Source organism: Leuconostoc kimchii IMSNU 11154 (assembly GCF_000092505.1).
GTDB classification, from domain to species: Bacteria; Bacillota; Bacilli; order Lactobacillales; family Lactobacillaceae; genus Leuconostoc; species Leuconostoc kimchii.
The window spans coordinates 1,666,200-1,723,870 of sequence record NC_014136.1; the positions used below are offsets into that span (position 1 = coordinate 1,666,200).

A 57,671-nucleotide genomic window follows, 5' to 3' on the forward strand; every position below is an offset into this window, starting at 1 on the left:
ACAGGGCACAGTAACATCTGAAGCATATGATGTACAATTACACCATTATAACAGCCAAATAACTGTTGTCTCACAAGCAGAACCTGAATTTGTTCAAACTGTTGAATTAAACAAATACCATAGTGATGAAGCACGAAAACTTGTCAATAGTCATTTAGCTACCTTAAAAGCAGCCAAAATCGATACGTTAATTTTGGGATGTACGCATTTTCCATTGTTGACACCTTTTATTAAATCGGCAATTGGTGAGAATGTGACGCTAATTGATTCTGGGCAAGAAACAGTGCAAGTCATTCAAGATTGTCTGGCGCAATCTCATTTATCGACAGTTAGCAAACATGACCATAATGATGATGTCTATTATACAACTGGTGATCCAGTGTTGTTTAAAGCCATTGCAACGGATTGGTTGGAACGAGAAAAAACGTTGGATGTTCGTCAATTAAAAATTGTTGATGCAGGTACCCAACAACATCTGGAGGAGTAAAATGATGCCACGACTAATTTTGGCAAGTAATAATGCCCACAAAATAACAGAGTTAGAAGCAATTTTAAAAACAAGCAATGTTGATTTATCGGTCATACCTTTGCGTGATTTAGGAAGTGATGTCCCCGAAATGATTGAGGATGGTACAACATTTGAAGAAAATGCGACAAAAAAGGTGACAACAATTGCACAAATTGCACCATATGATTATATTTTAGCTGATGATTCTGGCTTATCAATAAATGCACTAAACGGGGAGCCGGGGGTCTATTCTGCACGTTATGCAGGTGACCATGATGATGAGGCCAATATTGATAAAGTATTAACTAAAATGGCGCATGTAACAGACCGTTCGGCACAATTCAGTAGCGTTATTGTGTTGATTGGACCAAATAAACACAAATTAGTTGTGAGCGGTGTGATTGATGGTACCATTGCATCACAACGACAGGGATCCAATGGATTTGGTTATGATCCAATTTTCTTCGTACCACAATTTTCAAAAACCTTTGCTGAGTTGACAGCAGATGAAAAAAATCAGGTCAGTCATCGTGGTCTTGCGTTACAAGAATTAGGCCGCCGGTTACCGCAATGGTTGAAAGGAGAATGAGTCCAATGAAAAGTTGCGACTTGTTGATGTACAAATGACAAAATTTTTAATTATTTCAGATACGCATGGTGATCGTGATATTCTAGTACAAATTATTAATCATTGGCGCTCAAAAGTTGATGGCATTTTTTATAATGGCGATTCAGAATTATCAGCGCAAGACGATGTCTTTTCTGATGTCTACACAGTGCTAGGTAACATGGATTATGATCCTGATTTCGCTGAAACACATACAGAAACAGTTGCGGGCACGACTTTTTTCCAGACACACGGCCATTTGTATCAGGCAACTGTTCCGGGTACTTGGGCTAATTTGTCGTTAATGGACCAAGCTGCGCAGAGTCGTGGTGCACAGGTTGTTTTATTTGGACATACACACCTTGAGGGTGCCGTGAGTTATCATCATAAGTTATTTATTAATCCTGGGTCAATCAGTTTGCCAAAGGGTCCTCGTGCAATGATTGGTGGCACATATGCGATTTTAGCCGTCGAAGAAAAACAATATGTGGTACATTTTTACAATCGCGCACAGCAATTGCTGGAAAATTTGACAGTGTCAGTTGAACGGTAATCGTTCATGTATGACAGGTGATAGACGAAAGTAATCACGATAAGGGATCACACACTGACAAATGATATGAAAACGTTCTAAACGTGGTAAAATGATATTTATGGTAGACCAACAGGAACCACAATTTAATCAATGGTATGATGACACAACACCAACGGATCAGCTTGTACATGATTCTGAAGCAAATGCGTTAGAGCAGCGTGACGAATTATCACTTCGTCCGCAATTTTTGCGTGAGTATATCGGGCAATCAGCTTTGAAAGAAGAACTGGATGTCTACATTTCTGCGGCTAAGCAGCGTGAAGAAGCGTTGGATCATGTCTTGCTTTTTGGCCCACCAGGTCTTGGTAAAACAACATTAGCGATGATTATTGCTAATGAAATGGCTGTGCATATCAAAACAACTTCTGGACCAGCCATTGAAAAACCAGGCGACTTGGTGGCACTACTGAATGAACTAGAGCCAGGTGACATTTTATTTATTGATGAGATTCATCGTTTACCAACAAATATCGAAGAAATCATGTATTCTGCTATGGAAGATTACTTTGTAGACATTATGGTTGGTCAGGGACCTACGGCTCGAGCAGTTCACTTTCCATTACCACCGTTCACGTTAATAGGTGCGACGACACGGCCAGGTATGCTTTCAAAGCCGCTACGGGATCGTTTTGGTATCATTAACTCGATGGCTTACTATACACCAGAAGAACTACAAGAAATTGTTGTGCGGTCTGCAGATATTTTTCATGCACCGATTAAGCCACAAGGCGCCTATGAAGTTGCTTTAAGGTCACGTGGCACACCGCGTATTGCAAATCGCCTATTAAAGCGTGTACGTGATTTTGCACAAGTACAAGGGAAAGATGCAATCGACAAAGGCATTGTGGACATTGCGTTAAATAAATTGCGCGTTGATAACCGCGGATTAGATGAAACAGATCATAAATTTTTAGGAACCATGATCGACTATTATAATGGTGGTCCTGTGGGATTAAACACTATTGCAGCAAATATTGGTGAGGAGGCTGAGACTTTGGAATCGATGGTTGAGCCTTATTTGTTACAGATTGGCTTTTTACAACGAACACCTCGTGGGCGTGTTGTAACTGAAGTGGCGTATCAGCACCTTAAAGTACCTTATCAAAAGGAATTATAATGCAATATATTATTTCAGATACGCATTTTAATCATGAAAAAATTCTATATTTTGATCAATCTCGTGCGGATTCTCTCAAAAAACTTGGCATTGATCCCACAATTGAAAATATGGACACCTATCTTGAAAAAGTTTGGAATAACACGGTACACAATACGGATACGGTGTATTTTTTGGGTGACTTGGGCATGTTTCGAAAGAAACAAGATTTTGTTGCACAGCTGACACGTTTAAACGGACAAAAAGTGTTTTTCAAGGGCAACCATGATCATTCGGATCAACTCAAGGCTGCGTTGAAAACACCTGAAACAAATATTGTGGCGGTTGTTGAGACAGCTAAAGCATTAAAAATCAATGGCATACATGTTTGGTTGAGCCATTATGCAATTGATTTGCCATATCCTATCTTATCGCTTCATGGACATATTCATGAAGCGGAGTACCGGCATCCAGGAATGGTTAACTTATCGCTTGATTCCGCGTATATGCAAACGCGCCCGTTTGGTGTACCTATCAGTTTTGATGAGCTCACGCCGCTACTGACGGAACGACTTGCTGAGATTACCACGTTATATCAGGTTGAATCAGATAATAAACGGTACGACCGTTTCATTGAGCGCGCATTTGATGAAACCATTACTCTTAACAAGCCGACAGCAACACAACGTCATCAACTAGCTTTGTTGGTTGATTATCTGAATACTAATGATTTGACGTTTACTCATGTTTTGGATAAATTTAACATTCCAAATGAAAACAAAATATTATCTCAGGCAGAAAAAGAACAAGTAACCCTGACCGGGTTTGAATTTGAGAAGACAACTGGGTTGACCGGTGATAAAGGTAAAAAAAATGACTGAAGAAACACGCTACCAACTAACAGATTTTGATTATAATTTACCAGAAGAATTGATTGCACAGACGCCACTAAAACAACGTGATTCATCACGCTTATTGGTATTAGATGCCGATAGTGGTGATTATGAGGATAAACATTTTTATGACATTTTATCATATGTTAATCCAGGGGATGCGATTGTGATGAACAATTCTCGTGTACTACCTGCACGTTTACATGGTGCACGACCTGAAACAGGTGGACATGCTGAAGTATTGTTGCTACGCCAAGATCATGGTGATGTCTGGGAAACTTTGGTTAAACCAGCAAAAAAATCACCCATTGGTTCAACAATTGTTTTTGGTGATGACATGAACCACCCAATCATGACAGCAACGGTTGTTGGTGAACTAGAACATGGCGGTCGCTATATTGAATTTCATTATGATGGCATTTTCATGGAATTATTAGACAAATTAGGTGAAATGCCACTGCCACCTTATATTAAAGAAAAACTAGCAGATCAAGAACGTTATCAAACTGTTTATTCAAAGGTTGATGGTTCTGCGGCTGCGCCAACGGCTGGATTACATTGGACACCAGAGCTGCTAGATAAGGTTCGTGCAAAGGGCGTTCAAACAGTTGAATTGACGTTGCACGTTGGCTTGGGAACGTTTAGACCGGTTGAAGAAGAAAATATTGAAGATCATAAAATGCATTCTGAGTTCTACCAGTTGAGTCAAGAGGCCGCTGATGCTTTGAATCAAGTTCATGCTAATGGTGGACGTATTATTGCCACTGGTACGACTTCTATACGTACCTTGGAAACAATTGGGTCTAAGTTCAACGGGCACTTGCAGGCTGATTCTGGTTGGACGGATATTTTTATCAAACCAGGCTACCACTGGACAACTGTTGATGCTTTTATCACAAATTTTCATCTTCCTAAATCAACTTTGGTGATGTTAGTTGCGGCTTTTACAGGGCGCGATAATATTTTAAATGCTTATCAGCACGCTGTTGATGACAAATATCGTTTCTTTAGCTTTGGAGATGCGATGTTTATTAAACGTTAACAGTAAGTAATGGCGTGTCAATTCAACGTTTTTATGATAAACTGAAAACATTGAATTCAAGGGGGACAAACAAGTGTATGAATATATTAATGGCTTAATTACGAATATTTATCCAGCTTACTTAGTTATCTGCGATCGCAGTGGTGTGGGGTATAAACTATTTGCAGCTAATCCTTATCGTTTTGAACAAAATGTTGAATCTCATGTATATGTTGAGCAAATTGTACGTGAAAATGATATTGCCATGTACGGCTTTATTGATGAAAATGAAAAAATATTATTTAATAAATTACTTAATGTCTCGGGGATTGGACCCAAAAGCGCGCTAGCAATTCTTGCTAGTGATGATGCAACAGGTTTAGTCAATGCGGTAGCCAATGATGATGCAAGTTATTTGACGCAATTCCCGGGTGTTGGTAAAAAAACAGCGCAACAAATTGTTTTAGACCTAAAGGGTAAGTTGGATGATTTGGCAATATCAGCTGGTGTCCAGGGACCAACAAGGGAACAAAATACTAATCAAGCATTGTCAGATGCGTTGGAAGCGCTAGAGTCGTTGGGCTATAGTGCAAAAGAAGTGGCTAAGCTGGAGAAAACGTTAGCCAGTCAACAAGATACGACAGACGGTTATATTCGTTCAGCACTAAAGTTATTGGTAAACTAAAAAAATTCACGATAATTATATCGTGAATTTTTTTAGTTTACCGGATCAATTTTAATTCATCTTCAATTTGTTGCAGGATAATATCTTGATTTTCTTCTTTTTCTAAGTCGTATGTTTGTAAGTCGATTTTTAATTTTGGTGAAGCATCGTAGGCATCAAACCAATCACGATAAGCCGACCAAATTCTGAAATAATATTGGCGTAATTCGTCGTTATCATCGAATTGTTCATAGTCACGGCCGCGTTTCTTGATGCGATATAGAATCGTTTCAAAATCCGTTTCAGCATAGACGAGCAAATCAGGCGCCTTTTTTGGCAATTTTTGTAGCTCAGACATCATATTGTCGAGTAATTGTGTGTAGACTGACATCTCAGCATCAGTAATGTTGCCGTCTTTATGATTTTCAGATGTAAATAGTGCATCTTCATATATTGAACGATCTAAGACATTGTTGTCGTCTGCTAACGCTTTCTTAATCATATCAAAGCGTCGATTAAGAAAGTATATTTGCAAAAGAAAGCCATATTGTTTCGGATCAGAATAATAAAGTGGGAGCACAGGATTATCACCCACCGGTTCGTAAAATGCTTTTGTGCCAAAATGTTCTGCAATCAATCCAGTTAACGTTGTTTTGCCAACACCAATCATACCTGCCGTGATAATCACCATGACGACCTCCAATAATTTAATAACTCATTAACTATACAAAAAATCCGTCCAAATAACAAGGTCAGTTATTGGACGGATTGATTGCAAAAAGCGAACATTAAGCTTTTTTCTGAGTTTCTAATAGATCACGAATATCAGAAAGAATTTCTAATTCAGGGTTAACTGCCACTTCTTCTGACTTATTTGTACGGAAGAGGCGGTTGACTACTTTGATTAAAATAAAGACCACAAAGGCTGTAATTAAGAAGTTAATCAGATCGTTTAAAAAGGCACCATACTTAAATGTTAATTGTTTTGTGATGACTAATTCTAAATTGGCTAAATCAGATGTACCACCAGTGAAGAATGTCAAGATTGGACCGATTAAGTTGTTGGTTAATGATTTAACTAATCCTGTAAAAGCACCACCAATAATAACACCGACGGCTAAATCAAGTACGTTACCGCGCATGATAAATGTTTTGAATTCTGAGAGCATAATTTTATGTGTTAACATACAAGTTTCATGAAAATGTATGTTTATTCCTTTCGTTTTCTCTATTATCCATTTTACTCAAAATGGAAAAAAATTACCAGCCTATTAGAGAAAATTGCTATTAATATCATATTATTGCTGCCATTTTGATATGAATCATACTTGCAAGCTGTTGGAAATGTCGTCATAAAGTAGCAAAAACATTGTTTATTAAAAACACTGATTCTTTTCATGAAATTAAATTGGTCTCATGATAAAATAAATATAATTGTTTGGAGGAAAATTATGACTGAAAAAGAACAGTGGTCGGCTTGGCATGAGCAGTTGATTGCCATTATTAATGATATTAATACGCCACATACATTGGGTGGTATTACAAATGATGCGAATCGTGCACATGATTCACGACTAGCACGACGCGCTTTGGACAATTTGATTGTTTTAAGTGAAGAAATTAATGCCATGCGGCAACAACCAGATGAGAATTAAATCATGATCCCAGAAAATGCACAGAGTTTACCAAAACGTGTGAAAGCGGCTTGGCTAGTTGTTGATATCAGCGCCTTATTGATTGTTTTTGTTATTGGACTGATTGTCAATCTTGTTTTTAAATTAGATTGGTCTGGCCTAGTAGCAATAGGAATCAATGGCTTATTTGGCATTGTGATGTTGGCGATTATTGGTGATGCTGTTCTTATCCCATATCATTATCGATTTTATAAATATGTGGTCAATGGATCGGCTGTCTCAATTTATAAAGGGTTTATTTGGCGCCGTTCAGAAACGATTCCGTTGAATCGTATTCAAAACGTGGATACAAGGCAAGGGCCAATCTTTGGATTTTTCCATCTGCAAAATTTAGCTATTGTCACCGCGGCGCATGCCTTTAAAATTGAAGGTATTAACGAAGATGTTGCGCAGTATCTACGTGACCAATTGATTGCTGCGGCCCGCCAAGCGCGTGAGGTTGATACAGATGATTAAAGGTCAGCGTCAATCTAGGATTGCTATTTTGTCTGATGCCATATCAAGTATAAAAATGATTGGTTGGCCAATCATTTTTATTTTCTTTGGTGGTCAACACACATGGTCGACAAGGATCATGATCCTTGGTGCTGGTTTGTTACTAGCATTGTTGTTTGGCTTTTTAAATTGGTTTTTTTTTACGTACGATATGTCTGCTTATGAACTAACAACGTCACAAGGTATTTTTGTAAAAAAACATGTGCATATGCCATTTGAAAGAGTTCAGACAATTACACGGACACAACCGATTTATTTCCGACCTTTTAACGTCTTTAAAGTCAATGTGGAGACATCCGGTAAAAATGATGATAAGTTGATATTTAACGCCTTATCATTGTCACAAATTGAGTATATTGAAACACGACGTCAGGAAGCACAGACAAAACAATCAGATGTTGAAATGGCAGCAGTTCAACCAGAGGTTAGTGCGACTTACCAAATTAATAACCGTGATTTGATTTTGTATGCATTAACATCGTTAGGCAGTTTGGGGACGATGGGTATTATTTATGCTGGATTAACAATGATGAACGATTTGATGCCGCAAAATATTCAAAATCGTTTTTATGGTTTGTTTAATCATCAAACGATGACTGTTTATGCGTTGTTAGTGTTTATCGTGCTAATGATTGCTATCATATTGTCGTTTTTACGTTTATATGGACACTATTTTAAATTCACGATATCACGTGTTGGTTCGCATCTAGCCATTAAACGAGGGTTTTTGACCATCAGAGCAGTTAATTTACGTACGTCACGTATTCAGGCTGTTTATTATGAACAGACGTTACTGCGCCGATTAGTTCATCTTGTATCAGTTAAGGTTTTATTAGCCTCATCGATGAAAGAGGATGAAGAACAGACAAAACAGACAACGCTTATACCAGTCGTTACTGAACGTCAGCGCTCGAAAATATTACACAGATTTTTACCAAAATACAACTTTCAGCAACCAGACAAAGCACCGATGGCCTCACATGCGTTATTTTTAAGGTTGCGCTTTATCTTTTTGTTAGACTTAATGGTCATGTTACTATTATTGGTAGCTTTTGAATTGATTTTAATGTCTCTACAAGTCACGTTTAGTTTTTGGTGGTTGCTGTTTGCAACTGTTATTTTACTAATGTACACCTTGGGTGGCGCTTATATAGCCATGTCAGATCAAGGGCTGAGCTTGACTGATGATTATTTAATGATACAAAGGACGATTAATTATACAAAACGAACTTACTTTATACCCTACGAAAAAATTCAAGGGTATTCAATTTCTCAAACTTGGTTTATGGCACGTCAAAAAACGCAACATATTCATATTATTGTGCGTGATGGTGATTCATATCAGCGGGTCACATTGCGATATCTTAAGGCGTCTAGCATTGATCAGTTAGACGAAATATTAAAACATGTCAAGTGAAAGTACTTGACATGTACACTGATTAGTGAGATACTTATTAAGTAAATTAAAGTGTGAAAATCACAAAAGAAATTTGGAGGACATTAATATGTCAGTTAAGATCCGTTTGAAGCGTATGGGTGCAAAAAAGCGTCCGTTCTACCGTGTTGTTATTGCTGATTCACGTTCACCTCGTGATGGCCGTTTCATCGAAACAGTTGGAACATACAACCCAATTTCACAACCAGAAGAAATCAAGTTGGATGAAGCTAAGATTTTGTCATGGTTGAGCAATGGTGCACAACCATCAGACACTGTTCGTAACTTGTTGAGCCATGCTGGTATTTTAGCAAAGTATGCAGAAACAAAGTCAGGTAAGAAGCCAGCTTCTGCCAAGACAACAACTGCAGTAGCAAAGCCAACAGAAAAGAATACAGTTGCTGAAATTAAAGCTTATTTGGATGCCCAAGGTACAGAATACGCTTCTTCAGCTAAGAAGGCTGATTTGTTAGCTTTGGTATAAAAGTTAATTTTGTTATAAAAGGGAACCAAACATCATGTGATGATGTTTGGTTCCCTTTTTTTGATATGTTTAGTTGTCCATTACAATGGACGATGTATAAAAGTAACCGCTTTCAAAAAATCGTATAATAAAAATGTAGAAAGGGCGGTGAATAAATTGCGTACGATTGAGAATCAGATACTGATGTTTTTAGGCCAACAAGTAGGCTTTGTTGATGCTAAAAAAATAGCATTAACATTCAAAGTATCAACTAAAACAGTTTACCGTACAATCAATAAATTGAATTCTTCCGAAATTATTATTGAATCACAGAGAGGACGTGGGTATAAATTAATAGAAGATTTAAAGTTAGTTACAGATACAAAGGCGGATGTACAGCGGCAAATTGATATGTCCGTTAGTTTATTGACTCATTTTCCAAACCATATGAATCGTTTAAAATTTATTGATAAATTTTATATATCTGATTCAACATTGACAAGAGACTTGACCAGAATAGGTGAGAAACTTAAAAAATTCAACATTCAACTAAATAGGTCAGATGGCGAAGTAACGGTTATTGCAACTGAGGTACAAGTCCGCAAGGCACTAAATTATTTTTTTCTTGAAAATACGCGAACTAAAAACGTGCTAGATAATATTAGTGAAATTTTTCCAAATATTTCTGTTGAAAATCAAACCTTTATTAGTAGTCAAATGATGCTAATTGAACAAAAATTGAATGTTCAAATATTAGAGCCATATACGATTAATATTTTTTCACATCTATATATTTTATTAGAAAGAGTTCGTCAGCATAGATATGAAATAACTGAATCGCACGTTGTTCAACAACATTATGATACTATGCTGACCAAAGTGGCACGTCAAATCATTTTGAATATCAGTCAATTTTCACATGAAGAGATTCCAGATCAAGAGATTAACAATCTACTAATTTATCTTGTAGGGTTACGATATGACAAACAGTTAGATGATAGTAATAATGATGAAGCATATCAATTAGTTGATTTTTTGATTCGAAATCTATCATTGACTGACCGATATGTTAATTTTGAAACACTAAAAAAAGGGTTGCTAGGACATGTCAGACCAATGATTCACCGTATTGAATCTGGCATAGCCGTTGTTAATCCGCTATTAAGTGATATTAAGTTTAGCTATCGAGAGGTTTTTGGTCAAATCCGGCTAGTATTAGATAGGTCACAATACACTATTTCAGATGATGAAATTGGGTTTTTGACACTTTATGTTGTACGTGCTTTGGAAGAAGTGACTGACCATAAGCGCGTTTTGTTGATGTGTTCAACAGGTGTAGGAACAGCTCAGTTATTACAAACTAAGGTGCGTCACGCATTTCCTAATTTTGAGATTATAGATATTGTATCGTCTAAGGCTTATCAAATGAACATGAATAACTACCAAAATATCGATTTAGTCATCTCTACGGTGAATATTACCTATCAACCCATTTCACCGGTTATTCAAGTGAGCGCTTTGTTTAATGAAGGGGATAAACGACGTATTGAGGAATTAATTTATGGATAAATATGTATTTGTTGAAGTAGAAAAGAACATTAACTTGGCAGCAGTTATTTCAGAAAAATTTAAATTAGATATTCATGCTGTACAACAAGCATTAGTAGAAAGAGACAAACTTGGTAGTTTATCTATTGCATATGATATTAAGTTACCCCATGTTGAAATTGAAAACATTTCGAACCAGGGGATTATGTGGATAAAATTTGAAACACATTATGAATTAGTAATGGTAGTCGATAAAAACATACCGTCTGAAAACGTTAAACGAATTCTTAGTCAAGTATTAAATGATAGCGGTTTACAAAAAATGAGAAATATACAAAGCCAACAAAATTTGGACCAAATAGTAAAGGGAGCGTTGAAAAATGTTAGAAGATAAAATTATCATACTAGATTCTAAAGCAAAAACTAAAGAAGAGGCTTTGACCATTTTGGCAAACGAATTGGTAACAAGTGGTGCAGTAAAAGCAACTTATCCAATGGCAATTTTAAAACGCGAAAAAAATTTTCCAACGGGTTTATCAACTGATAGTATTGGCTTTGCGATTCCACACACAGATGCTGAACATGTTAATCGTGACCAAGTAGGCTTGCTTAGACTTCAAAATACGGTTGAATTTTTACAGATGGGGGATGGACAAGCAATTCAAGTAAAAATAATTTTTATGCTTGCGCTATCAAAACCACACGAACAATTGGAGATGTTGCAAAAGCTGATATCTATTTTTCAAAACAAAAAAATGGTATCAATGTTATTACAAGAAAGTGATCCGCAAATGGTAATTGCGACATTGAATTCAGCAGGAATAGCATAAGAGAGGAGCAAATGATAATGGGTATTATTAAATGGTTGTTAAATGCAGGGCCTACAGTATTTTTGCCAATGTTATTATTTATATTTGGTTTATTTTTAAGAATTAAGGTTAGCAAGGCATTCAAAGCGGCTCTAATGGTTGGTATTGGATTTACAGGATTGAATTTAGTTATTGGTTTATTAACAGATAATTTAGGACCTGCTGCACAAGCAATGGTACGTAATTTTGGATTATCATTGAATGCTATTGATGTAGGTTGGCCTGCTGCGTCAGCTATTTCTTATGGCACTACTTTAGGAAGCTTGGCTATTCCGATTGGTGTTCTATTAAATGTTATCTTGTTGATTGTAGGGTTAACTAGAACATTAAATGTTGATCTTTGGAATTACTGGCACATTGCTTTTACTGGGTCATTGATTTTTGCAGCAACGGATGATTTTGGTTTAGGTCTGGCCACAATGGCTGTTCATGCAATGTGGATTTATTTTTTGGCAGACTTGGCAGCACCAACGATTCAAAAGCATTATGGGTTAGAGGGGATTTCTTTCCAGCAAGGAGCTTCAGCGCCAGGCTTTGTATTGGTTTTGCCAATTAATTGGTTACTGGATCGTATTCCAGGTATAAAAAATATTAGTTGGACACCAGAGACAATTCAGAAGCGTCTGGGTGTGTTCGGTGACTCTGCTGTCATGGGATTAATCATTGGTTTAGCAATTGGTGGTTTAGCACAATACGATGTGACTAAAATATTGAATTTAGGTATTACAACATCGGCTGTGTTAATTCTTATGCCACGCATGGTGTCATTGTTGATGGAAGGGTTATCGCCAATTTCTGAGGCAGCAAATGAATTGGTACAAAAGAAATTTCCTGGTCGTAACTTGTATGTTGGCATGGATTCTGCACTTGCTGTTGGGCAAGAAGCAGTATTATCCGCTTCCTTGATTTTAGTGCCGGTTTCATTGCTAGTGGCAGTTATTTTACCGGGGAATAAGGTATTACCATTTGGTGATTTAGCAACCATTCCATTTATGTTAGCTGTGATGGCCGCTGTATTCGGTGGCAATGTGTTCCGTATCGTTATCGGTGGCATTGTGGATATTGCCGTATCCTTATGGATTGCGTCTTGGATAGCACCCTTGTTGACAATTGCTGCTAAATCTGCCCATTTTTCGATGAATGGCGCTTCATCAATATCAGTTTTGTCAGATGGTGGTACCTGGACAACATTGTTGATTGTCGGATTAGGAAAAATGCTGTCATGGGGCGGCATTGCTATTGTTGGTATGATTGTTCTTGGATTGATGATTTGGCTAAATAAATTTCACGCAAAGCGTGTATAAAGGAGAATTGAAATGAAAAAGTCTTTAATGGTTGTATGTGGAACAGGTATTGCAACGTCAACAATTGCGACGGGAAAAATAAAAGCTTATCTTGAAAAAGAAGGGTTACTTGACAATGTCAAATTCTTACAATCTAAAATTTCTGACGAAGTAGGGGCCATTCGTAATGGTGATTATGATATTGTTGTTTCAACGACAATTGTTCCAAATGATATTAAAGAAAAAGTTATCAATGGTGTACCATTATTAACAGGTGTAGGGACACAATCAGTTTTTGATCATATAAAAAATGCTCTCTAGATGATAAAGGTAGCGGAAATATGTTGATATGTTTCAACAGAACTATGTAATTTTGTAAATCAGCCACATATCCGTTATAATGAAGTTATCCAAACGTGGAAGCGCTTTCTTTGACTTTGGACATAATGGAGAAAAAAATGTTAACAAAACCAAAATTATTTTTAGATATGGATAATGTCTTAGTTGATACGCTACCTATTTTAAACAGTATTGATATGACTAATCAAACGGTAGCGAAGCCGGATCAGATTCCTGGTATTTTTCGTCATTTACCACCAATGGCAGGCGCCGTTGAAGCAGTTAAAGAGTTGTCAGGTATTTATGAGTTGCATATTCTGTCCACTGCGCCGTGGAAAAATGCTAGTGCCTGGCAGGATAAATTAGTTTGGTTGGCACAATATTTTGGAGATGGGGCATCGAGTCCGTTTTATAAACGCGTGACCTTAACGCATGATAAAGGGTTGGCTCATGGTGTAGGCGGTATTTTGATCGACGATCGACCTTATCATGGTGCCAGCGCATGGCAAGATACAAGTACGGATAGTTTATGGTTACAGTATGGTTATGATCCAAGACTAGTTTGGTCAAAAGACCTTGTGTCTTATTTAAAATTAGTTGGTCAAACGTATCAAACTTCTGGGAAATTGCGTGACAGTGCCGAGCAAGTTGCAAAAAAGGCGGCATATGAACTTTTTAGTCGTGACAGTAGCTTTGAAAAAGCAGCTTGGGAATGATAAAAAGACAGCGAGTTTATTCTGGCTGTCTTTTTATTTGACTTTTTTTGAACGAAAATGATAGAAAAAAGTTGCAAATAAATTTAAAAAAGGTTATTATAGTCCTTGTAAAGAAAGCGCTTACATTTAACGAGGATGATCATGATAGTAGAAGAAAGACAGAAACGTTTATTACGTGTGATACAAAAAAAAAGTTTATGTCGTTACAAGAATTAAAAGCGGTCACGCAAACATCATTATCAACCATTAGACGAGACCTTGAAAATTTAATGACTAGTGGCAACGTACGGCGTGTACATGGTGGCGTTGAGTTTGTCGAACCAGACAGAGCTGACCTCACAGTTAACGAACGCGTCCCTATCTATCAAGCAGATAAACGCAAAATTGCGCAAAGAGCTGTGCAACAACTGGTTGGCGGAGAAATCATTTTTCTAGATGCTGGATCAACGACAGGAGAAATGATTGCTTACTTGGCTGATAAGAAGCCCGCGGTGACTGTGGTTACCAACTCAGTTCATCACGCCGCTAAGTTGTCTGACCTCATGATTCCTGTCATGATTATTGGCGGTCAGGTCAAGCAAACAACCGATGCAGTGATCGGCGCAGCAGCTGTAGCGCAAATCAACAGTATGGTTTTCGATGTCAGCTTTGTTGGCGCAGATGGCTTATCAGTGGATTTTGGATTGACGACACCAGATTTGGAAGAAGCAGCGATTAAAAGAGCTGTTGTCGCACGGTCACAACTCAGTTATGTTTTAGCTGATGCGAGTAAAATTGGTACAGCATCATTTGCAAAAGCGGTTGATTTAGGTCAAGTTGTGCTAGTAACGACACAATTAACGTCGGAACAAAGAACGCGGTTAAAGCATGAAATGACAGTTTTAGAGGCGGAGGGCAGCTTATGATTTATACAGTGACATTAAATCCATCATTGGACTACATGACGCGATTAGATAATTTAACGCTTGGGGTAACAAATCGGGCACAATCTGAAACAATTTTTCCAGGTGGTAAGGGAATCAATGTGAGTCGCTTGTTGGGAAATTTAGGGATGAATAACACAGCATTAGGATTTTTAGGTGGCTTTACAGGTCATTACCTTCAAAAAAAATTATCTGATACGCATCTGATACAAGCATTTACCCCAATTGTGGGACAAACACGCATCAATCTGAAAATCAAAGCAGCAATTGAAACAGAAATTAATGCGACAGGTCCAGCGATTACAGATCAAGAGGTGAATGATTTTCTAGAAAAATTCGAACTGTTAACACAGCAAGATGTCGTTATTTTATCGGGTAGTGTGCCTCGTAGTTTGGATCCTGAGATTTATCAACAGTTACTTGTAAAAATCTTGGCACAGGGCGCGCAATTTGTGATTGATACAACAGGTGAACAGTTGAAGTCGGCGTTGGCTAGTCACCCCTTGCTAGTCAAGCCTAATCGTAGTGAGTTAGCACAACTTTACCAGGTGCACTTAGACACGCAAGATGATGTGATTAAATGGGGTAGACAATTAATTAATGATGGTGCACAGTACGCCATTGTGTCACTTGCAGGCGATGGGGCAGTATTTTTTACAGCTGATGACCAGTATTTTGCCAAACCAGTAACTGGTCAGGTTAAAAATTCAGCTGGTGCTGGTGACTCAATGATTGCGGGATTTATTGGTACATGGTTAGCAACAGGGGATACGTTGGAAAGCTTTAAGATGGCGGTAGCAAGTGGTACCGCAACAGCGTTTAGTGATGATATTGCAACAAAACAAAAAATTTTAGAAATTTACCAACAGGTTAATATTACGCCATTAGATAAGTGAGGCATATGATGAAAATTAGTGAATTATTAATCCCCGAAGTAATGATTTTAGATTTACAGGCGACTACAAAAGAAGCTGTTTTTAATGAAATGATTGATCGTTTGTCAAAAGCAGGTCGCATTACGGACAAACAGACGTTTCTATCTGGCATTTTAGCACGTGAAGCACAGACAACAACCGGCTTAGGTGACGGTATAGCTATGCCACACGCCAAAAATGAAGCTGTTAAATTACCAACAATTGTGTTTGGTAGGTCGACAAAAGGTGTTGACTATCAAGCAATGGATGGACAACCGGTACATTTGTTGTTCATGATTGCTGTACCTGCTAACGCTAATAATACACATCTAGAAGCGTTGGCGAGTTTATCACGTTATCTCTTGCAAGATGGTTTCACCGACAAATTAAAACAAGCACAGACACCAAACGACATTGTGGCGTTGTTTACAGCACAAGAAGAAGCAGTTACGCCAGCGCATCAGGTTGCAGCAGACGCACCGTATTTAGTCGCAGTAACAGCATGTACAACTGGTATTGCACATACGTATATGGCTGAAGAATCCTTGAAAAAGCAAGCTGAAAAATTAGGTATTCAAATTAAAGTGGAAACCAATGGTGCCGGTGGTGTCGGTAATCGCTTGACCGATGAGGAAATTGCTCGTTCTCAAGGTGTCATTATTGCTGCTGACAAAAAAGTTGAAATGGCGCGTTTTGATGGTAAGCCACTCATTAATCGACCGGTAGCTGATGGTATTCGCAAACCAGAAGAGTTGATTAAATCAGCGTTAGATGATTCAGCGCCGATTTATCACAGTCAAGAGCCAAACGAAAATTATCGTACTGATGGTAATCAAGCAAAATCAATTGGTAAAGCATTTTATCGTCATTTGATGAGCGGCGTATCAAGTATGTTACCGTTTGTTATTGGTGGTGGTATTGCAATTGCATTGGCTTTCTTAATTGATCAAAGTTTAGGTGTCCCGCAAAGTGCTTTAGCGCAATTAGGATCCTATCATCCGATAGCTGCATTATTTAAGCAAATCGGTGGCGCCGCCTTTAACTTTATGTTGCCCGTGCTAGCAGGTTATATTGCTTACTCGATTGCTGAAAAACCTGGTTTAGTTGCCGGATTTGTGGCTGGTGCACTGTCAGCTAATGGTTATAATTTTTATAACGTTGGTTTAGATCCTAACCATGCCCCAATTCCTTCAGGTTTCTTAGGCGCATTGGTTGGTGGCTTCTTGGCTGGTGGTATCGTATTATTGCTCAAGAAAATTTTCCAGAAGTTACCAAAATCATTAGATGGCATTAAATCAATTTTATTTTACCCAGTCTTTGGTGTTTTATTGACAGGGTTTGCGATGCTATTTGTTAATATTCCGATGTCTGCCATTAATACAGGACTGGATAGCTTCCTATCAGGATTAAACGGGACAAATGCAGTACTTCTAGGTGCCATTCTAGGTGGGATGATGGCGATTGACATGGGTGGTCCGATTAACAAAGCAGCCTATGTTTTTGGGACAAGTACCTTAGCTGCAACAGTGTCTACAGGCGGTTCGACAATTATGGCTGCAGTCATGGCAGGTGGTATGGTACCACCTTTGGCAATATTTGTAGCTACATTGCTATTCAAACACAAGTTTAGCCAGCAAGATCGACAAGCTGGTTTGACAAACATTGTCATGGGACTTTCCTTTATTACTGAGGGTGCGATTCCATTTGCGGCAGCAGACCCTGCACGCGCCATTCCAAGTTTCATGGCTGGTTCAATTTTATCTGGTGGTCTGGTTGGCTTAACTGGTATTAAATTACTTGCACCACATGGCGGTGTGTTTGTCATAGCATTAACAAGTTCTCCTATACTTTATATTATTTTTATAGCAGCAGGCGCTGTGGTTTCGGGTCTGATTTACGGCACATTGAAAAAAGTATAAAAAATGTCAGTCAGTAGATAAAGTCTAATTGTTGTTCAACAGATTAGACTTTTTTTAATGCACAAAAATCAGTTGTTAGTCCAGTAGACTATCTTTGTGATAGCGGTTACTTTATAATGATATAAAGAGATGTCGCCTTAAGGCCAATGATCTTATGGTGACGACACATGATTTGGAGGTTTTTATGTTATTGAATTTTATTAATGTGACCCTTGTGTTTAGCATTGGGTTATTATTGATGAACGTGGTTGCTTGGGTCATTAGTCGCCGAACCAAGTGGTTTTTACTGACGTCACTGATCGAACTACTTGTGATTTATCTGGCGCTGTATGTTCAAATGCCACCTAAAAATTTGACGACGTTGTTAAATATTAATTTATTTTTAGCTATTGGTGCTGTAGTCATTAATTTTATTGGCAATGTTGGTTTGTCTGCTGTAGATAAAATACGCGATTTGGGCCAAGAAAATAATCATAAACATGCGCGTAATGTGAACGTTCCTGCTAAAGAGGGCCATTTTTTGCGACGTTATACAGTTGTTGCTATCGTACCAATTTTATTATGGATTATCGTTGGTGCGACAGCGTTTGTCACAAAAATTACAAGTATTGATAATGTTTATGAATCTATTCCCACGCAAACAAAGCGTTCAGCGGAATTACTGACATCAGCCAAAGACATGCCAATTGCACTGGCGCCAGATACTGCCAAACGTAAAATGCAGCAAAAATTTAGTGTGATTCCAAATTCAAATATGTATGAACTAGATGGTATCACAGCGCAAACTGTTAATGGTGAGTATGTTTATGTTGCAACGGTCGAGTTTAATGGCTTCTTCAAGTGGCTGAAAAATAAATATGTGCCAGGCTATTTCATTATTAGCGCAACAGATGTTAATGCGCAGCCTAGGTTTGTCAAAGAACGCTTGAAGTATACAACATCAGCTTATCTCAATGATGATGCCGCTCGAAAAATCTATGCTAAAGCACCTACTTATGCTAGTACAGGTCGCATGAATTTAGAAATTGATGATCAGGGTGTTCCTTACTATGTTCAGACTTTATACCGAGAATATGGTGTGTCTGGTCGTATGAAATTTAATGAGTTTAAGACTGCTGTGCTTAATGCACAAACAGGCGACGTTAAAATTTATGATGCCAATAAAGCACCAAAGTTCATTGATGCACCGATTACGAGTTCTGCGGCCAATCAAATGAATGAGTTTTATGGTCGTTACCAAAAGGGTTGGTGGAACCAAACATCACTCGGTGCCAAACGCGATGTCAAAGTGCCAACGGATAACGGAATTTATTCTGGTGGTCAAATCACACCATTAATTGATTCTAAAGGGCATTTGGTTTACTTTACCGACTTTACATCTGGCAACAACGATCAAGATTCAGCATTAGGCTATTCATTAGTCGATGCACGAACGGGTCACCTAACTTATTATCGTGATACGCGATCAGGTCTCATGGATTCAGATGGTGCCATTAGTATCGCAGACAAAATATACCCTGAAAAGAAGTGGCAAGCGCATATGCCAATTTTGTATAACATTGACGGCACGCCAACGTGGGTGGTTTCATTACTAGACACAAAGGGTATTTTTAAAAAATATGTCTATATTAACGCCATTGATAACGATATTGTGATTGATGGGGATAATGCTCAGGAATCTTTGGATGATTATCGAAAAGATTTGGCTGACTCTGGTTCTAACAATCGATCAACCGACCCAAAAACGCAAAAGACATTTACTGGTAAAGTCTCTCGTGTTGCATTGGTCAATGATGGTAAAACAACCATCGTTAACTTTATGATTGATGGTCAGCCAACTGTCTTTAAAATTGACGCTGATAGTAACCCAACGGTCGTTTTCCTAAATACTGGTGACGACGTATCCTTTAAGGCCAATATATTAGATCAAGCTAAAATAGCTACGATTGATGATATAACAATTAAAGATTTGAAATGATAAAAAACGGTTATTTGTGATAACCGTTTTTTTTATATAGAAGTGATATAAAAAATGACGTATAATGAGCATACTGAAACACTGGAAAGGGACACACAATGATAACTTATGACACAGCGCCTTTTTTAGGCCGACAATTGACACTGTTTAAAAGTCAAGATGCGCTTGTCTTTATTAGCCTAGCTGATGACGCCTATGCTAATTTTTATTCTTTTTATCCAGATGAACAAGTGACACGTGCTGAAATACCAGAATTACACTATTTTGAACGTTATGCTGCTGGTCAATTTGTGGACTGGTCCCAACTCAAAACAGCATATCTCAAGGGAACGCCATTTCAACGTGATGTGTGGCAAGCCATGCGTGAGATGAAATTGTCTGAAACATTGACGTATTCTGAATTAGCTGTACGTGCCCAGCATCCGACAGCCATTCGAGCAGTTGCATCAGCTGTTGGTAAGAATCCTTTGACAATTATTAATCCGTGTCACCGTATCTTGCCAAAAAGCGGTGGTATTGGCAAGTTCCGTTATGGATCAGTGATTAAACAAGCTATATTAGCATTAGATCAACAGATGATATTAGCAAAGTAACAACAAAAATCTGATATAATAACACTATGACAAATACAGAAAATTATTTTAAAGTTGGCACAATTGTCAACACACATGGTATCCGTGGCGAAGTTAAAATTATGGCGATCACTGATTTTGCAGCAGATCGCTTTAAAAAGGGCGCTGAGTTACAAATTGATACCAAGCAAGGCTTTTTACCCATGAAAGTGCAGTCTTCGCGATTACATAAAAACATGTGGCTCGTTTTATTTGAAGGCATTACCAATATCAATGATATTGAAAAATATAAGACGCATGATATCTACGTCTATGGTGAAGCGCGTCAGGAATTAGATGACGACGAATACTATTATGACGAAATTATTGATAGTCGTGTCGTTGATCTTGATGGTCACGAAATTGGTGTCGTATCTGATATTATGACAACACCAGCTAATGATGTTTGGACTGTTAAACGCGAGGGGCAACCTGATGCCTTGATTCCAATGATTGACGATGTCGTTAAAAATGTTGACGTTGAACAGCATTTAATCACGATTGATGCGTTAGAAGGGTTGCTTGATTAATGCGTATTGATGTTTTGAGTTTATTTCCAGATATGTTTACCCCGCTAAAACAATCAATTTTAGGTAAGGCAATCGATAAAGGTGCCTTAGATTTTCATGTGACTGATTTTCGCGACTATACGGATAACAAACATAACAATGTGGATGACTATCCGTTTGGTGGTGGTGCGGGGATGTTGTTGATGGCACAGCCTATTTTTGATGCCATGTCTGCTGTTGAAAAAGAGGTAGGCAATAAAGGACATGTTGTGCTTCTGGATCCAGCCGGTCGAAAATTTGATCATCATGTTGCCGAGGAATTGGCGCAAAAAGAACATGTCACGTTTATTGCTGGTCACTATGAGGGGTACGATGAACGTATTCGCGAATTAGTCGATGATGAAATCTCATTGGGTGATTATGTATTGACTGGTGGTGAACTAGGTGCGATGGTCATTATTGATGCGACAGCACGATTTTTACCCGATGTTTTGGGCAATAATGTCAGTGCTGAGGAAGATTCCTTTCAAGATAATCTATTAGAATTTCCGCAGTATACGAGACCAGCAGACTTTAGAGGTCGAAAAGTGCCTGATGTCTTAATGAGTGGGAATCACGCCAAAATAGCTGAATGGCGGCTCAAAGAGTCGCTTAGACGGACATGGCAACGTCGACCAGACTTGCTGGAAAATCGCGATTTAACCAAACAAGAGCGTGATTTGTTAGACGATGTCAAGCAAGAATGACGATATTGATTTGATTATGTAAAATGACAACCATCATTTGGTTGTCATTTTTTGGTGATGTCATGATACGTATGATTTAAAAATCAATATATATAAATATGAAAGCCCTAAAATATCGTTAAATATTTTAGGGCTTTCACATTTATAACTTATTATATACGCAATAAAAATAATATGAATAAGTATATTATCATTTAGGTAATGAATTTACCTAAAACGTTCAGTTGATCAAATTTTTAGTGTATGCAGATTGAATACGATTGAATTTTTTTTTAAGGCAGGGATCGTTCAAATAATCTGTCACAACATAAGCTCGGTCAATTTTGTCTGTATCTTGCTTATATAGTGCAGTTAAGAACAAAAGCCATAGATCAAAATTTGAATTTTCTCGTATTTTTAAGTGACTCAATTTTGACAGTATCCACTCAGTGATGACGTCTTTTTTTTGAACAATGCTACTTTCTAGATATTTGAGCATTAGTGTCGCTACGATCTCATGACTGATTGATTTATTTTCTTGTGCCATATATTGTGTCAAAATATCAGAAATGTAAGGTTTTATTTTTTCAGTATGGAGCATATTTAATGTGCATTCTAGTAAGTAAATATCATAAAGTTGCCATCTCATGATTTTATCAAAATAGTTTAAAAGTGACGCTTGATCAGCTTCGGTGGCCATTTTGAAAGTGACATGATAAATGGTTGCCTGAATCATGAGCAGGTGATGCTTGTTTTTAGGTGTTAAGGTGCTGCTTTCTTTTATTTTTAAATAGCGTTGTTTTAAAGTTGTCATATCAGTTGATGTGTATTTTTCATTGAGATCATTTCTAAAGTCGGTAATGTCTGTACCAACTTTAGAATACATGTAAAAATATTCCTCAATCGTTAAGTCTAATGCTTTACAAATAAGATGAATCGTTTGAAGATTTGGTAATATTTGACCACTCTCTATTCTTGAAACCATAGCTTGGGATCCGATTATTCTGCCCAACTCACTTTGTGAGATGTTTTTTAGCTTGCGTCGCTCCCTGATTAAATTGAAATTGCTATCTTTTTGCATAGTATTTCCTTTCTGTTTGTAAAAAATATAACAATTAATTATTATCCTGCATTTTGGCATAATTTCGACTTATTCATTATTGGATAATCAATATTGAATAAAATAAAAAATAGCATCGTATGCGTTGTAGAATGACATGGTAAAGGTTAATCAACTTTTACAAATACAAAAAATTCCAAAAAATGTAATGGAATTTTAAATAATGGAAACAAAAAAAAGGAAAAGGTGGCTTTTTAATGAGAGATAAGAGAATAGTATGTGAACGCAAGAAGTTGTACAAGTCAGGTAAAATGTTAGTGACAGCTGGTATTTTTTCATTAGCCATCTTTGGCGCCACGGTTACTAATGTAAGTGCCGATACAACTCACACAGACAATGCTACATTGGTTGCTGCGAACGATCCAGTCAAGGCGCAAGAGCAAGGATCAACTCACGATGATGCAGTAGCAAATGACAAGGCGACAGTCACACCAGTGACTGAATCGGCTAAAACGGATGCCGCAACAGACGATAAGACAGCAGACACACCAATAGCAGAACCAGCTAAGGCGGATGTGACAGCAGTTGACAAGACGGCAACTGAACCAGTGACAGAACCGGCTAAAACAGAAGCCGCAACAGACGATAAGACAGCAGCTACATCAGCGGTGGAACCTGCTACAACAAATACGGGAACAACTCAGCCAGTAACTGAGCCAGCTAAAATTGAGACGCCAACAGCGACTGTTGATAAAAACGTACCTGCCGCAAGTACTAAAACATCAGATGCAACAGTTTATAAGGCAAATGACAAAGTAACAACTGATCAGAGCACTGTAGAACCATCAACATCACAAAGTAATTCATCAAACGCAAGTACAGCCAGTGACAAAAAGGAGACTAGTCAAGCTCAGCAACTTGACAAAATCGAAAGTGATTCACCAAACATCAAACAAATTGATGGCAAAACATATTTTGTTGGTGATGATGGTCAAGTTAAAAAGAATTTTACCGCTGTTGTTGATGGTCAAGTACTCTATTTTGATAAGACAACTGGTGAATTGACATCGAATGATCGCCAATATGCCGACGGTTTAACTAACATTGATAATGAACACAATGCTGCCTATTCTTTAACGGCTGATAGCTTCACAAATGTTGACGGGTATTTGACTGCTAATAGTTGGTATCGACCTAAAGAGATTTTGAAGTCAGGGACGACATGGACACCATCAGCAGCAACTGATTTCCGACCATTGCTCATGTCATGGTGGCCTGATAAAGATACACAAGTTGCTTACCTCAAATATATGCAGTCTGTTGGACTTTTAGAAGATGATGTTGCTATTTCAAATAGCACGCAAACAGCTGATTTAACGAATAGTGCGATGTCAGTTCAGAAAAATATCGAACAAAAAATTAGTTTGTCTGGGAACAGTACAGACTGGTTAAAAACAGACATGACACAATGGGTTAATAGTCAACCTAATTGGAATATTAGCAGTGAATCTAAATCAAATGATCATTTGCAAGGCGGCGCACTATTGTATGTTAATAGTGATAAAACACCAGATGCTAATTCTGACGATCGCTTGCTAAACCGCACACCAATTAATCAAAATGGTCAGATTACTGATTCGAGTCAACAAGGTGGCTATGAAATGTTGTTGGCTAATGATGTGGATAATTCAAATCCAGTTGTGCAAGCTGAACAATTAAACTGGTTGTACTATATGATGAATATTGGTACGATTACACAAAATGACCAAACAGGTAATTTTGATGGTTACCGCGTTGACGCCGTTGACAACGTTGATGCTGATTTGTTACAAATTGCCAGTGATTACTTTAAGGCAGCTTATAAGACGAACCAAAGTGATAGTCAAGCCAATTCACATATTTCAATCTTGGAAGATTGGGAAGCTAAGGATGCCGCTTATATCAAAGCACATGGTAATAATCAGTTGACAATGGATTTCCCAATTCACCTTGGTTTGAAATATGCGTTGAATGTGCCTGTTGATCAACGTAGCGGTTTGGAATCAACAATTACGAACAGTTTGGTCAATAGAACAGAAGATTCAACGGAAAACACGGCGCAACCTAACTATTCATTCATCCGAGCCCATGATAGTGAAGTACAAACAGTTATTGCGCAAATTGTCAAAGATAAAATTAATCCCAACTCAGATGGGTTAACCGTCACACCTGATGAGATCAAAAAAGCATTTGAAATTTATAATGCCGATGAATTAAAGGCAGATAAAGAATACACTGCTTATAATATACCATCATCTTACGCGTTATTATTAACGAATAAAGATACAGTGCCACGTGTTTATTATGGTGATTTGTATACTGATGACGGTCAATATATGGCAAAGCAATCCCCATACTACGATGCCATTACGTCATTATTGAAGTCACGCGTTAAATATGTGTCTGGTGGTCAAAGTATGGGAACAACTTACTTACATGACAATCAAGGGGTCCTAACTTCGGTCCGTTATGGAACCGGTTCTACAAACGCTACTGATACTGGAAACGCAGACACACGAACATCAGGTATTGGCCTAGTGATTAGTAATCAACCTGATTTGAATTTAAATCAGAATGAACAAGTTGTCTTGAACATGGGTGCTGCACATAAAAACCAAGATTATCGTGCCTTGATGCTAAGTACCAAAGATGGGTTGCAAATCTATAATGACGATGCTGGTGCGCCTGTGATACGTACAAATGATTTGGGGCAATTGATTTTCAAATCAGATTTGGTACAGGGTATTAATGATCCACAAGTTTCTGGTTATTTGGCTGCCTGGGTACCTGTTGGTGCCAGTGCAAATCAAGATGTGAGAACCGCTAGCAGTACAGAAACATCTACTGATGGCAGCACGTATCATTCTAATGCAGCGCTAGACTCTCAAGTTATCTATGAGGGCTTCTCTAACTTCCAGGCTATGCCAACAAATGCAGATGAGTATACCAATGTTAAAATTGCTCAAAATGCGAGCTTGTTTAAAGATTTAGGCATTACAACCTTTGAATTAGCACCACAGTATCGTTCAAGTACGGATCAAAGCTTCTTGGATTCTGTTGTTCAAAACGGCTATGCCTTTACAGATCGCTATGATATTGGTTACAACACACCAACTAAGTACGGCACAGCAGAGCAATTAGTCGATAGTTTGAGAGCGTTGCATGCACAAGGCATTCAAGCTATTAACGACTGGGTGCCTGATCAAATATATAATTTGCCGGGTGAACAAATTGTCACAGCAACGCGAACAAACAGTTCTGGAAAAGATGACGATGATTCAGTGATCAACCATACTTTATATGATTCATCAACAATCGGTGGCGGCCAGTATCAAGCCCAATATGGTGGGGCATTCTTGGATCAATTGAAAGCAGACTATCCAACTTTGTTTGAAACTAAGCAAATTTCAACGGGTAAGCCAATGAATCCCGATGTTAAAATTACAGAATGGTCAGCAAAGTACTTTAACGGTTCAAATATTCAGGGCCGCGGTGCTTGGTATGTCTTAAAAGACTGGGCAACCAACCAATACTTTAATGTCTCAAGTGATAATGATTTCTTGCCTAAACAGTTGTTAGGTGAGAAGACAAGTACTGGCTTTACGACCAACGAGAGTGGTCAGACGGCGTTTTATTCAACGAGTGGCTATCAAGCTAAGAATACCTTTATTCAAGACAATAACAATTGGTATTATTTCGATAACGATGGTTACATGGTTGTCGGCTCACAAGAAATTAATGGTAGAAAGTATTATTTCCTACCTAATGGCGTTGAGTTGCAAGATGCCTACTTGTCGGATGGTCAAAACCAGTATTATTACAATAAGACTGGTAAAGCGGTTGTTAATCAATATTACTTAGGATCTGACAATAACTGGCGTTACTTCTTTGCTGATGGTCATATGGCACTTGGATTAACAACAATTACTGCCGATAACGGGTCAACATCTGAGCAGTATTTTGATCAAAATGGTGTCCAAGTTAAGGGCACCGCTATTAGAGATGATAAGGGTGATCTACGTTACTTTGATGCTCAAACAGGTAACCTCTTGACGAACACTTGGCAAGAATTACCAAATCAATCATGGATTTACCTTGATGATCAGGGAATTGCTGTCACTAATAAACAAGAAATAAACGGTCAAACAGTCTATTTCAATTATGATGGTAAGCAGGTTAAAAATGACTTTAAACGTTTGGAAAATAACGGTCAATGGTTATACTTGAACGATCAAGGGGATGCATTGACGGGTGAACAAAACGTTGCTGGTCAAGAACTATACTTTAACTCTAATGGTGAACAAGTTAAAAATGATCAGGTTAAAAACAGCGATGGTACAATCAGCTATTATGATGGACATACTGGTGATAAATTGAGAAATGATTTCGGTGAATTACCGGATGGTTCATGGTTATACTTGGATAAAGATGGACACGCCGTAACAGGTGAACAGAAAATTAACGGACAAACACTTTACTTCAATGATAACGGTGTACAACTTAAGGGTGGTACGCATATCGATGAAACTGGAAAGTTGCATTACTATGATGTTAACTCTGGCGACATGGTGACTAATCAATTTGTAACAATTGATGGTAAACAAGTTTATTTCGATAATGACGGTAACGCCGTTGACTGAACAATAATTCATTTGGACAGTTAAAAATTAGTTACATGACAAGTGGGAAGCACAAATATGTGCTTCTTTTTTTGTAATATTGGTGTTATAGCTAAGTAAGGGGATAATTGCTATACTGATAATAAATACATTAAAATTAGATTAAAAATATAGATTATTCAAACTATTAACTCGATACCATTGGAGATATTGATCATGAATATGAATCAAGACATTTTTAAAGTATCAGTAGTCATTGCACATTATAATGCGGGTGATTATATCAAAAAAGCACTCGACTCGCTTGCTAGACAAACGATGCCGCAATCAGATTTTGAGGTCATTATTGTTGATGACAGAAGTACGCAACCTTTGGACGTCATTCTTGCTTATCAAGACAAAATAAAACACCTCAAAATTATTAAAGAGTCACAAAACCATGGTTATCCGAGCATTCCTAGAAATCATGGCATAAATGAGGCAAGAGGCACTTTTGTCATGTTAATGGACCAGGATGACAATTTGGCTGATAACACGCTTGAACGCTTTGTCAGCTTTGCTGGGGATGATTCTGATGTCATTATTGGCAAGTATGCGCAAGGACAAAATTTTAATGGCACGCAAGTCCCATTTGAAGCAGGACAGAATATTAAAGATGCGAGCATGCTCACGGACCATATTTTAAACACGCTGGCGCCACATAAAATGTATCGCAGGGCCATGCTGAATAACTATGATGTACGTTTTTATGATAGTGATGACATTCCAGTAGAAGAAGATCAGGTGTTTAATATGAAGGCGTACTCAGTGTCTCGAAAAATTTCAATCTTGGCTGATCAGAATTATTATTTTTGGAATCAGCGCGACGATCTTGGTAATTTGGGTAAAAGTGAAACATATACCTATAATGAACCTTGGAAGTATTTGAACATTTTGTCGGCAGTACTGGACATTATTGAAGCTTCATCCGTCTGGCAATCACATGAGAAATCAGTGCTCAAGGCGATGTATATTGGTAGACTATTCTATTCTTATGGGACATTACTTGCTATTCTAAAAATTCAAAAAGGCGCTGATCAGCGTGAGCAACTCATTACTGGGTTACGAGAAATCATTGCGCAACACTTATTAGAACAGGATATAACCTATGTTTGTCCGCAAAGCCAATGGTTGGTATTAGGTGTTAAACATGGTTTGAACTATCGTGAGCTACAGGATTTGAAAAAAGAATTGGTGAATACAAACTTAAAAGAACAACAGGTCAATGTGTTGGACGGTAAGATGATCAGACAGATCGTTATTAAAGGCAAGTCATATAGTGTGCCAGTAGATTTTACGATTAAAACCTAGCTTCCATTGACTGATTAAAGCCAAATAATTGCAGATATGTACTATTTTATCCGTATGTACCGTTAAGGAGAAAAATGATGAAAGGTATTATCTTAGCCGGAGGCTCCGGCACGCGACTTTATCCCATTACTAAAGCAACCAGTAAACAGTTGGTGCCTATTTATGACAAACCGATGATTTATTATCCAATGTCTGTTTTGATGTTGGCTGGAATTAAAGATATTTTACTGATTTCAACGCCCGAGTATGTGGGGCAGTTTGAAGAATTGTTTGGTAACGGCCATGACTTGGGGCTGACTATTCAATATGCGACACAAGAAACACCACGCGGTTTGGCTGATGCTTTTATTGTTGGCGCTGATTTTATTGGGGATGATACAGTAGCTTTGGTGTTGGGTGATAATATTTTTTATGGCGCAGGGTTGTCAAAAAAATTACAAGAGGCAGCCTTAAAACAATCAGGTGCCACAATTTTTGGGTACCAAGTGAAAGATCCTGAACGCTTTGGTGTTGTCGACTTTGATAAATCCGGTCGCGCGCGATCAATTGTTGAAAAACCAACCAATCCAAAATCAAACTATGCAGTTACTGGTTTGTACTTTTACGATAATGATGTTGTGAACATTGCAGCCCGTGTGCAGCCGTCAGCACGTGGTGAAATCGAAATTTCTGATATTAACCAAGCCTATTTGGAACGTGGTGATCTAGATGTCCAAGTGATGGGGCGTGGTTATGCATGGTTAGATACAGGAACTCATGATTCACTGATTGAAGCATCATCATTTGTGGCGACCTTACAAAATCAGCAAAATTTAAAAATTGCGTCACTGGAAGAAATTGCTTATCGGATGGGTTACATTAGCTTGAGGCAACTAGAAGCATTAGCACAGCCTTTGCAGAAGAATGATTATGGGCAATATTTGCTTCGAATCATTGCTGAAGAAAAGTAATATTTTTGGTAATGTCGACACAAATATTTAGTATCACGCCAATGTAAAGATAAGTGCATCATTGCACTTAGTTTTTGTAATAATGTTGTAATAGATCAATCAAGATTTAATTGGTAAACTTAAGTGATACAGATTAAACCTAGATTAAATGTTTTTGCTGGAAAATTTAATCAAACGGTTTTTAAACAGTATATTAATATATGAGACGGAGAGAGTCGATGTATACCAAGTATATAAAGCAGTTTTTTGACCTTTTTTTTGCGACCCTTTTCATCATATTATTATCTCCGTTGCTTTCAATTGTGTTTATAATATTACTTTTAACAACAAAAGATAGTCCAATTTATAAGCAGGATCGAGTTGGACAATATGGCAAAATTTTTAAAATATATAAATTTAGAACTTTACCTAAAAACACGCCGATTCTTGTTGGTCAGGCGCGTGTGAAAATTAGAAACCGTGTTTCGCCTTTTGCGCGCTTTTTGCGAAATACGTCAATTGATGAATTACCACAATTATGGAATGTATTACAAGGAGATATGAGTATTATTGGACCGCGGCCAGTGGTTCCTCAAGAAGCAAAATTAGTGGCTTTGAGAACAGCGTCAGGCGCAATTAATGTCAAACCAGGAATTACAGGGCTGGCCCAAGTTAAAGGCCGTAAAAAGTTAAATGATCGTCAAAAAGCTGATTATGATGCGATATACAGTCAACGCATATCGGCGAAAGAGGACTTACTAATTCTCATATTGACCTTGCCAATCATTGTAGAAAGAGATGGTGTGAAGAAATTTTTTCAAAAAAAGCATTGATAGTAGCATCAACTGCATCGTTTTTGGCACAATTTAATCATCGAAACATTAACATTTTACAAAAATTGGGATACGAGGTTCATGTCGCGGCAAATTTCACGCATTATGGGACGCTATCTGGAAAGAGTAATCAACGATTTATTGATTGGTTATATGAGAAAGATGTTGTTGTACATAATTTGAGTATAGAGCGTGGCTTTGGTAAGTTGACTGATAATATCAATGCCGTAGGGCAATTGAATAAACTTATGAAACGTGAGAATTTTGAATTTATTCATGTTCATACACCTATTGCTTCTGTTTTAGGACGACTTGCTGCGTGGAAAAATAAAGTACCAGTTGTTTATACAGCGCATGGGTTTCATTTTTCAAAAACGAGTCCTTTGATTAACTGGGTAACTTATCCAATAGAGTGGCTGTTGTCGTTTGTAACGTATCAGCTTATTGTCATTAATCAAGAAGATTATAATCTTGCAAAAAAACACTTACATGCTAAGCGGTTAGATTATCAAGCCGGTGTGGGTGTTAATTATAGTTTATTAAACAAACGAGAACCCTCCGAAAAACAGCAAGCACTAGCTTATATTCAAGAAAAATTCAATTTGCCATCTGATGCAAAGATTATTGTCTCTGTTGGTGAATTATCCCGACGTAAAAATCATCGTGTGGTTATTGAAGCATTACATCAATTGAATCGGTCTAATCTGCATTATATCATTGCTGGTAAAGGACCATTATTAGATGAATTAACAACGCTGGCAATAGAGTTACATGTTAGAGATCAAGTTCATTTTTTAAAGTACACGACCAATATACGCCGATTAAATCTATCTGCAGATGTAGCCGTGTTACCATCGTTACGAGAAGGCTTATCTCGGGCTGGTCTTGAGGCAATACGTGATGGTGTTTACCTAATTGGTTCGGATATTCGAGGTATACGAGACTATATATTAAATGAAGAAGTGGGTGTCACGTTTAAGCCACGTGATAGTCAACAGCTAGCCGGGTTATTAGAAGATGCCATAGATAACCCTCGTATGACTTTGAGTGATCGTAGTATTTTGCAACTAATGACGTATGATCGGAAAAATATTGATCAGCAAATGGAACAAGTTTATCAACGAATGGGGACAATTCATGCCAATAGACTTCGTGATATTGTGGGTTGACGGCAACGACCCACAATGGCAAACTAAAAAAGCACAATATCAGTCGAATACGGAAGAACTTAATGGCAATGAAAGGTATCGAGACTATGGCACTTTGAAGTATTGGTTCCGTATGGTTGAAACTAATGCGCCGTGGGTTAATAAAATACACTTTGTGACGGATCATCAAGTGCCTGAATGGTTGAACACCGAGCATTCTAAGTTGCATATTGTAAATCATGAAACATTTATGCCTAAAGATGCGGTCCCGACTTTTAATTCAAATGCAATTCAAATGTATATTCATGAGATTGATGGGTTAGCAGAACATTTCGTTTTGTTTGATGATGACATGTTTATCAATCGTCCAATTAAACCAACTCATTTTTTTGATAAAAAAGGACAACCCAAGGATATTTTTGGTTCCAATGTTATTAATCCTGTTGACGACTTTGCGCACCTATTTGTTAATAACTTACGTTTGATTAACCAAGTATATAACAAGCACCAGGTGATTAAACAACATTTTTTCAAATTTATTAACTGGCGTTATGGCACAATGAATTTAGTTAACTTGTACCTGCTACCATTTTCAACTTTTACCCGTTTCTATGATAGTCACATACCGTATGCTTATCTAAAAAGTCATTACAGGCATGTGCTTGAGATGAATAAATCATATCAAGATCAAACCGGTCATCATAAATTTAGGGACACCACAGACATTAGTCATTGGTTAGTTAGATATGATAGATTAGTGCGTGGTGAATTTATGCCTGTACATAAAGGGTTAGGACGGTTACAATATTTAGGGGATAACTTAGATAAACATCGTCAGTTAGTCACAATATCCGATCGTGATATGGGTGAAGCACAATTTCAATTAGAAACTAAACGATTAGTGGAAACTTTTGAAAATAATTATAGAAAATCATCATTTGAGAAATGAACTATGAGTGAAGAAAAAATAAAAATTAGCGTTAAAAATGTGACTAAGCGTTTTGAACTAATGAAAACGCGATCAGAGAAAATATTAAATATGCTCAGTTTTTCTGCCAAGAAAGACAGAGCTTTTTGGGCGTTAAAGGGGGTTTCTTTCGATGTCTTTGCTGGCGAAGCAATCGGCGTTGTAGGACTAAATGGTTCTGGTAAATCAACGCTACTAAACATCGTAAGTGAAATCTACCCGCAAACGACGGGAGACTTAACAATTAATGGCAATACGTCTATTATCAGTATCGGGGCGGGCTTGAAACCTGCCTTAACTGGTAGGGATAATATTCAATTAAAGCTGTTAATGTCTGGATTAACTAAAAAGCAGATCAAAGCAATTGCGCCCACGATTATAGCATTTTCGGAATTGGGCGATTTTATTGATCAACCCGTTAAGAGCTATTCATCAGGAATGAAAGCCAAATTAGGTTTCTCAATTATGGCGCATACTGATCCAGATATCATGATCATTGATGAAGCACTATCTGTTGGTGATTCAACTTTTGCCAATAAAAGCTTTGAAAAAATTCGTGAGTTTAAAGCACAGGGAAAGACGATTTTTTTTGTTAGTCACTCTGCCAGTCAAGTTAAGCAAATTGCAGATCGAGTGATTTGGATGCATTTTGGGGAACTCCATGAAATTGGACCAACAGAAGTTGTTATGAAGAGATATACAGATTGGCAGCGACGTTTTAGTAAACGACCACGTAGAGAAAGAGAAAAGTATATTCTCAAAATGAAATTTGCTCAGAAAGATTTTTCAGCAGTGGATATTGTAAAAAAGCAATTAGATGTTAGCTTACCTAGTGTAACAAAGCCTACAAGAGTTTCTATTCATCAAGCTGAACAAATTGAGCATGAACAAAAAAAGTTAGTTAAAAAAGCAACACGTAAGACAAAGAAACAAATTCAAAATGTTAAGTTTGGAATATTAAATTGGGTTATTGTGGCAATTTTGATTATAGTGTTGGGAATGACTAGTTCTGTCACACTTGCCGATTCTAAATTAGTAAATAAAGAGGCAAGTAAAACTAATCAGAGTAAAAAAACCAAACAAACAAAGTCTGGTGGTAAAGTCTCATCAAAAAATGGTAATAGTTTAAAAAAAGAGAAGAGCAGTACCTCATCCGAAACCTCTGTTATGGAATCTACTAATTCAGTCAGTACTAGTTCTATTGTAGATGATAATGGTAATGGTGTACCTGATGATCAAGAGCAGGTCGCCGATTCAAGTATTGCTGTAACGGATAACACTGACATAGTACCAGATGTAACGTATACACAGCCACCTGTTTATGGGAATAGCGATGCTGCAACGCAAGGTAACAACGTTCAGCAGGAAGTTCCTGCAGCTAATACACCATCTGCTTCTGATCAAAATGGGTCAACATCAGCATCTGGCAATAGTGAAGTATCTGATGCTAGTAGTGCGGCAACTACTAGTGAACCTGGGAGGACGCCATGATAAAGGCATTTAAAATATTGTATGATCAAATTAAGTTTTTTCCGTTAATATTGAGGATGGTAAAGTATGGTGATCAAAGTACTTATCAAAATCTATTTTTAGGGCAAATTTGGAAAATAGTTGATCCAATATTGCAGGTTAGTGTTTATTTTTTTATTTTCGGTTTAGGATTACGTGGATTGCAACCCGGCCAAACGGTGTTAGGTTACTTAGCCTGGTTAATGATAGGTATGGGTATTTGGCGATTTATGAGCGCAGGTATTTTATCAGGTTCAGAATCCATTAAAAAACAAATTGGCTTAGCAACTAAGATGAAATTCCCTTTGTCAATTTTGCCATCAATTTCAATTGCCTCAGCAGGATGGATATTTGTGACGTTGGAGAGCGTTTCTATTATATTTATCATACTTAATGGTGATGGGTTTAGTCCTCATTGGTATGCTAGCTTTTATTTCATGTTTGCTGCGGTAATATTTAGTTATAGTTTTGCATTATTAAATTCTTCCATTTTAATATTAATTCCCGACTATATTAGTATTCTTAGGTTGGTAATGTCTATGGGAATGTGGGTAAGCGGAGTAATTTTTGATTTAGACCAAATGCAGAGTAGCATTGGAAATATATTAAGATTAAGTCCTTTTTACTATATAGTTTATGGCCTGCGTGATACAATTTATCAGCCAACACCCTTATTTGCACGTCATTTTATCAATAGCACGATTATTTTTTGGTCAGTGGTTGTTATATTTATGATTACTGGGTCGTATTTTCATGAGAAATTTAAAAGGGATTTTGTAGAGTACTTATAGGAGCATAAAAATGAACGAAACAAATTTAAGATCAAATTTAACCAAAAGCACTAAATCATTTTCTATCATCATGGCTGCCTATAATGTAGAAAAATACCTTGATGAAGCCATTACATCTATAGTTAATCAAACTCTCAATTTTAAAAAATATGTAGAAATTATCATTGTTAATGATGGATCAAGTGATAATACATTAATTGTTGCTCAACGTTGGCAAAATGACTATCCAGACAATATCAAAGTAGTTGACAAAGTGAATGAGGGGGTTTCGGCGGCAAGAAATGCTGGCTTAAAAGTGTCGTCTGGAAAGATCATTAATTTTATGGACGCTGATGACATGCTGGATAGTGGGGCATTGTATGCTTTGAACCTATTTTTTCAAAACCATGCTGACGTCAAAATAGTTAAAATACCGTTGATGATGTTTGAGGCTAAAACAGGTCCGCATGTTTTAAATAAAATATTTACGAAATCTGAAGAAATTGTAAATATTGAGTCAGCACCTTCTAAAATTTTTGCCCACATATCTTCAACATTTATTGTTAGAAGTTTATTAATTGAAAACAACTTAGAGTTTGAAGTAGGACGAAAGTATGGAGAAGATCTTTCGTTAGTTGCTCAAATTGTAGAGATTGAACAAAAATTTGGGCTTATAAACGATATATATTATTTATATCGTGCTAGAGATGCTGCCGACTCTGCGATGGATAGTTCACGTAGTGATCCTGAAACATATATTCCAAATGTTGAGATGCTCATTAAACTAGCCGAAAGTAATCAAAACGAAACAGGTCAGATTGATAAATGGCTACAGATGTTAATTATGTATGACATAGCTTGGAAAGTGAGACGGGAAGAATTACCTTTTGTTGGTGATTCTGCTTGGTATGATACATATTTAGATAAATTGACAGATATTTTACATTATATTTCGGAAGATGTCATTGACAGTCAGGGACACTTATCTTGGGTAAAGAAGGAAAGTATAAAATATATAAAAAATAGTGGTAAGTGGCCTGATTATAGACGTCCAATTGGTAATGTGATTAAAACAAAAAAAGATGTAATATTAAGTGCAGGGAAAAAGAAATACAGACTTAGTAACTTAGAAGGTAAGATATATGTGGCTAAGTACCGACCAGAAACAGACACCTTAAATCTAACTATAGTTATAAATCATTTATGGGGAGATTTACTGTCTTTGGTTGCGACTGATGGTGATAAGGTATTCCATGCTGAGTCTATTAATGAACCAGCTCGTCAAAAAATGATAAGCTTACCTATTCAATCAATAAAAACATTTGAATTCAATATTGATTTGGTTGATTTAAATGATTCAGAACAACTATCTTTTGAGGTTAAATATGAAGGCATTTCACTACCTCTGAAAGTGAATTTTGCTGGAATGCTTGTTTCAATAGGGGGTGGAATAAAAAAGAACTATGTTTGGTCTAGAACTAAACTATTGCGATTTAACTTTGATAAGAACCAATTTTCTATACTTAATAACACAGTACAAAATCTTTTAAAGTTAGAAACTGATTTTAAAAAAGGGATACTAGCGACACATCTCGACAATGATAGGAAACAAGAACTTATTGAACTTAGAAAGCTTGCTTTGCGTAGCAAAGGATCCAGCCAAGTCATCAATATATTTCAAGATCGTGAAGACAGAGCAGATGATAACGCTGAAGTTTTTTATCAATTCGTGCAAAAAAACCATCCTGAGTGGACAAATGTATTCGTATTGAAACCTGATTCTCCTGATTGGGATCGCTTAGATAATTTAAATTACAAGTTAGTTGAGTATGGATCAAAACTGCATGAACAAATGTTAGTTCAGGCAACAAATCTAATATCTAGTCAAGCTGACTTAACAATAATGCGACCATGGGCTAAAGACTATGGCTATTTGAGGGATGCATACCATTATAATTTTATTTTTCTTCAGCACGGTGTTACGAAACACGATTTAAGTATTTGGTTACGTAAAATAGAAAAAGATATACGTGTGTTGGTGACTGTAAGTGATTACGAGAAAAAAGGGTTTTTAGACTATGGTTATGAATATTCGGAGAATGAAGTTGTAGTTACGGGATTCCCCAGGTTTGATAGATTTTCTATTTTGAATACAGAAAGTGACTTCAAAAAAGAAGGCGTTATTCTGATAGCACCAACATGGAGAAATGGCATATGGGGTGAAGCCGACAGTTTGGACGTTAAAAAGCAAAAGCTTATAGAAACAGAATTTTTTAAAAAATGGCAAGAATTACTGCTTGATCCACGTCTTGAAAAACTCGTAGAAACTGGAAATGAAATACTTTGGTTACCACATCCTCATTTTAGAGAAGTTGATAGTGCATTTGAAATACCTAATTACGTTAGAGAAGTTAGAACTGATGAGCGTTATGTAGATATTCTTAAATACTCGGATACACTGGTTACTGATTTTTCATCTATTTATTTTGATATGGCGTATCAAAATAAGCCAACAATATATTACCAATTTGATTCTGGAAATGTTAATAATAAAGCAGGTTATTTTGATTTCGAGACAATGGGCTTTGGCCCGGTATTCGAAAATTTGGACGGAACTATGGATCAACTGCAGATGATTTCTAAAAATGGATTTAGCATAAATGCACACTATATGGAACGTATTCAAAATTTCTTTAAGTATGTTGATAATGATAGTTCTGAACGTCTGGCAGTTGAGGTAGAGAGCTTAGTTAAATATAAGCTTGAACAGGAAGCTACTATGTATAGTGACGAACAATTGTCAGAAGTTTTTAGTGGCGCAGTTTCAAGTATTTCGTTAAAGGTTGAAAAAGCGCAAAATAAGTCTAAGCTTAACTTTAAAAAAGCACGTAAATATGTTAAGAATCATCTTAAAAATGATTCCTTATCATATAAAATGGCTAAACTAGTATATAGTAAAGTCAAGTAGGGGTGAAAACAGTGACTATAGAAAAGTTAGATCTTATTCGCGAATGGCATCCACAGTTTGAATCTGAAAAAATTGAAGTTACAACGCATTCATCGCAATCTATGATGCAACTAGCACGACAAAATGATGTAATTCATCAGAAATATTTGGAATTATTACATCATGATTTCATGTTAGGTGAGCATAAGGATGGCGTTTCGTTCTTTATGCAACGTAGCAAATGGACATGGATGCGCAAAGATATTTTGAAAAAACATGGTATATTTTATACAGTCGAATTACCGGATATTAAGTATCGAAATATGCCTGATAATAATTTAGTTGTTATCTTTTCCTTTTTTGGAACTGATAGTTCCAACGCTGGATTGAGAACGTTTCCTGAATATTTTCCGGATATTCAAAAAAACATTAAAAAAGGGACAACTATTTTAAGAATAATGGACTTTAATTTATCCCATGGCAGTTTTTATTTGAATACTGTTAACTATCCAGATTTTGAAACTAACATACAAAAAGTAATCCGTTCAGTAATTTCTGAAAAAAATATAGATGATGGCAACGTTGTGTTATTAGGTAGTTCTAAGGGGGGAACAGGTGCACTATATCATGGCTTAATGGGAAATTGGAAAAGTCTAAGTATTGATCCGATAACCAACGATAATTTTTTCGTTAATGAAAAAAAAGATTGGCATTTCATGATAGGATCACGAGAACTGGACTTTGTTCCAGAAATGAAACAACTAGCTAAAATTGGTAATCGTCAAGCTATAGTTGTTGGTGATTCAATGGTACCCGAAACTTTTAAAGATTTAGAACGCTTAAATGGTAGTAGGCGAATTAAAATTTATGACACAAAAAATCCACTTGCGTATATGCATTCTTTGGTGGGACCAAGTGCAAAAATTGAAATGGTCACACTTTTGAATTTATTGCTAGATTCTCAACTTAGTAAGTGGGTGTCACAATTAGGAGAACAAAATGAATAAATTTGTAGTATGGGGTAGCAAGGGATATGTGAATGATTATTCGCCAACGGAGGTTATAAACCAGCATATTTGGGGTCAAAATATGGGGAACATGCTTTTTTATGGTTCAGTATATAATACTATCAATGATGGTGAAAATAACATTATTAGTGACAACGTGAGTATAGAATCTATTAATAACTCTGATTATTTTTTGTTACCACAAGCCAATCTTTTTTATAAGTATTTTATAAACAATATCGAAAATCATATAGAACGATTTAAGCAAATAACAGTTCCTTCAGTAATTGTTGGAATTGGATATCAATCGTCAGTAGGTGGGACTTCACTTAGTGAAGAAGACCCTAGGCTTAATGAAGCGGTTAGACGATTTGGGGCGGAAGTACTGAAACATAGTGCATCAATTGGGGTACGTGGTAGAATTACTAAAGATTACTTAATGGGTCTGGGATTTGCTGAAAGTGATGTTGATATTATTGGTGATCCTTCGATTAGATTCTTTGGTGGTAAGTTTAATACCGAACTAAGAGAATATAAAGCGTTTGATCCTAAATTTAAAATAGCGGTTAACTATACACCATCTAGGTATAATAAAAAATGGGGAGAATTAATTAATTCAATATTTGATAATTACGACAATTCGTTTGCCATATTGCAAGACACTTATGAATTTCATCCATTGAAGTGGAAGTATGAAGGCTTATTACTTCCCGAGGTACCTGCGAGTGTCAAAAAAGCAAATATACCAGTAATGAGCGGTTCAAAAATTCATAAGGAAAATAGGGCTAGATTTTTTACAGATCCAAAGTCCTGGTTTACTTCGTTAGCAACTTTTGATTTTTCTATTGGAACGCGAATTCATGGTAACATTGCAGCTATTTTGTCCGGTACTCCTGCTATGACAATTGCAATTGATACAAGAACATTGGAATTAGCTGAATATTTTAAAATGCCTTATATTAAATTAGAGGATATAACAGCAGATACAACTGTAGAGCAATTGTATAATCAAGCAGTGCGTGAAATGCCTGTTTTCTATAGTAATTACAATAATGTTTTACGAGATTATGAAAAGTTCTTTAAAAAGAATGACATTCCTGTAAATAACGATTTTTTCAAAAAATAAAAAAAGAAGGTGTAGAATGAGTAATATTTTAAAGTGGGTTTTTGGTGTCATAATTGGAGCAGTTGTGACAAGCCTAGTGTTTGTTCTATTTGTCAATCCTGCGACCAAGTCAAAACAATCAGGTGAACAACAAGTATTTGTTTCTAAAGAAGTAGCTATTAAGGATGGTTCATATAAGGTATTAAAGGGAACAAAGGACTGGAAAAAGTGGACAATAAAGGGAAATAATATTTCGTCTGAGAATAAAAAGTCTTGGCATATTGTAAGTTCCGGTAAGAATAAAGATGATGGGATGCTTGTTATTCAAAATAAGAACAATACCACTGCTTTTAAGGTTAAGAATGAAGATGGGCAATACTTACTTTTCCGCTATCGGAATGGAAATGCTGAAAAAATTGCTAGTATAATATTAAAATAATTAATAATATATCCATTAAATCGCATAAGCGATTTAGTACATATGTTTATTGGGGGCGAACAGAATCATGGAATACAAATATAGATTTAGTATAATAATGGCAGTATATAATCAAGAAGCATTTATTAATGCTGCAATTAATAGTGTATTAACACAAACTGAAGAATCAGAATCAATACAACTTATTTTGATTAATGATGGTTCTACTGACAGGAGTGGAGAAATTGCTTATCAATTTTCAGAAAAATATGATAATGTATTTTACTTAAGTCAAGAAAATAAAGGGGTTTCTGCAGCAAGAAACTTGGGTATGAGTATAGCTGAGGGTGAGTTCTGGAATTTTATGGATCCGGATGACATGATTGATGACACGATGTTAGAAAAAGTGTATTCATTTCTAAAACCACGAAAAAAGTTAACAGATGTTGCAGTAGTTCCATTGTATTTTTTTGGTGATCAAACAGGGGATCATCCATTAAATACTCGCTTTTCTTCGGGGACTAGATTAGTTGATTTAACTTCTGCCGGTCAAGACATGATTGCATTATCGTTGTCTACAGCGTTTGTGTCAAAAGAGGCTTTTAAAAACAGAAAATTTAATACGACTTTAAAAGTTTCGGAAGATATGTTGCTACTTAACACTATTTTGCTTGATAAATTAACGTTAGGTATTGTTAGTGATGTGGAGTATTGGTATCGCAGAATAAATGGTTATGGTGCACTCAAAAAAACTGCTTCTGAACTAACTTTTGAGGAGACGAAATTACGTTTTTCCGTAGACGCTACGCTTTTAGAAAATAGCTTAGCGCGTTATCAAGCTATACCAAAATTTATTCAAAATACTGTAATATATGATTTGTCTTGGCAATTAAAAGGAAGTGCTTTTCAAAATGATGCGGTATTAAAGGAGGAGCAAAAGTTAATAATAAGAGACCAATACTTATATCCGTTGTTCAGTAAATATATTGATTATGCACTTATACAGCAGAGCCTGAGGTTGCCTTATTGGGTTAAAAAAGAAATTATAGAACGTAAGGCAGATTACTTAGGAAATGCTGCTGTTCAAAATGCATTTAGTGTAACCCGGAACAGTTATAAGACCGTTGACTTTGAAGATAGAAAAGCTACATTTGTAGTAGCAGAAGAAAATAAAGAAAATATTTCGCTATATTTTCAAATTCGATTCGGTTCTCAATACTTAAAGTATCAACCTGATTTTAAAATCTCATTGCATATTGGCCGAGCAGTTCTTAAACCAACATATATTCAAAGCGATAGCGGAAATATTTCTAAAAATTTATACCAGGATTTAGTCGTTCAAGAATACTTAAGGTTTGATTTAGATAAAAATAACGATCAATTATTGAACACTGCTATTAAAGTTGTAATTAGCGATGGTATAAAGAAGAAAGCAATTATAGTCCAATATAAGAAACATGAGTTTTCAAGTTTAGACGACAACAAGATAACCATTGATGCCATATCCGAAAATTTCGCCACCCAATTAGAAAATTCACAGTTGCAGATTGTTAGGCGTGATGCAAAAGTTAATAATAGTTTGTTGCAAGAAGTTTTTGGTAACGACAGGGGTGAAAAATTTCAATATCGAAATAGACTATTGTCGAAGGCAAAGCCGATTTGGTTATTTGAAGACAGACCTAGCAAGGCCGGAGATAATGCAGAAGCGATGTTTAGCTACGTTGTACGTAACCATCCAGAAATTGATGCCTATTTTGTTATCAGCGAGGAAAGTGAAGATTACGAACGGATAGCACAGTTAGGTAATGTACTTCCTAAGTTTTCAAAAGAACACCAAGAGATATGGGCTATTTGTGACGTCATTCTTAGTGCACATGCTGAATATCAAATATTTAATCCTATGGGACACGGTAATCAACAAAAACATGAGGATTACTATAAGGGATTGCGAATATTAAATAAGCCCAAGTTTGTTTTTTTACAGCACGGCATATCTCGTAGTAGTCATAGTTTGAGTCCATGGTTACAGAAATCAAATAAAAATATTAGTTTGTTAGTTACCTCAACTTTGTATGAAGAGCAAGAATTTTTAAAAGAAACATATCATTATAATAAAAGTATTGTAAAAATTTTAGGAATGCCTAGACTTGATGAATTACTTATAAGTAGCGATGTAAACAAAGAAAAGTTGATATTATTTATGCCTACTTGGCGCAAATATTTGGAAAAACTATCAGATGAACAATTTATGCGAACAGACTATTTTATTCAAATTAATAATTTCTTAAATGACAAAGTAATGCAAAATCATTTAAAAAATAAAAAATATGTAATTGCTGTTAAACTACATCCGAATTTGACTAAATTTAGTGAATTATTTAAGAAAAATGATTATTACTATTTTTCAGATGAATCATACAAACTCCTATTCAAAAAAGGGGCAATAGGTATTACAGATTTTTCTTCCGCTATTTTAGACTTTGCATATATGAAAAAACCAATTATTCAATATATGTTTGATGAAAAAAATTATTTCAATGGTCACATTTTCCAAAGAATAGAAGGACAAAAAGAAGAAGCAATTTATGGAAACATCTATACTAACGAGCAATATAAGCAGTTCGTTAATGAGGTGATTCAAAAAATTGACGATCCAGTTATGTCTCCTGAATTTCAGAAAAAAGTTGATAAAGATTTTCCATACAGAGATGGAAATAATACAAAAAGAGTGTTCGATGCTGTAAGTTCTATGATGAAATAAAATAAATATACTAAAGCTAGAATGAGTAATATTATGAAAACTATGTATGTGGAAAAATATTCTGGTACCTTTGTTAAATTAGGGCGTTTTTCTCTATCAAGAAAAAAATTGTATAAAATATTGCGAAATAATGACTGGAATCCTGTTTATACTAAAGTTTATGAAAAAAAAGGAAATGATTTTTTACCTTTTCGACTTAATTTGATTCAATTTTTTCAGTTGTTCTTTTTTTCTCATGTTTATCAAATTAAGTCACCAGATCGTATGGTTTTGTATCCATTTGCAACACGTTCTAGAAATCTTGTTATTTCATATCGATCTGATAATGGTATGACAAAATCTAAAAGATTTAGACAATTTTGGGCGTATTTTCTAGCAACTATTATGAATACTATGTTTCCTATGAACAGACCAATGATTGTATATGAAAAATTGAGTGACCGAGCGCAAGAGTCAGGATATGCGTATTTTAAGTATATGAATAAATATCATGCTAAGGAACCAGTTTACTTTTTGATAAAGCTTGATTCACCAGATATTGATAAACTTTATGGTCTGAAAAATATTGTTGTACATGGTAGCTTCAAACATTTTTATTTGCTAATAAGATCTAAGTTATTCATTAGTTCTGAAACGCCAGGTCATGCTTACTTCTGGCGGGAAAACATGGGACTTACAGCTAATGTCGTTAGAACAAAGCCTTATGTTTTCTTGCAGCATGGTGTTTTGGGATTTAAAAAATTAGATAATTTGTTTTATGGTGATAGATTAACAGCGCCAGTTCGTTTAATCACGTCTTCACAGTTTGAGCAAGATATCGTAACTAAGCAGTTAGGATATGATGCTAGTAGAGCACCGATTACTGGACTAGCTCGTTGGGATTTAATTGATTTACCAAAAGAGCGCATGAATGTCAGGGATAAAATTTTATTTTTTTACACTTGGCGTCCGTGGTTGGATGATGTTGATGATGAAACGTTTGTTCAATCAGAGTATTTTTTGGCAATTAAAAAATCAATCAAACAAATTAGTAAGCTGTCATCTGATAAAAAAATCATTGTTATGATGCATCCTAAAATGCATGCCGCTTTGAATTCAAGTGACATGTTAAATATCAAACTATGGACAGACAACGATGGGCCTCTAAATGAATTAATGTCATCTGTTGCTTTGTTAGTAACGGACTATTCATCGTTATCTTGGGAAGCATATTATCGAGAAATACCAGTAGTTTTTAAAATGTTTGATAAAGAAAGATATGAAAAAGAAGTTGATAGTTATATCAATTTGGATGAGTTACCTTTTGGTATTAATGGCTCTGGTGATTTGTCATTTGCACTGGCAAAAGCAGAAGAGCAAAACTTTCACTTAAGACCTGAAGAGCTACTTAATAAGTCGAAGTATTTTGCTTATGAAGATCAAGGTGCAAGTGAGCGAATTCATGAAGTAGTTCAAAATATTGATTTGAAATCAATTAATCGGGATAAACGACGCAGTATGATACAGGCTATTTTACGATTGATACGATCGAAATAACTAAAGCTAATACGTAACTAACCTATTAAAAAAATAAAAAGATGTCAAAATTATAGAAAATATTTTAAAAAAAGCCATATCCAGGTTTACTTGGATATGGCTTTTTTAAGAATCACAAATAGAATTAATTTCATAATTTCAACAAAAATATTTTATATCTCTAAATAATATGTTAAATTTAAGGTATAAAGGTAATTTGCATTGTAGGGAATATAATATTTCTTGTCCGTTTCAGCTTTTAGAATTAAGAATTTTTTTATTAATTTCAACATCGAGGTATGAAATATAAGTTGAAAAATTGCTTGCAAAATAATTTAAAGGCCTAGCTTTTTTTAGTATCGCCGAAGAAGGGAAATAAAATGACTGAAGATTTTTTCGAAAAAAAGTTAGCGGGGAAAGCGATTCCTGCAATTCCTGGCATGATTGAATTTGATATTCCGGTTCACGGTGATAATCGTGGCTGGTTTAAAGAAAACTTTCAAAAAGAAAAGATGTTACCTTTAGGTTTTCCTGAATCATTTTTCCAAGACAATAAATTACAAAATAATGTGTCCTTATCACGCAAGGGTGTTTTGCGTGGCTTACATGCGGAACCATGGGATAAGTATATTTCTGTGGCTGATAATGGTCGTGTGTTAGGATCTTGGGTTGATTTACGCGAAGGTGATTCATTTGGGCATGTCTACCAGACCGTGATTGATGCCAGTAAGGGTATTTACGTACCACGTGGTGTCGCCAACGGCTTTCAGGTATTGAGTGAGACAGTGTCATATTCTTATCTGGTTAATGATTATTGGGCGTTAGCGTTAAAGCCAAAATATGCCTTTGTCAACTATGCAGATCCTGCCTTGGGCATCACGTGGGATGATGTTGAAAATGCTGAAGTCAGTGAAGCAGATAAAAATCATCCGCTACTAGAAGACGTTGTGCCACTGACAAAAGAGCAATTACAATAGGAGAATCGTTATGACAGAATACAAAAATATTTTAGTAACTGGTGGTGCTGGATTTATCGGTGCGAACTTTGTCCGCTATATTGTTGAAGAACATCCTGATGTTTTCGTGACAGTTTTGGATAAGTTGACCTATGCGGGGAACAAGGAAAACTTGGCAGGTTTGCCTGAAGATCGCGTTAAACTAGTAGTCGGCGACATTGTGGATGCACCATTAGTTGATCAACTCGTATCTGAAACAGATGCCGTGATTCACTACGCAGCCGAGAGTCATAATGATAACTCACTAAAAGATCCGTCTCCCTTTGTGCAGACTAACATTATTGGCACTTACACTTTAATTGAGGCAGCACGCAAGTACAACAAGCGTTTCCATCATGTTTCAACGGATGAAGTGTATGGTGATTTGCCACTACGTGAAGACTTGCCAGGTCATGGTGAAGGGGCTGGGGAAAAGTTCACCTCAGAGTCGCAATACCGCCCTTCAAGTCCTTATTCATCAACAAAAGCAGGGTCTGATTTGTTAGTTCGTGCTTGGGTGCGTTCATTTGGTTTGCAAGCAACGATCTCTAATACCTCGAACAACTATGGGCCATACCAACACATTGAAAAGTTTATTCCACGACAAGTGACGAATATTATTGCTGGCATTAAACCTAAATTATATGGCGCGGGTAAAAATGTTCGCGATTGGATTCATACTTACGATCACGCGACTGCGGTGTGGGCAATTTTAACGCAAGGTAAGATTGGTGAGACTTATTTGGTTGGTGCTGATGGTGAAAAAGATAATATCACTGTTTTACGTGCAATTTTGAAAGATATGGGCAAGGCCGAAGATGACTTTGACTTTGTAAAAGATCGTTCAGGGCATGATTTGCGTTATGCTATTGATGCCACAAAAATTCGTGAAGAATTGGGTTGGACACCAAAGTATACAGACTTTGAAACAGGTTTAGCTGATACGATCAAGTGGTATCAAGATAATCAATCTTGGTGGCAAGCTGAAAAAAATGAAGTTGAAGCAAAGTACGCACAAAATAATCAATAAATTTAAAACTCACGTCAGGTGAGTTTTTTGTCTATAAGGGAGAATTGAAATGAAGTTTTTAATCACAGGTGCTAATGGTCAATTAGGGCAAGAACTACAAAAATTATTACGTGAACGCGCATTGGGTTTTGTGGCGTTTGATTCTAAACAATTGGACATTACGAACCGTGTGGCAGTCTTAGCAGCTTTTGAAAAAGAACAACCAGACGTTGTGTTTCACGCTGCAGCTTACACAAAAGTTGATTTAGCAGAGGATGAAGGACGTGAATTAAATTGGCAAGTGAATGTCGATGGCACGAAAAACGTCGCTGATGCGGCTAAGCAATATGGCGCTAAGTTAGTTGCTGTATCAACGGACTATGTTTTTGATGGTACAAAAAATAATGATTATGTCGAAACAGATGCAGTGAATCCACAAAACGCTTATGGTCGCGCTAAGTTGGCCGGTGAATTAGCAGTTACAGAAAGTGGCGCTGATGCTTATATTGTCCGTACCAGCTGGGTATTTGGTGAGTTCGGGAATAACTTTGTCTATACGATGCGACGATTAGCCGCAACGCATCCTAAGTTAACAGTTGTCAATGATCAATTAGGCCGACCAACTTGGACACGAACATTAGCTGAATTTATGCTACATTTAATTAATGTTCAGGCGACTTATGGTGTTTATCATTTGTCTAATGCGGGGACGACGACATGGTTTGAATTTGCCCGTGAAATTTTGAAGGATACCGATGTTGAAGTAACGCCAGTAACTAGTGCTGAATTTCCACAAAAGGCTTATCGTCCAAGACATTCTGTGATGAGTTTGGAGAAAGCTGAAGCAACAGGATTTGAGATTTTGAATTGGCGTGAAGCTTTGGAGGCGTTTTTGATTGGGTTACATGTCAGCGACGAAAAATAAGTAATGAGATATAATTTTAAAAAAGCAAACGCTCGGAATGTATTTTGACATTTCGAGCGTTTTTATGAAAATAAATAAACAAGCTTAATTGAAACGTGTAAAATAGTCTTGTTGACCATAATAGTAATAGGAGTAAGGTTTTGAAAAAACATCATGTTTTAATTGTTGCTTTTTGTGTAATTGTATCAATCGGTATACCGTTGTCTATTGAATATTGGTGTCAGTGGCCGCATAGCGGACAAGGTGATTGGCTTAGTTTTTGGGGCAATACCTATGGTGCTATTGTCGGCATCTTAGTGTCAACAATTATTGCAGCAATTAATACAAAAAATCAAATTGCTGAAACAAAAAAATTAAACGATCGTGATCAATTAAATGCTCGTAAGTTGGACGAAATTAAAAACATTTTGACCAATATACATGGCATTAATTTAGAATTGATTTATTTTAATGCATATGTCGATGACTACATCGATGATCAATCAGAATCAGCATTACAAGAAAACGATTTATTAAGTGAACGGTAAGATTTAGACGAACGAATGGATAAAGTGAATGTATTCAGATCGTCATGTTCAACGTCCATTGGATTACTTAGTATTTATAGTGTTTCTAACACCACATTACAATCAGTACAACTTGATTTAGATCATGCCATTAATGCACTCAATATGTTTACAGAAAAGCAAGACACAGATAGCCAAAGTAATCTCTGGTTATTTTTGGAAGAAGTCTCAAGTGCATTAGATAAAGCCAGCATAAACGTCAATAAATTATTAGATGGCTTTATATTGAGAGAGTATATTGAATAAATAGTTATTAAATATATTCTATTTTTAGGATGATTAAATTTTGTGCATGTTTCTATATCTTTTTGGCGTGATATTTTTTATCTTTCTGAATGAAGATGTGAAGTGGCTAGCACTTGCAAATGCTAATTTTTCTGAAATTTCATTAATTGATAAGTCAGTGCTGATCAATAATTGTGCAGCGTCTTGTATTTTTTTATGAATAATATAAGACTTGACTGATTCAAAGTACTTTTTCTTAAATATAGGATTCAAGTTATTAATTGGTATAGTCAATTCGGATGCAATATTGTTTAAAGTCAACTTTTCATTGGTATGTTTATCAATATAATTTTTGATTAAATTCGCAGCAGGTAAATGCTTTTTTTGATTAAATTTTTTCATTTCTCTAAAGTACAACCAAGCTAAGTCAGTAATAATTTTGCTTAAATTTGTAAAATGAGATGATAATTCAATTTTTTTGACGATTTCACTTTGTAATTTAAGTGATAAGTGTGTAGGATAACCATGAACAATCATATTACGATGAATAATAGCGACGTAACTAATTAAAATATTTTTTTCGCCACGCGTTAAACTATTGATAGATAAACGTTTGCCATTTATAGGTAGACTAAGGAATTGATTTAAAAATAATTTAAAGGTTTGCTTATTAGATTCATTGATAGCTAGCATTAAATTAGTACTTATGATTGATATATCATCTAATTTATTGTCGGTGTTGTCTAGCGAATTTGTGTCTAATTTTCGAAAAAGTATTTGCTTATTTGGTGGACATTTTTTGGTATAAATAGCATAAAGTGATTTACATAATATCTGTTTATCACTCATGACACGCATTAAATTAGTTTCAAGGCTTAGCGAATTTAAATTTTCCTGTTGAAGAACAACAAATAAAATTGTTGTTTTTTTTGTTGCTGCTATGCGTAAAATAAAACCATCTGTGAAAATAAATATTTCATATACATTTTTTATCTCTAGGTTAGCAACTTTTCGGATTAGTTTATCAATATCTATTTTTTTTTCATCATTAATACTGTTGGCATAGTATACGTCATCATTTGGTGAGCCAATTAAAAAAACGGAACCATCAAATAATTGAGCTAAAAGAATTAAGTTATCCATAGGCCCCCTCCCTAAAAAATAATAAATTGAATAATCATAAATTTATAGAAATAAATTATTTTTTCGATTTTATGCTCCTGATTTTTCTAATTATAGCAGTAAATTTTATGTTTTTATTGTAAAAAGAAAAATTGGTTCCTTTTTTGATATAAAAGGTTCTTTTGTTATAAATATTTAAAAAGTCTGTGTGATAGACTCAGATTAGAATCATTTTAAGTATGAAAGGGAACTGGTTTATGATCAAAAAACATAGTTATTACAATTTATTCATACGGTTAATTTTGTATAAATAATATCAATCATATAAATTACCAATTTGATTGACTGTTTTTTAAATATTTAATCGCTTATAAATAAAAACGATTAAAAGATAGCTGAAAAATAATTACTTAGGGAGAAAAAATTATGTTCAATAAAGAAAATAATAATTCGTTAAAAAAAAATGAAAATAAGCATTATAAACTTTACAAAGATGTTAAATTTTGGGTAACAGCTTTAGCTGGTATCACGTTTAGTGTGGTTTCGACCTTCACTTCTGTTAGTGCGGATACAACAACAAATCAAAATGATACCAAAACTAGTTTGATAGATACAAAAGTACCTAGTGACTTAGCAACAGATACTCAAAAACAAGCTGCTGAATCGGCTATTGACAACGAGGCTGGCAAGATTACCACTAGCATTAATAATGACTCTCGTTTATCTCAAAATGAAAAAAATAAGCAGATTCAAAATGTGACTAATACTGCTACTAAGGTTAAAAATAATGTTGACCAATCTACTACATCAAATGATGTTAATAATACACAATCTGCTGGTATTATTAATATCGATAATCAATATGTTCCTGGTACTGGTGATGTTAATCAAGAATTAGATAAAAATGCAACTAATGATGATAATCAAAACAAAGACGAGACAAAGTCAGTAATGCTCGTATGCTAGTAAAGTGGACAACTGCTCGTATGCTAGTAAAGTGGACAACTTTTGATAGAGGATTCACGGTATAATTTTCAAAAAGAAAAGGAACTCACTAGCATGGCTCAAGCTAAAAATTTTCGTTACGCAGACGACTTCAAACAATCAATGGTGGCACTTTATCAAAGTGGCCGCTCTGCCAACTCACTTTCAAAAGAATACGGTGTCAGCGTCTCAACGTTGACCAAGTGGATTAACAATAATGGCACACAAACCATTGGTGATAAAGTATTTACCAATGCTGAAGTGAAGCAAATTTTAAAAGAAAATGCCCGTTTGAAAGAAGAACTTGATATTTTAAAACGAGCGGCGGTGTTACTGGCAAAGCGTTAAACCGTATCACCGCTTTACCAATCATTCAAGCCAACTTAGCCGTTGGCCATCGCATCACAACAATTCTCAAAGTCTTGCAAATTCCACGCAGTACTTATTACCAATGGTTGTCTCGTCAGCCAAGTCAACGTGAATTGGAAAACCAACGTATCACAGACCTTGGCTATGACATTTGGTTATCTAGCAACAAAGTTTACGGCTACAAACGCATTCACGTTGCCTTGAAACGCCAAGGCTTAACCGTTGGTGTCAAACGCGTTTGGCGCTTAATGAAAGCCATTCAAGCCCAATCCATCATGCAACGGCGTTTTAGAAAGCCCGTTACACAAGTTTTGTATGCGCAACGACCAAACTTGGTTAAGCATTTTGATGACATGAGCGGGATTTGGGTAGCTGATGTGACGTACATCCAAATGCCCGGTGGCAGTCATTTGTACTTAGGCACGGTGTTTGATCCAGAAGCGCGTAAGGTCTTATCACATAAGGTTAGTACCGTTCGTGATGGGCAATTTGTCGCCGACATTTTAACTGACGCGTTGAAACACCATGACGCACCGCGTTATTTGCACACAGATATGGGCAGTGAATACACCAGCTCAACATTTGATGAAGTGATGCAAAAGCACCAGATTAGGCATTCATATTCTAAAAAAGGGCATCCGTATGATAACGCTAGAATTGAAGTATGCCATTCAATTTTGAAACGGGAGCTAATTCATCCAAACCAATTTTCAAGTAAATTTGAATTGATTGCGCGTGTAGTATGGTACATCAATTGGTTTAACACAAAGCGGATTAATTTAATCGCTTAACACACGGTGCCCTCTATCGAATTGTGTCTAAGTTATTGACATACGAGCACCTAAAGAAAAATATAGTGGTATTATTTTAGGTGGTATTGTTTTTCAACAAAAAGAGAGTGAGGCTGAAAGTAGTGCTTCAAGTAAGGGAACCAGCGTACAAAACCACTACGCTTATGCCGTGGCACTTAGTTTGAAAGAAACAGATGACCGGGTCGCGCCTAACTTGAATTTATTAACAGTTAAGCCAGCTCAGAACAACGCACGAAATGTCATCAATGTGGGTATTCAAAATGATCAATCTATTTTATTATCAAAGGTTAAGGTAGACGCTAAAATATATGCTAAAGGTGGCAAGTCACCAGTATATTCGTCGTTGACTAATGAGATGCAGATGGCGCCAAATAGTAATTCCCCGTATCCTGTTGCATTAAAAGGGACAGCAATGAAACCTGGTAATTACACGTTGAAACTAGCTGTCACGGGCACTGCTTACGACAAGCCGAAAACGTGGCATTTTACAAGAGATGTTAAAATAAAGTCAACAGAAGCAAAAACACTGAATCAATCTGATGTTGATTTAAAAGCAAATACGAATAACAATAACTGGATCTATATCCTTATAGGTGCTTTGTTGTTCCTCGTGATTATACTATTAATCGTTGTTTTGATTAGGCAAAACAAAAAATCAAAATCGTAATATTGAAACTTAATGACTAACATTTAAAAAAGTACGAATCGCTATTTAGTCGATTCGTACTTTTTTAAGGTTTTAATTAATTCGAGTTAAAATTTTGGCGTATAAGCCTCACCTAAACGCGTAATCATAAAATATGATAAGCTATAAGTATCATATTAATGACAATTGTCACCACTTTAGCTAGTCGCTTAAGGTATGAGTTCTGGCACAATTAAAACGGAGGAAGCGTACGAGTTATTGTACGCATATGGCAACGTATGAAAATAGCAATTGCAGGATTTGGCGCACTTGGTGCACGATTAGGTGTTAAGTTACAAACTGCTGGTCATGAGGTTACGGGAATTGATGGGTGGCCAGCCCATATTGCCGCCATTAATACCAATGGCTTAACCGTCATTCATGATAATCAAGCGCCTAGGAAGTATTTTGTACCTGTTATGACAGCGCAAGAAGTTACCGGAGAATTTGATTTAATCATTCTATTAACAAAGACACCGCAACTTGATCGCATGTTAACAGATATTGCGCCAGTTATTACTAAGAAGACACAATTACTTGTGTTATCTAATGGTTTAGGAAATATTGAAGTCATCGAAAAGCATGTGGCACGTGATCAAATTTTGGCTGGGGTGACACTATGGACATCAAGTTTAGTCAAGCCAGGGGAAATTCATACGACTGGTAGCGGTTCGATTAAATTACAAGCCATCGGTCACGCGAATGCTAAACCAGTGGTTGATGCCATGAATCAGGCTGGATTACATGTTGAACTGACTGATGACGTGTTGACTGCGATTTGGCATAAAGCAGGGATCAATTCAGTTTTGAATCCATTGTCGGTACTACTAGATGCTAATATTGCTGAATTTGGTACTGCTGGCAACGGGATGGACTTGGCTTTAACAATACTGAATGAAATTCAAAAAGTCGGTGCATTGCAGGGTATTAAAGTGGATATTGCTGCAATTATGTCTGATTTAACAAATTTATTAAAACCAGAAAATGCGGGAAATCATTATCCATCGATGTACCAAGATATTCAAAATGGTAAGCGAACAGAGATTGATTTTTTGAATGGTTATTTTGCAAAAATTGGTCAGCAAGAAGATGTGCCAACACCGCTCAATATGATGATTACACACCTGATTCACGCCAAAGAAGACATTGAACGTGTCAAAATTGCTAAACAGCAGGAAACTTTTGAAATTTAGTTTATAACTAAGTGGCAATTATATGACGTATTTTTAATTAACGCATATAGAATCATTGGAGGATAAATATGACAAAGACGATTGAAACAGCTATTTTTGCCGGCGGCTGCTTTTGGTGCATGGTTGAACCGTTTGATTCATTACCAGGTATTGAAAAGGTACGCTCTGGTTATACGGGTGGACACACAGTCAACCCAACTTATGAAGAAGTAAGTTCACATACAACAGGTCATACAGAGGCCGTCAAAATTTGGTTTGACCCTGAAAAGCTGACTTATGATGAACTTGTAACCATTTATTGGGAGCAAACTGACCCAACAGATGCCATGGGTCAATTTCAAGATCGTGGTGATAATTATCGTCCAGTGATTTTTGTGGCCAATCAGGCACAGCGCGAAATTGCTGAACAGTCAAAAGCTAGCCTTCAGGCTTCTGCTCGTTTTGAACAACCAATTGTGACAACGATTGAGGATGCCAAACCATTTTATGATGCAGAAGAATATCATCAAGATTTTTACAAAAAAGAACCTACGCGTGAAGCCTTAGAAATGGAACAACGCTTGGCATTTAAACAAAAAAATTGGCAAAAAAAATAAACAGCGTGAGCTGTTTTTATTTTGTATTCGGATTGTGACGCCAAAATCAGCTGTTATATGGTAAAATAAATAGGTTATAGGTGGCTACAAAAACACCTAATTAATGAGGAGAATACGTTAAATGAGATACCAGTCATCGGTATAATTTAACGGTCAAAATAAAATGCAACTTGAATTCTTAGGAACCGGCTCCGGGCAACCATCAAAATTTAGAAATGTCACAAGTATTGCATTACGTTTGCTTGATGAACGTAATGCCGTATGGCTATTTGATGTTGGTGAAGCAACACAGCATCAAATTTTAAAAACAACGATACGGCCACGTAAAGTTGAAAAAATATTCATATCACATTTACATGGTGACCATATTTTTGGATTACCTGGTTTTTTAAGTTCGCGGTCATTTCAAGGCGCTGATAAAAATGAGCCATTGACAATTTATGGGCCAAAAGGTGTTAAAGAGTATGTACAGACTGCCTTACGTATTTCAGAAACGCGTTTATCTTATCCAATCGTGTACGCTGAACTTAAGGAAGGGGTCATTTTTGAAGACAAAACTTTCCGTGTTATTGGCGCCAAAATGCGCCATCGTATTGAAACATGGGGCTATCGTGTCGAAGAAAAAGACCATCCGGGTGAACTATTAGTCGATAAACTACGTCAAGAAAACATACCATCAGGGCCAATATTTGGTCAGCTTAAAGCCGGTAAAGTGGTGACTTTACCAGATGGCCGTGTTTTGGATGGTCAGGATTATATCGGTGCAAGCCAAAAAGGCCGTGTTGTGACTTTTATTTTAGACACGCGTCCTAACGATAATGTTGAAATATTGGCTGACCATGCGGATGTTCTTGTGCACGAAAGTACGTATGGTGCTGGAGAAGAAGAAGCAAAAATGGCGCGTGCCCATGCACATTCAACTAGTGTGACTGCTGCAAATGTAGCTCAGCGAGCACACGTCGATAAACTCGTTTTGACCCACTTATCTGCACGTTATGTTGGGCCAATGGTTAAGACATTGATTACAGATGTTCGCCGTATTTTTCCAAACACAACCGTTGCTAGAGATCTGGATATCATCAATATTCCATTTAAAAAAGAGGTGTGAATTCAATCGTTCACGCGTTAAAGAAGGTTACAATGAGTCAAAAAAATTGGCAAATATTGTCAAAACCACCTGAAAAAGTTGTGCGACAACTGCAAACACAATTAAATATTGACCAAATTGCAGCGACGATTGTTGCACAAAAAGGATATACAACCCCTGAAACTGCCTTTCAGTATTTACAACCAAGTATTGAGCAGTTGCATGATCCCATGCAACTACATGATATGGACAAAACGTTTGAACGGTTGACAGAAGCAGCTTTTGGCGGTGAAAAAATTGTGGTGTATGGTGATTATGATTTAGATGGTGTCACCAGTACAGCAATTATGGTAGAAGCGCTTGAAGTGTTGGGAGCAGATGTTACGGCTTATATCCCCAATCGCTTTTTAGATGGGTATGGCCCAAACATTGATGCCTACAAACGTTTAATTGATGCTGGCGCCCAAGTGATCGTTACAGTGGACAATGGTGTTAGTGGTCATGAAGCTGTGGCTTATGCCATGGCTCAGGGTGTTGATGTGATTATTACTGATCACCATGAAATTGGGCCAACTTTACCTGAGGCTTTTGCAATCGTACATCCTAGACATCCTGATGGGCACTATCCTTTTGATGACCTTTCAGGTGTCGGTGTGGCATTTAAAGTCGCTCAAGCATTACTCACTGATGGGCAACCCGTAACAGATAAAAGTGACCTACCAACCGAGATGCTTGATTTAGTGGCACTTGGCGAAATAGCTGATATGGTCTCATTAACTGATGAAAATCGAACATTGGTGTCTTGGGGCCTAAAACAAATTAATGATAGTCCGCGTCCAGGGCTGTCAGCGCTTTTAAAAAATGCTGGACAGGCAAGTAACCAGCCGATTATTTCAGAAACAGTATCCTTTAAAATAGCACCGCGTTTAAATGCGGTGGGTCGCTTAGGAGATGCTAGTTTAGCGCTAGATCTACTACTCAGTCAAGATGCTGATACAGCAACTGATATGGCTTCACAAATTGAAGCCATTAATGCAGAGCGTCAAGAGATTGTGGAAGAAGTATTTGGTGCTGCCAAGCAAATTGCATTATCTGAGGAACATATTAACGATCAAGTGCTGGTTGTGGCTGGTCAAGACTGGCATCAGGGTATTTTAGGTATTGTAGCTAGTCGACTTGTTGAGCTGTTACACAAACCAGTCATTGTGTTAAGTTTAGTTTCTGGTAGTTACAAAGGATCAGGACGTTCTTACGGTAATTTTGATTTGTATACTTTAATGGGAAATTATCGTGAATTATATGATACTTTTGGAGGTCATGCTAGTGCCTTGGGATTAGCCATATCCGAGACTAATTTGGCACGTTTACGTGACCAGTTAGCTGATTTACCTGCTCTCGAATTAACACAACAAGCTGTTGATGTGAATATGATGTTGACAACGCAGGAGTTAACGACAACTGTTTACGATGCATTAACCCTGCTGGAACCATTTGGTACAGGCAACAGGCAGCCTATATTTGAGATACAAAACCCTAAAATTGAAAAAGCCATTACGATGGGATCAACAAAGCAGCATATTAAGTTGACTTTGCCCAATCAAATTGAAGCAGTAGGGTTTAACCACCCAGACTGGACAGGTATTGTTGTTAAACCTAAAAATGTGTCGTTTGTCGCAACACTGGGTATTAATTATTTCCGTGGTATGAAGCGATTACAATTACTCTTAACTGACGTTGCCATACCAGAAGTTGCTGAAAACGATGCACATAAAAAATTCTTTGCACAAGTTTATAAATTTATTTATAGCCATCAAGATTTAAATTTTGCGCAAAACTTGGATAAAATTGCCAAGTTGTTACACATCACAAAAAAAGATCTTAATATTATGGTGCAAGTCTTTATTGAATTAGGGTTTGTCCGGATCAGTGATGGCGGTTTCGTAAAAATTGTTCCTAATGCACCACAAAAAGCATTATCATCGTCAGTAACTTATCAAAAGTTCCTGGCAGACCGTTAAATGATTAAATAGAAAGCATGAGTACTTAATACAAAAAGTGTGACTGAGGCTGAATTTGATTCGGTTGTGCAGGCATGCTTGTGTACTCTGAGAGAAAAATGACAGTAGATTTACACAATTACGTTGCCACAGTTGAAAATTTTCCAGAACCAGGCGTTGATTTTAGAGATCTATCACCCTTGATGGGTGATGGCGTAGCTTATAAACAAGCTGTTGATGAAATTGCTGATTTTGCCAAGGACTTAGCGATTGATCTTATTGCTGGACCAGAGTCACGGGGGTTCATTGTTGGCTCACCTTTGG

Annotated in this window: 55 protein-coding genes and 1 pseudogene (2 of these 56 cut by a window edge); 52 read left to right on the forward strand and 4 right to left on the reverse strand. The window is 36.5% G+C overall.

Going from position 1 to position 57,671, the window contains the following annotated elements:
• From racE to ruvA, 7 genes are all read left to right on the forward strand, one after another.
• Nucleotides 1-487: the 3' portion of a glutamate racemase gene (gene racE / locus LKI_RS08905; protein ID WP_013103816.1), read on the forward strand. 356 nt of this gene lie to the left of the window's left edge; 487 of the gene's 843 nt are visible here — the last part of the coding sequence; its start codon lies beyond the left edge, outside the window; it ends in the stop codon at nucleotides 485-487.
• 4 nt (nucleotides 488-491) lie between these two features.
• Entirely contained in the window at nucleotides 492-1,097 is a 606-nt protein-coding gene (locus tag LKI_RS08910; RefSeq protein ID WP_187286377.1) for an XTP/dITP diphosphatase, read from the forward strand.
• 34 nt (nucleotides 1,098-1,131) lie between these two features.
• On the forward strand, nucleotides 1,132-1,668 hold the full coding sequence (locus LKI_RS08915; protein ID WP_041762764.1) for a YfcE family phosphodiesterase: 537 nt from the start codon (nucleotides 1,132-1,134) through the stop codon (nucleotides 1,666-1,668).
• Nucleotides 1,669-1,768: 100 nt separating this feature from the next.
• Nucleotides 1,769-2,827: a Holliday junction branch migration DNA helicase RuvB gene (gene ruvB, locus LKI_RS08920; RefSeq protein ID WP_013103819.1), complete on the forward strand. Its 1,059-nt coding sequence runs from the start codon at nucleotides 1,769-1,771 to the stop codon at nucleotides 2,825-2,827.
• Nucleotides 2,827-3,687, forward strand: coding sequence for a metallophosphoesterase family protein (locus LKI_RS08925; protein ID WP_013103820.1), 861 nt, complete (start codon nucleotides 2,827-2,829; stop codon nucleotides 3,685-3,687). Before ruvB ends, LKI_RS08925 begins: the two co-directional genes overlap by 1 nt.
• Nucleotides 3,680-4,741, forward strand: a complete 1,062-nt coding sequence (gene queA / locus LKI_RS08930) for a tRNA preQ1(34) S-adenosylmethionine ribosyltransferase-isomerase QueA (RefSeq protein WP_013103821.1) — start codon at nucleotides 3,680-3,682, stop codon at nucleotides 4,739-4,741. Before LKI_RS08925 ends, queA begins: the two co-directional genes overlap by 8 nt.
• 73 nt (nucleotides 4,742-4,814) lie before the next feature.
• Nucleotides 4,815-5,405, forward strand: a complete 591-nt coding sequence (gene ruvA, locus LKI_RS08935; RefSeq protein ID WP_013103822.1) for a Holliday junction branch migration protein RuvA — start codon at nucleotides 4,815-4,817, stop codon at nucleotides 5,403-5,405.
• 37 nt (nucleotides 5,406-5,442) lie between these two features.
• Here the strand turns inward: ruvA and LKI_RS08940 are convergent, their stop codons facing one another.
• Nucleotides 5,443-6,075 carry a deoxynucleoside kinase gene (locus LKI_RS08940; protein WP_013103823.1) on the reverse strand — a complete coding sequence of 211 codons (633 nt, stop codon included), beginning with the start codon at nucleotides 6,073-6,075 and terminating at the stop codon, nucleotides 5,443-5,445.
• 97 nt (nucleotides 6,076-6,172) lie between these two features.
• Nucleotides 6,173-6,553, reverse strand: a complete 381-nt coding sequence (gene mscL, locus LKI_RS08945; protein ID WP_013975114.1) for a large-conductance mechanosensitive channel protein MscL — start codon at nucleotides 6,551-6,553, stop codon at nucleotides 6,173-6,175.
• A 282-nt stretch (nucleotides 6,554-6,835) separates the two neighbouring features.
• Here mscL and LKI_RS08950 point away from each other — a divergent pair, with 282 nt between their 5' ends.
• The 17 genes and pseudogenes from LKI_RS08950 (at nucleotide 6,836) to trmD (ending at nucleotide 21,826) form a co-directional block, all read left to right on the forward strand.
• The gene (locus LKI_RS08950) at nucleotides 6,836-7,039 is read left to right on the forward strand and encodes a hypothetical protein (protein WP_013103825.1); all 204 of its coding nucleotides are present in this window, start codon (nucleotides 6,836-6,838) and stop codon (nucleotides 7,037-7,039) included.
• A gap of 3 nt (nucleotides 7,040-7,042) precedes the next feature.
• Nucleotides 7,043-7,534: a PH domain-containing protein gene (locus tag LKI_RS08955; protein WP_013103826.1), complete on the forward strand. Its 492-nt coding sequence runs from the start codon at nucleotides 7,043-7,045 to the stop codon at nucleotides 7,532-7,534.
• Nucleotides 7,527-8,990 (forward strand): PH domain-containing protein, encoded by a 1,464-nt coding sequence (locus tag LKI_RS08960; RefSeq protein WP_013103827.1) that lies wholly within the window; start codon nucleotides 7,527-7,529, stop codon nucleotides 8,988-8,990. The genes LKI_RS08955 and LKI_RS08960 overlap by 8 nt, the downstream gene beginning before the upstream one ends.
• Before the next feature lie 88 nt (nucleotides 8,991-9,078).
• Complete coding sequence (gene rpsP / locus LKI_RS08965) at nucleotides 9,079-9,492, forward strand: 30S ribosomal protein S16 (protein ID WP_013103828.1); 414 nt, start codon at nucleotides 9,079-9,081, stop codon at nucleotides 9,490-9,492.
• Nucleotides 9,493-9,639: 147 nt separating this feature from the next.
• Complete coding sequence (locus LKI_RS08970) at nucleotides 9,640-11,040, forward strand: BglG family transcription antiterminator (protein ID WP_242651966.1); 1,401 nt, start codon at nucleotides 9,640-9,642, stop codon at nucleotides 11,038-11,040.
• Nucleotides 11,033-11,413 (forward strand): PTS sugar transporter subunit IIA, encoded by a 381-nt coding sequence (locus LKI_RS08975; RefSeq protein WP_013103830.1) that lies wholly within the window; start codon nucleotides 11,033-11,035, stop codon nucleotides 11,411-11,413. The genes LKI_RS08970 and LKI_RS08975 overlap by 8 nt, the downstream gene beginning before the upstream one ends.
• Nucleotides 11,400-11,849, forward strand: a complete 450-nt coding sequence (locus LKI_RS08980) for a PTS sugar transporter subunit IIA (protein ID WP_013103831.1) — start codon at nucleotides 11,400-11,402, stop codon at nucleotides 11,847-11,849. The genes LKI_RS08975 and LKI_RS08980 overlap by 14 nt, the downstream gene beginning before the upstream one ends.
• Before the next feature lie 17 nt (nucleotides 11,850-11,866).
• Complete coding sequence (locus LKI_RS08985; protein ID WP_013103832.1) at nucleotides 11,867-13,192, forward strand: PTS galactitol transporter subunit IIC; 1,326 nt, start codon at nucleotides 11,867-11,869, stop codon at nucleotides 13,190-13,192.
• Between the two features lie 12 nt (nucleotides 13,193-13,204).
• On the forward strand, nucleotides 13,205-13,492 hold the full coding sequence (locus LKI_RS08990) for a PTS sugar transporter subunit IIB (protein ID WP_013103833.1): 288 nt from the start codon (nucleotides 13,205-13,207) through the stop codon (nucleotides 13,490-13,492).
• Nucleotides 13,493-13,629: 137 nt separating this feature from the next.
• On the forward strand, nucleotides 13,630-14,226 hold the full coding sequence (locus LKI_RS08995) for a 5' nucleotidase, NT5C type (RefSeq protein ID WP_013103834.1): 597 nt from the start codon (nucleotides 13,630-13,632) through the stop codon (nucleotides 14,224-14,226).
• A 141-nt stretch (nucleotides 14,227-14,367) separates the two neighbouring features.
• Nucleotides 14,368-15,131: pseudogene (locus LKI_RS09000) on the forward strand (DeoR/GlpR family DNA-binding transcription regulator).
• A complete protein-coding gene (gene pfkB / locus LKI_RS09005; protein ID WP_013103836.1) occupies nucleotides 15,128-16,045 on the forward strand; it encodes a 1-phosphofructokinase in 918 nt (305 codons plus the stop codon). The pseudogene LKI_RS09000 and the gene pfkB overlap by 4 nt, the downstream one beginning before the upstream one ends.
• Nucleotides 16,046-16,053: 8 nt before the next feature.
• Nucleotides 16,054-17,982, forward strand: a complete 1,929-nt coding sequence (locus tag LKI_RS09010) for a PTS fructose transporter subunit IIABC (RefSeq protein WP_013103837.1) — start codon at nucleotides 16,054-16,056, stop codon at nucleotides 17,980-17,982.
• 184 nt (nucleotides 17,983-18,166) lie between these two features.
• On the forward strand, nucleotides 18,167-19,960 hold the full coding sequence (locus tag LKI_RS09015; protein ID WP_013103838.1) for a hypothetical protein: 1,794 nt from the start codon (nucleotides 18,167-18,169) through the stop codon (nucleotides 19,958-19,960).
• A gap of 98 nt (nucleotides 19,961-20,058) precedes the next feature.
• Nucleotides 20,059-20,553 carry a methylated-DNA--[protein]-cysteine S-methyltransferase gene (locus LKI_RS09020; protein ID WP_013103839.1) on the forward strand — a complete coding sequence of 165 codons (495 nt, stop codon included), beginning with the start codon at nucleotides 20,059-20,061 and terminating at the stop codon, nucleotides 20,551-20,553.
• Between the two features lie 26 nt (nucleotides 20,554-20,579).
• Nucleotides 20,580-21,101, forward strand: a complete 522-nt coding sequence (gene rimM / locus LKI_RS09025) for a ribosome maturation factor RimM (RefSeq protein ID WP_013103840.1) — start codon at nucleotides 20,580-20,582, stop codon at nucleotides 21,099-21,101.
• Complete coding sequence (trmD, locus tag LKI_RS09030) at nucleotides 21,101-21,826, forward strand: tRNA (guanosine(37)-N1)-methyltransferase TrmD (RefSeq protein ID WP_013103841.1); 726 nt, start codon at nucleotides 21,101-21,103, stop codon at nucleotides 21,824-21,826. Before rimM ends, trmD begins: the two co-directional genes overlap by 1 nt.
• Nucleotides 21,827-22,046: 220 nt before the next feature.
• On the opposite strand, the gene LKI_RS09035 is transcribed toward trmD, so the two are convergent.
• The gene (locus LKI_RS09035; RefSeq protein ID WP_041773513.1) at nucleotides 22,047-22,886 is read right to left on the reverse strand and encodes a helix-turn-helix domain-containing protein; all 840 of its coding nucleotides are present in this window, start codon (nucleotides 22,884-22,886) and stop codon (nucleotides 22,047-22,049) included.
• A gap of 236 nt (nucleotides 22,887-23,122) precedes the next feature.
• On the opposite strand from LKI_RS09035, the gene LKI_RS09040 reads away from it, so the two are divergent.
• The 19 genes from LKI_RS09040 to LKI_RS09130 all read left to right on the forward strand — a co-directional run bounded on the left by LKI_RS09040 (nucleotide 23,123) and on the right by LKI_RS09130 (nucleotide 48,523).
• Nucleotides 23,123-27,544, forward strand: coding sequence for a glycoside hydrolase family 70 protein (locus LKI_RS09040; protein ID WP_041773516.1), 4,422 nt, complete (start codon nucleotides 23,123-23,125; stop codon nucleotides 27,542-27,544).
• 195 nt (nucleotides 27,545-27,739) lie between these two features.
• The gene (locus LKI_RS09045) at nucleotides 27,740-28,873 is read left to right on the forward strand and encodes a glycosyltransferase family 2 protein (protein ID WP_013103844.1); all 1,134 of its coding nucleotides are present in this window, start codon (nucleotides 27,740-27,742) and stop codon (nucleotides 28,871-28,873) included.
• Between the two features lie 77 nt (nucleotides 28,874-28,950).
• Nucleotides 28,951-29,823 carry a glucose-1-phosphate thymidylyltransferase RfbA gene (gene rfbA / locus LKI_RS09050; RefSeq protein ID WP_013103845.1) on the forward strand — a complete coding sequence of 291 codons (873 nt, stop codon included), beginning with the start codon at nucleotides 28,951-28,953 and terminating at the stop codon, nucleotides 29,821-29,823.
• A gap of 218 nt (nucleotides 29,824-30,041) precedes the next feature.
• Entirely contained in the window at nucleotides 30,042-30,635 is a 594-nt protein-coding gene (locus LKI_RS09055) for a sugar transferase (RefSeq protein WP_013103846.1), read from the forward strand.
• Nucleotides 30,632-31,804 carry a glycosyltransferase gene (locus tag LKI_RS09060; RefSeq protein ID WP_013103847.1) on the forward strand — a complete coding sequence of 391 codons (1,173 nt, stop codon included), beginning with the start codon at nucleotides 30,632-30,634 and terminating at the stop codon, nucleotides 31,802-31,804. The genes LKI_RS09055 and LKI_RS09060 overlap by 4 nt, the downstream gene beginning before the upstream one ends.
• Nucleotides 31,773-32,732 carry a stealth family protein gene (locus LKI_RS09065; protein ID WP_013103848.1) on the forward strand — a complete coding sequence of 320 codons (960 nt, stop codon included), beginning with the start codon at nucleotides 31,773-31,775 and terminating at the stop codon, nucleotides 32,730-32,732. The genes LKI_RS09060 and LKI_RS09065 overlap by 32 nt, the downstream gene beginning before the upstream one ends.
• Nucleotides 32,733-32,735: 3 nt before the next feature.
• Entirely contained in the window at nucleotides 32,736-34,241 is a 1,506-nt protein-coding gene (locus LKI_RS09070; protein ID WP_013103849.1) for an ABC transporter ATP-binding protein, read from the forward strand.
• Entirely contained in the window at nucleotides 34,238-35,050 is an 813-nt protein-coding gene (locus LKI_RS09075; protein ID WP_013103850.1) for an ABC transporter permease, read from the forward strand. The genes LKI_RS09070 and LKI_RS09075 overlap by 4 nt, the downstream gene beginning before the upstream one ends.
• A 10-nt stretch (nucleotides 35,051-35,060) precedes the next feature.
• On the forward strand, nucleotides 35,061-37,997 hold the full coding sequence (locus tag LKI_RS09080) for a CDP-glycerol glycerophosphotransferase family protein (RefSeq protein ID WP_013103851.1): 2,937 nt from the start codon (nucleotides 35,061-35,063) through the stop codon (nucleotides 37,995-37,997).
• A gap of 11 nt (nucleotides 37,998-38,008) precedes the next feature.
• Entirely contained in the window at nucleotides 38,009-38,983 is a 975-nt protein-coding gene (locus LKI_RS09085) for an XcbB/CpsF family capsular polysaccharide biosynthesis protein (protein ID WP_013103852.1), read from the forward strand.
• On the forward strand, nucleotides 38,976-40,109 hold the full coding sequence (locus LKI_RS09090; RefSeq protein ID WP_013103853.1) for a polysaccharide pyruvyl transferase family protein: 1,134 nt from the start codon (nucleotides 38,976-38,978) through the stop codon (nucleotides 40,107-40,109). Before LKI_RS09085 ends, LKI_RS09090 begins: the two co-directional genes overlap by 8 nt.
• A gap of 16 nt (nucleotides 40,110-40,125) precedes the next feature.
• On the forward strand, nucleotides 40,126-40,527 hold the full coding sequence (locus LKI_RS09095) for a hypothetical protein (RefSeq protein ID WP_013103854.1): 402 nt from the start codon (nucleotides 40,126-40,128) through the stop codon (nucleotides 40,525-40,527).
• 67 nt (nucleotides 40,528-40,594) lie between these two features.
• On the forward strand, nucleotides 40,595-43,267 hold the full coding sequence (locus tag LKI_RS09100; RefSeq protein ID WP_013103855.1) for a CDP-glycerol glycerophosphotransferase family protein: 2,673 nt from the start codon (nucleotides 40,595-40,597) through the stop codon (nucleotides 43,265-43,267).
• Between the two features lie 33 nt (nucleotides 43,268-43,300).
• Complete coding sequence (locus LKI_RS09105) at nucleotides 43,301-44,803, forward strand: CDP-glycerol glycerophosphotransferase family protein (RefSeq protein ID WP_013103856.1); 1,503 nt, start codon at nucleotides 43,301-43,303, stop codon at nucleotides 44,801-44,803.
• Nucleotides 44,804-45,162: 359 nt separating this feature from the next.
• Entirely contained in the window at nucleotides 45,163-45,759 is a 597-nt protein-coding gene (locus LKI_RS09110; RefSeq protein ID WP_013103857.1) for a dTDP-4-dehydrorhamnose 3,5-epimerase family protein, read from the forward strand.
• 10 nt (nucleotides 45,760-45,769) lie between these two features.
• On the forward strand, nucleotides 45,770-46,807 hold the full coding sequence (gene rfbB / locus LKI_RS09115; protein ID WP_013103858.1) for a dTDP-glucose 4,6-dehydratase: 1,038 nt from the start codon (nucleotides 45,770-45,772) through the stop codon (nucleotides 46,805-46,807).
• A 49-nt stretch (nucleotides 46,808-46,856) separates the two neighbouring features.
• Entirely contained in the window at nucleotides 46,857-47,711 is an 855-nt protein-coding gene (gene rfbD, locus LKI_RS09120; RefSeq protein WP_013103859.1) for a dTDP-4-dehydrorhamnose reductase, read from the forward strand.
• A gap of 140 nt (nucleotides 47,712-47,851) precedes the next feature.
• Nucleotides 47,852-48,238 carry a hypothetical protein gene (locus LKI_RS09125; protein ID WP_013103860.1) on the forward strand — a complete coding sequence of 129 codons (387 nt, stop codon included), beginning with the start codon at nucleotides 47,852-47,854 and terminating at the stop codon, nucleotides 48,236-48,238.
• A gap of 24 nt (nucleotides 48,239-48,262) precedes the next feature.
• Nucleotides 48,263-48,523 carry a hypothetical protein gene (locus tag LKI_RS09130; protein WP_148215507.1) on the forward strand — a complete coding sequence of 87 codons (261 nt, stop codon included), beginning with the start codon at nucleotides 48,263-48,265 and terminating at the stop codon, nucleotides 48,521-48,523.
• Nucleotides 48,524-48,556: 33 nt separating this feature from the next.
• On the opposite strand, the gene LKI_RS09135 is transcribed toward LKI_RS09130, so the two are convergent.
• Nucleotides 48,557-49,645: a helix-turn-helix transcriptional regulator gene (locus tag LKI_RS09135; RefSeq protein WP_013103862.1), complete on the reverse strand. Its 1,089-nt coding sequence runs from the start codon at nucleotides 49,643-49,645 to the stop codon at nucleotides 48,557-48,559.
• 405 nt (nucleotides 49,646-50,050) lie between these two features.
• Here LKI_RS09135 and LKI_RS09140 point away from each other — a divergent pair, with 405 nt between their 5' ends.
• The 9 genes from LKI_RS09140 to LKI_RS09180 form a co-directional block, all read left to right on the forward strand.
• Nucleotides 50,051-50,590, forward strand: a complete 540-nt coding sequence (locus tag LKI_RS09140; protein ID WP_013103863.1) for a DUF1542 domain-containing protein — start codon at nucleotides 50,051-50,053, stop codon at nucleotides 50,588-50,590.
• 93 nt (nucleotides 50,591-50,683) lie between these two features.
• Nucleotides 50,684-50,956: an IS3 family transposase gene (locus LKI_RS09145; protein ID WP_013103864.1), complete on the forward strand. Its 273-nt coding sequence runs from the start codon at nucleotides 50,684-50,686 to the stop codon at nucleotides 50,954-50,956.
• 23 nt (nucleotides 50,957-50,979) lie between these two features.
• Entirely contained in the window at nucleotides 50,980-51,768 is a 789-nt protein-coding gene (locus LKI_RS09150) for an IS3 family transposase (RefSeq protein WP_278183706.1), read from the forward strand.
• Nucleotides 51,769-51,853: 85 nt separating this feature from the next.
• Complete coding sequence (locus LKI_RS09155; RefSeq protein WP_278183707.1) at nucleotides 51,854-52,456, forward strand: DUF3324 domain-containing protein; 603 nt, start codon at nucleotides 51,854-51,856, stop codon at nucleotides 52,454-52,456.
• Nucleotides 52,457-52,713: 257 nt separating this feature from the next.
• Nucleotides 52,714-53,667 (forward strand): ketopantoate reductase family protein, encoded by a 954-nt coding sequence (locus tag LKI_RS09160; RefSeq protein ID WP_013103867.1) that lies wholly within the window; start codon nucleotides 52,714-52,716, stop codon nucleotides 53,665-53,667.
• A gap of 68 nt (nucleotides 53,668-53,735) precedes the next feature.
• Nucleotides 53,736-54,263 carry a peptide-methionine (S)-S-oxide reductase MsrA gene (gene msrA / locus LKI_RS09165; RefSeq protein WP_013103868.1) on the forward strand — a complete coding sequence of 176 codons (528 nt, stop codon included), beginning with the start codon at nucleotides 53,736-53,738 and terminating at the stop codon, nucleotides 54,261-54,263.
• 163 nt (nucleotides 54,264-54,426) lie between these two features.
• Entirely contained in the window at nucleotides 54,427-55,371 is a 945-nt protein-coding gene (gene rnz / locus LKI_RS09170; protein ID WP_013103869.1) for a ribonuclease Z, read from the forward strand.
• A 32-nt stretch (nucleotides 55,372-55,403) separates the two neighbouring features.
• The gene (gene recJ, locus LKI_RS09175; protein ID WP_013103870.1) at nucleotides 55,404-57,368 is read left to right on the forward strand and encodes a single-stranded-DNA-specific exonuclease RecJ; all 1,965 of its coding nucleotides are present in this window, start codon (nucleotides 55,404-55,406) and stop codon (nucleotides 57,366-57,368) included.
• Between the two features lie 98 nt (nucleotides 57,369-57,466).
• Nucleotides 57,467-57,671: the start of an adenine phosphoribosyltransferase gene (locus tag LKI_RS09180; protein ID WP_013103871.1), read on the forward strand. 326 nt of this gene lie beyond the right edge of the window; the window shows 205 of its 531 coding nt (coding positions 1-205); the start codon lies at nucleotides 57,467-57,469; the stop codon falls past the right edge of the window.

Bases quoted from the DNA above. Each gene is read 5' to 3' on its own strand.
- recJ (WP_013103870.1), top strand. From the start codon at position 55,404: ATGAGTCAAAAAAATTGGCAAATATTGTCAAAACCACCTGAAAAAGTT.
- queA (WP_013103821.1), top strand. From the start codon at position 3,680: ATGACTGAAGAAACACGCTACCAACTAACAGATTTTGATTATAATTTA.
- rimM (WP_013103840.1), top strand. From the start codon at position 20,580: ATGACAAATACAGAAAATTATTTTAAAGTTGGCACAATTGTCAACACA.
- rpsP (WP_013103828.1), top strand. From the start codon at position 9,079: ATGTCAGTTAAGATCCGTTTGAAGCGTATGGGTGCAAAAAAGCGTCCG.
- mscL (WP_013975114.1), bottom strand. From the start codon at position 6,553: ATGCTCTCAGAATTCAAAACATTTATCATGCGCGGTAACGTACTTGAT.
- LKI_RS08975 (WP_013103830.1), top strand. From the start codon at position 11,033: ATGGATAAATATGTATTTGTTGAAGTAGAAAAGAACATTAACTTGGCA.
- LKI_RS09010 (WP_013103837.1), top strand. From the start codon at position 16,054: ATGAAAATTAGTGAATTATTAATCCCCGAAGTAATGATTTTAGATTTA.
- pfkB (WP_013103836.1), top strand. From the start codon at position 15,128: ATGATTTATACAGTGACATTAAATCCATCATTGGACTACATGACGCGA.
- LKI_RS09055 (WP_013103846.1), top strand. From the start codon at position 30,042: ATGTATACCAAGTATATAAAGCAGTTTTTTGACCTTTTTTTTGCGACC.
- LKI_RS08990 (WP_013103833.1), top strand. From the start codon at position 13,205: ATGAAAAAGTCTTTAATGGTTGTATGTGGAACAGGTATTGCAACGTCA.
- LKI_RS09075 (WP_013103850.1), top strand. From the start codon at position 34,238: ATGATAAAGGCATTTAAAATATTGTATGATCAAATTAAGTTTTTTCCG.
- LKI_RS09090 (WP_013103853.1), top strand. From the start codon at position 38,976: ATGAATAAATTTGTAGTATGGGGTAGCAAGGGATATGTGAATGATTAT.
- LKI_RS08980 (WP_013103831.1), top strand. From the start codon at position 11,400: ATGTTAGAAGATAAAATTATCATACTAGATTCTAAAGCAAAAACTAAA.
- LKI_RS09105 (WP_013103856.1), top strand. From the start codon at position 43,301: ATGAAAACTATGTATGTGGAAAAATATTCTGGTACCTTTGTTAAATTA.
- rnz (WP_013103869.1), top strand. From the start codon at position 54,427: ATGCAACTTGAATTCTTAGGAACCGGCTCCGGGCAACCATCAAAATTT.
- LKI_RS08910 (WP_187286377.1), top strand. From the start codon at position 492: ATGCCACGACTAATTTTGGCAAGTAATAATGCCCACAAAATAACAGAG.
- LKI_RS09020 (WP_013103839.1), top strand. From the start codon at position 20,059: ATGATAACTTATGACACAGCGCCTTTTTTAGGCCGACAATTGACACTG.
- LKI_RS08925 (WP_013103820.1), top strand. From the start codon at position 2,827: ATGCAATATATTATTTCAGATACGCATTTTAATCATGAAAAAATTCTA.
- LKI_RS09110 (WP_013103857.1), top strand. From the start codon at position 45,163: ATGACTGAAGATTTTTTCGAAAAAAAGTTAGCGGGGAAAGCGATTCCT.
- LKI_RS09095 (WP_013103854.1), top strand. From the start codon at position 40,126: ATGAGTAATATTTTAAAGTGGGTTTTTGGTGTCATAATTGGAGCAGTT.
- trmD (WP_013103841.1), top strand. From the start codon at position 21,101: ATGCGTATTGATGTTTTGAGTTTATTTCCAGATATGTTTACCCCGCTA.
- LKI_RS09100 (WP_013103855.1), top strand. From the start codon at position 40,595: ATGGAATACAAATATAGATTTAGTATAATAATGGCAGTATATAATCAA.
- LKI_RS09065 (WP_013103848.1), top strand. From the start codon at position 31,773: ATGCCAATAGACTTCGTGATATTGTGGGTTGACGGCAACGACCCACAA.
- LKI_RS08955 (WP_013103826.1), top strand. From the start codon at position 7,043: ATGATCCCAGAAAATGCACAGAGTTTACCAAAACGTGTGAAAGCGGCT.
- LKI_RS08985 (WP_013103832.1), top strand. From the start codon at position 11,867: ATGGGTATTATTAAATGGTTGTTAAATGCAGGGCCTACAGTATTTTTG.
- LKI_RS08940 (WP_013103823.1), bottom strand. From the start codon at position 6,075: ATGGTGATTATCACGGCAGGTATGATTGGTGTTGGCAAAACAACGTTA.
- LKI_RS09035 (WP_041773513.1), bottom strand. From the start codon at position 22,886: ATGCAAAAAGATAGCAATTTCAATTTAATCAGGGAGCGACGCAAGCTA.
- LKI_RS08950 (WP_013103825.1), top strand. From the start codon at position 6,836: ATGACTGAAAAAGAACAGTGGTCGGCTTGGCATGAGCAGTTGATTGCC.
- msrA (WP_013103868.1), top strand. From the start codon at position 53,736: ATGACAAAGACGATTGAAACAGCTATTTTTGCCGGCGGCTGCTTTTGG.
- LKI_RS09145 (WP_013103864.1), top strand. From the start codon at position 50,684: ATGGCTCAAGCTAAAAATTTTCGTTACGCAGACGACTTCAAACAATCA.
- rfbD (WP_013103859.1), top strand. From the start codon at position 46,857: ATGAAGTTTTTAATCACAGGTGCTAATGGTCAATTAGGGCAAGAACTA.
- ruvB (WP_013103819.1), top strand. From the start codon at position 1,769: ATGGTAGACCAACAGGAACCACAATTTAATCAATGGTATGATGACACA.
- LKI_RS08960 (WP_013103827.1), top strand. From the start codon at position 7,527: ATGATTAAAGGTCAGCGTCAATCTAGGATTGCTATTTTGTCTGATGCC.
- LKI_RS09070 (WP_013103849.1), top strand. From the start codon at position 32,736: ATGAGTGAAGAAAAAATAAAAATTAGCGTTAAAAATGTGACTAAGCGT.
- rfbA (WP_013103845.1), top strand. From the start codon at position 28,951: ATGAAAGGTATTATCTTAGCCGGAGGCTCCGGCACGCGACTTTATCCC.
- rfbB (WP_013103858.1), top strand. From the start codon at position 45,770: ATGACAGAATACAAAAATATTTTAGTAACTGGTGGTGCTGGATTTATC.
- LKI_RS09045 (WP_013103844.1), top strand. From the start codon at position 27,740: ATGAATATGAATCAAGACATTTTTAAAGTATCAGTAGTCATTGCACAT.
- LKI_RS09015 (WP_013103838.1), top strand. From the start codon at position 18,167: ATGTTATTGAATTTTATTAATGTGACCCTTGTGTTTAGCATTGGGTTA.
- LKI_RS09140 (WP_013103863.1), top strand. From the start codon at position 50,051: ATGTTCAATAAAGAAAATAATAATTCGTTAAAAAAAAATGAAAATAAG.
- LKI_RS09135 (WP_013103862.1), bottom strand. From the start codon at position 49,645: ATGGATAACTTAATTCTTTTAGCTCAATTATTTGATGGTTCCGTTTTT.
- LKI_RS09080 (WP_013103851.1), top strand. From the start codon at position 35,061: ATGAACGAAACAAATTTAAGATCAAATTTAACCAAAAGCACTAAATCA.
- LKI_RS09160 (WP_013103867.1), top strand. From the start codon at position 52,714: ATGAAAATAGCAATTGCAGGATTTGGCGCACTTGGTGCACGATTAGGT.
- LKI_RS09040 (WP_041773516.1), top strand. From the start codon at position 23,123: ATGAGAGATAAGAGAATAGTATGTGAACGCAAGAAGTTGTACAAGTCA.
- LKI_RS08915 (WP_041762764.1), top strand. From the start codon at position 1,132: ATGACAAAATTTTTAATTATTTCAGATACGCATGGTGATCGTGATATT.
- LKI_RS08995 (WP_013103834.1), top strand. From the start codon at position 13,630: ATGTTAACAAAACCAAAATTATTTTTAGATATGGATAATGTCTTAGTT.